The 54396-nt window shown below is 73.1% G+C and carries 55 protein-coding genes, 1 tRNA gene and 3 pseudogenes (2 of these 59 running past the window's edge); 29 read left to right on the plus strand and 30 right to left on the minus strand.

The window, feature by feature from the left end; translation table 11 throughout:
- From ACLGIH_RS18150 to ACLGIH_RS18160, 3 genes are all read left to right on the plus strand, one after another.
- On the plus strand, nt 1-457 hold the 3' portion of the coding sequence (locus ACLGIH_RS18150) for a helix-turn-helix domain-containing protein (protein ID WP_416526286.1). It extends 56 nt beyond the left edge of the window; the window shows 457 of its 513 coding nt (coding positions 57-513); its start codon lies beyond the left edge, outside the window; its stop codon occupies nt 455-457.
- 76 nt (nt 458-533) lie between these two features.
- Nucleotides 534-1151 (plus strand): hypothetical protein, encoded by a 618-nt coding sequence (locus tag ACLGIH_RS18155; protein ID WP_416526287.1) that lies wholly within the window; start codon nt 534-536, stop codon nt 1149-1151.
- A 95-nt stretch (nt 1152-1246) separates the two neighbouring features.
- Nucleotides 1247-1582: a DUF2516 family protein gene (locus tag ACLGIH_RS18160; RefSeq protein ID WP_416526288.1), complete on the plus strand. Its 336-nt coding sequence runs from the start codon at nt 1247-1249 to the stop codon at nt 1580-1582.
- 71 nt (nt 1583-1653) lie between these two features.
- Here the strand turns inward: ACLGIH_RS18160 and ACLGIH_RS18165 are convergent, their stop codons facing one another.
- The 3 genes from ACLGIH_RS18165 to ACLGIH_RS18175 form a co-directional block, all read right to left on the minus strand.
- The gene (locus ACLGIH_RS18165) at nt 1654-3210 is read right to left on the minus strand and encodes a PP2C family protein-serine/threonine phosphatase (protein WP_416526289.1); all 1557 of its coding nucleotides are present in this window, start codon (nt 3208-3210) and stop codon (nt 1654-1656) included.
- A 374-nt stretch (nt 3211-3584) separates the two neighbouring features.
- Entirely contained in the window at nt 3585-4670 is a 1086-nt protein-coding gene (locus ACLGIH_RS18170) for a C40 family peptidase (RefSeq protein ID WP_416526290.1), read from the minus strand.
- 235 nt (nt 4671-4905) lie between these two features.
- A complete protein-coding gene (locus tag ACLGIH_RS18175; protein WP_416526291.1) occupies nt 4906-5691 on the minus strand; it encodes a class I SAM-dependent methyltransferase in 786 nt (261 codons plus the stop codon).
- Nucleotides 5692-6093: 402 nt separating this feature from the next.
- On the opposite strand from ACLGIH_RS18175, the gene mshA reads away from it, so the two are divergent.
- Entirely contained in the window at nt 6094-7431 is a 1338-nt protein-coding gene (mshA, locus tag ACLGIH_RS18180) for a D-inositol-3-phosphate glycosyltransferase (protein WP_416526292.1), read from the plus strand.
- Nucleotides 7424-7924, plus strand: coding sequence for a type III secretion system chaperone family protein (locus tag ACLGIH_RS18185; RefSeq protein WP_416526293.1), 501 nt, complete (start codon nt 7424-7426; stop codon nt 7922-7924). Before mshA ends, ACLGIH_RS18185 begins: the two co-directional genes overlap by 8 nt.
- Before the next feature lie 103 nt (nt 7925-8027).
- Here the strand turns inward: ACLGIH_RS18185 and ACLGIH_RS18190 are convergent, their stop codons facing one another.
- Both ACLGIH_RS18190 and ACLGIH_RS18195 read right to left on the minus strand, forming a co-directional pair.
- Nucleotides 8028-8423 carry a hypothetical protein gene (locus ACLGIH_RS18190; RefSeq protein WP_416526294.1) on the minus strand — a complete coding sequence of 132 codons (396 nt, stop codon included), beginning with the start codon at nt 8421-8423 and terminating at the stop codon, nt 8028-8030.
- Between the two features lie 77 nt (nt 8424-8500).
- A complete protein-coding gene (locus ACLGIH_RS18195) occupies nt 8501-9310 on the minus strand; it encodes a helix-turn-helix transcriptional regulator (RefSeq protein ID WP_416526295.1) in 810 nt (269 codons plus the stop codon).
- A 49-nt stretch (nt 9311-9359) separates the two neighbouring features.
- Here ACLGIH_RS18195 and ACLGIH_RS18200 point away from each other — a divergent pair, with 49 nt between their 5' ends.
- Entirely contained in the window at nt 9360-9788 is a 429-nt protein-coding gene (locus ACLGIH_RS18200) for a DUF2000 family protein (protein WP_416526296.1), read from the plus strand.
- A gap of 18 nt (nt 9789-9806) precedes the next feature.
- On the opposite strand, the gene ACLGIH_RS18205 is transcribed toward ACLGIH_RS18200, so the two are convergent.
- Nucleotides 9807-11144, minus strand: a complete 1338-nt coding sequence (locus ACLGIH_RS18205) for an MDR family MFS transporter (protein WP_416526297.1) — start codon at nt 11142-11144, stop codon at nt 9807-9809.
- A gap of 148 nt (nt 11145-11292) precedes the next feature.
- Here ACLGIH_RS18205 and ACLGIH_RS18210 point away from each other — a divergent pair, with 148 nt between their 5' ends.
- A complete protein-coding gene (locus ACLGIH_RS18210) occupies nt 11293-12054 on the plus strand; it encodes a phosphoglyceromutase (protein ID WP_416526298.1) in 762 nt (253 codons plus the stop codon).
- A 493-nt stretch (nt 12055-12547) separates the two neighbouring features.
- On the plus strand, nt 12548-13165 hold the full coding sequence (locus tag ACLGIH_RS18215; RefSeq protein WP_416526299.1) for a TOPRIM nucleotidyl transferase/hydrolase domain-containing protein: 618 nt from the start codon (nt 12548-12550) through the stop codon (nt 13163-13165).
- Nucleotides 13166-13361: 196 nt separating this feature from the next.
- Here the strand turns inward: ACLGIH_RS18215 and ACLGIH_RS18220 are convergent, their stop codons facing one another.
- The 7 genes from ACLGIH_RS18220 to phoU all read right to left on the minus strand — a co-directional run bounded on the left by ACLGIH_RS18220 (nt 13362) and on the right by phoU (nt 16453).
- A complete protein-coding gene (locus tag ACLGIH_RS18220) occupies nt 13362-13772 on the minus strand; it encodes a hypothetical protein (RefSeq protein ID WP_416526300.1) in 411 nt (136 codons plus the stop codon).
- Nucleotides 13773-13820: 48 nt separating this feature from the next.
- Nucleotides 13821-14117 carry a helix-turn-helix domain-containing protein gene (locus ACLGIH_RS18225; protein ID WP_416526301.1) on the minus strand — a complete coding sequence of 99 codons (297 nt, stop codon included), beginning with the start codon at nt 14115-14117 and terminating at the stop codon, nt 13821-13823.
- The gene (locus ACLGIH_RS18230) at nt 14117-14614 is read right to left on the minus strand and encodes a DUF2975 domain-containing protein (protein WP_416526302.1); all 498 of its coding nucleotides are present in this window, start codon (nt 14612-14614) and stop codon (nt 14117-14119) included. The genes ACLGIH_RS18225 and ACLGIH_RS18230 overlap by 1 nt, the downstream gene beginning before the upstream one ends.
- Nucleotides 14615-14677: 63 nt before the next feature.
- Entirely contained in the window at nt 14678-14884 is a 207-nt protein-coding gene (locus tag ACLGIH_RS18235) for an SCO4225 family membrane protein (RefSeq protein WP_416526303.1), read from the minus strand.
- A gap of 209 nt (nt 14885-15093) precedes the next feature.
- A complete protein-coding gene (locus ACLGIH_RS18240) occupies nt 15094-15342 on the minus strand; it encodes an SCO4226 family nickel-binding protein (RefSeq protein ID WP_416526304.1) in 249 nt (82 codons plus the stop codon).
- Between the two features lie 138 nt (nt 15343-15480).
- Nucleotides 15481-15636 carry a hypothetical protein gene (locus ACLGIH_RS18245; protein ID WP_416526305.1) on the minus strand — a complete coding sequence of 52 codons (156 nt, stop codon included), beginning with the start codon at nt 15634-15636 and terminating at the stop codon, nt 15481-15483.
- A gap of 127 nt (nt 15637-15763) precedes the next feature.
- Nucleotides 15764-16453: a phosphate signaling complex protein PhoU gene (phoU, locus tag ACLGIH_RS18250; protein WP_416529415.1), complete on the minus strand. Its 690-nt coding sequence runs from the start codon at nt 16451-16453 to the stop codon at nt 15764-15766.
- A 191-nt stretch (nt 16454-16644) separates the two neighbouring features.
- Between phoU and phoR the strand changes: the two genes are divergently transcribed.
- Nucleotides 16645-17967, plus strand: coding sequence for a two-component system sensor histidine kinase PhoR (phoR, locus tag ACLGIH_RS18255; protein WP_416526306.1), 1323 nt, complete (start codon nt 16645-16647; stop codon nt 17965-17967).
- 5 nt (nt 17968-17972) lie between these two features.
- Nucleotides 17973-18644: a two-component system response regulator PhoP gene (gene phoP, locus ACLGIH_RS18260; protein WP_473246769.1), complete on the plus strand. Its 672-nt coding sequence runs from the start codon at nt 17973-17975 to the stop codon at nt 18642-18644.
- A 103-nt stretch (nt 18645-18747) separates the two neighbouring features.
- Here the strand turns inward: phoP and ACLGIH_RS18265 are convergent, their stop codons facing one another.
- The gene (locus tag ACLGIH_RS18265; RefSeq protein ID WP_416526307.1) at nt 18748-19482 is read right to left on the minus strand and encodes a copper chaperone PCu(A)C domain-containing protein; all 735 of its coding nucleotides are present in this window, start codon (nt 19480-19482) and stop codon (nt 18748-18750) included.
- A 773-nt stretch (nt 19483-20255) separates the two neighbouring features.
- Between ACLGIH_RS18265 and ACLGIH_RS18270 the strand changes: the two genes are divergently transcribed.
- The 6 genes from ACLGIH_RS18270 (at nt 20256) to ACLGIH_RS18295 (ending at nt 27092) form a co-directional block, all read left to right on the plus strand.
- A complete protein-coding gene (locus tag ACLGIH_RS18270; protein ID WP_003953493.1) occupies nt 20256-20738 on the plus strand; it encodes a CarD family transcriptional regulator in 483 nt (160 codons plus the stop codon).
- 265 nt (nt 20739-21003) lie between these two features.
- On the plus strand, nt 21004-21816 hold the full coding sequence (gene ispD, locus ACLGIH_RS18275; RefSeq protein ID WP_416526308.1) for a 2-C-methyl-D-erythritol 4-phosphate cytidylyltransferase: 813 nt from the start codon (nt 21004-21006) through the stop codon (nt 21814-21816).
- Nucleotides 21806-22315, plus strand: a complete 510-nt coding sequence (ispF, locus tag ACLGIH_RS18280) for a 2-C-methyl-D-erythritol 2,4-cyclodiphosphate synthase (protein ID WP_416526309.1) — start codon at nt 21806-21808, stop codon at nt 22313-22315. The genes ispD and ispF overlap by 11 nt, the downstream gene beginning before the upstream one ends.
- A gap of 389 nt (nt 22316-22704) precedes the next feature.
- Nucleotides 22705-24105 carry a cysteine--tRNA ligase gene (gene cysS / locus ACLGIH_RS18285; RefSeq protein ID WP_416526310.1) on the plus strand — a complete coding sequence of 467 codons (1401 nt, stop codon included), beginning with the start codon at nt 22705-22707 and terminating at the stop codon, nt 24103-24105.
- Nucleotides 24106-24236: 131 nt separating this feature from the next.
- On the plus strand, nt 24237-25178 hold the full coding sequence (gene rlmB, locus ACLGIH_RS18290; RefSeq protein WP_416526311.1) for a 23S rRNA (guanosine(2251)-2'-O)-methyltransferase RlmB: 942 nt from the start codon (nt 24237-24239) through the stop codon (nt 25176-25178).
- 135 nt (nt 25179-25313) lie between these two features.
- Entirely contained in the window at nt 25314-27092 is a 1779-nt protein-coding gene (locus ACLGIH_RS18295) for a DoxX family protein (protein ID WP_416526312.1), read from the plus strand.
- 98 nt (nt 27093-27190) lie between these two features.
- Here the strand turns inward: ACLGIH_RS18295 and ACLGIH_RS18300 are convergent, their stop codons facing one another.
- The 3 genes from ACLGIH_RS18300 to ACLGIH_RS18310 all read right to left on the minus strand — a co-directional run bounded on the left by ACLGIH_RS18300 (nt 27191) and on the right by ACLGIH_RS18310 (nt 29788).
- Complete coding sequence (locus ACLGIH_RS18300) at nt 27191-27925, minus strand: nucleotidyltransferase family protein (RefSeq protein ID WP_416526313.1); 735 nt, start codon at nt 27923-27925, stop codon at nt 27191-27193.
- A 66-nt stretch (nt 27926-27991) separates the two neighbouring features.
- On the minus strand, nt 27992-28447 hold the full coding sequence (locus ACLGIH_RS18305) for a hypothetical protein (protein ID WP_416529416.1): 456 nt from the start codon (nt 28445-28447) through the stop codon (nt 27992-27994).
- A gap of 204 nt (nt 28448-28651) precedes the next feature.
- The gene (locus tag ACLGIH_RS18310; RefSeq protein WP_416526314.1) at nt 28652-29788 is read right to left on the minus strand and encodes an ABC transporter ATP-binding protein; all 1137 of its coding nucleotides are present in this window, start codon (nt 29786-29788) and stop codon (nt 28652-28654) included.
- A 299-nt stretch (nt 29789-30087) separates the two neighbouring features.
- Between ACLGIH_RS18310 and ACLGIH_RS18315 the strand changes: the two genes are divergently transcribed.
- Nucleotides 30088-30161 (plus strand) — tRNA-Thr (locus tag ACLGIH_RS18315).
- A 59-nt stretch (nt 30162-30220) separates the two neighbouring features.
- Here ACLGIH_RS18315 and ACLGIH_RS18320 read toward each other — a convergent pair.
- A complete protein-coding gene (locus ACLGIH_RS18320; protein ID WP_416526315.1) occupies nt 30221-31099 on the minus strand; it encodes an aminoglycoside phosphotransferase family protein in 879 nt (292 codons plus the stop codon).
- Between the two features lie 138 nt (nt 31100-31237).
- Between ACLGIH_RS18320 and ACLGIH_RS18325 the strand changes: the two genes are divergently transcribed.
- Nucleotides 31238-32644, plus strand: a complete 1407-nt coding sequence (locus ACLGIH_RS18325) for an NAD(P)/FAD-dependent oxidoreductase (protein WP_416526316.1) — start codon at nt 31238-31240, stop codon at nt 32642-32644.
- Between the two features lie 93 nt (nt 32645-32737).
- Here the strand turns inward: ACLGIH_RS18325 and ACLGIH_RS18330 are convergent, their stop codons facing one another.
- The 3 genes from ACLGIH_RS18330 to ACLGIH_RS18340 all read right to left on the minus strand — a co-directional run bounded on the left by ACLGIH_RS18330 (nt 32738) and on the right by ACLGIH_RS18340 (nt 36634).
- Nucleotides 32738-34171, minus strand: coding sequence for an MFS transporter (locus ACLGIH_RS18330; protein WP_416526317.1), 1434 nt, complete (start codon nt 34169-34171; stop codon nt 32738-32740).
- 191 nt (nt 34172-34362) lie between these two features.
- Nucleotides 34363-35343, minus strand: coding sequence for a zinc-binding dehydrogenase (locus ACLGIH_RS18335; protein ID WP_416526318.1), 981 nt, complete (start codon nt 35341-35343; stop codon nt 34363-34365).
- 130 nt (nt 35344-35473) lie between these two features.
- Nucleotides 35474-36634, minus strand: a complete 1161-nt coding sequence (locus ACLGIH_RS18340) for an NAD(P)-binding protein (RefSeq protein ID WP_416526319.1) — start codon at nt 36632-36634, stop codon at nt 35474-35476.
- A 173-nt stretch (nt 36635-36807) separates the two neighbouring features.
- On the opposite strand from ACLGIH_RS18340, the pseudogene ACLGIH_RS18345 reads away from it, so the two are divergent.
- Nucleotides 36808-37041 (plus strand): annotated as a pseudogene (locus tag ACLGIH_RS18345) (pentapeptide repeat-containing protein); the annotation flags it as partial.
- 220 nt (nt 37042-37261) lie between these two features.
- On the opposite strand, the gene ACLGIH_RS18350 reads toward ACLGIH_RS18345, so the two are convergent.
- Both ACLGIH_RS18350 and ACLGIH_RS18355 read right to left on the minus strand, forming a co-directional pair.
- Nucleotides 37262-37885, minus strand: a complete 624-nt coding sequence (locus ACLGIH_RS18350) for a response regulator (RefSeq protein WP_416526320.1) — start codon at nt 37883-37885, stop codon at nt 37262-37264.
- A 215-nt stretch (nt 37886-38100) separates the two neighbouring features.
- A pseudogene (locus tag ACLGIH_RS18355) lies at nt 38101-39294 on the minus strand (sensor histidine kinase).
- Nucleotides 39295-39569: 275 nt separating this feature from the next.
- Between ACLGIH_RS18355 and ACLGIH_RS18360 the strand changes: the two are divergent.
- Both ACLGIH_RS18360 and ACLGIH_RS18365 read left to right on the plus strand, forming a co-directional pair.
- A complete protein-coding gene (locus ACLGIH_RS18360; RefSeq protein WP_416526321.1) occupies nt 39570-40148 on the plus strand; it encodes a GlcG/HbpS family heme-binding protein in 579 nt (192 codons plus the stop codon).
- A 51-nt stretch (nt 40149-40199) separates the two neighbouring features.
- The gene (locus ACLGIH_RS18365) at nt 40200-41594 is read left to right on the plus strand and encodes a M1 family metallopeptidase (RefSeq protein ID WP_416526322.1); all 1395 of its coding nucleotides are present in this window, start codon (nt 40200-40202) and stop codon (nt 41592-41594) included.
- Nucleotides 41595-41613: 19 nt separating this feature from the next.
- Here the strand turns inward: ACLGIH_RS18365 and ACLGIH_RS18370 are convergent, their stop codons facing one another.
- Nucleotides 41614-42561: a bifunctional GNAT family N-acetyltransferase/NUDIX hydrolase gene (locus ACLGIH_RS18370; protein WP_416526323.1), complete on the minus strand. Its 948-nt coding sequence runs from the start codon at nt 42559-42561 to the stop codon at nt 41614-41616.
- Between the two features lie 176 nt (nt 42562-42737).
- A complete protein-coding gene (locus tag ACLGIH_RS18375) occupies nt 42738-43313 on the minus strand; it encodes a TerD family protein (protein ID WP_333935295.1) in 576 nt (191 codons plus the stop codon).
- 160 nt (nt 43314-43473) lie between these two features.
- Here ACLGIH_RS18375 and arfB point away from each other — a divergent pair, with 160 nt between their 5' ends.
- Entirely contained in the window at nt 43474-43911 is a 438-nt protein-coding gene (arfB, locus tag ACLGIH_RS18380) for an alternative ribosome rescue aminoacyl-tRNA hydrolase ArfB (RefSeq protein ID WP_416526324.1), read from the plus strand.
- A gap of 22 nt (nt 43912-43933) precedes the next feature.
- Here arfB and ACLGIH_RS18385 read toward each other — a convergent pair whose 3' ends face one another.
- Nucleotides 43934-44452: a flavin reductase family protein gene (locus tag ACLGIH_RS18385; RefSeq protein ID WP_416529417.1), complete on the minus strand. Its 519-nt coding sequence runs from the start codon at nt 44450-44452 to the stop codon at nt 43934-43936.
- Nucleotides 44453-44851: 399 nt separating this feature from the next.
- Here ACLGIH_RS18385 and cdgB point away from each other — a divergent pair, with 399 nt between their 5' ends.
- The 3 genes and pseudogenes from cdgB to ACLGIH_RS18400 form a co-directional block, all read left to right on the plus strand.
- The gene (cdgB, locus tag ACLGIH_RS18390) at nt 44852-46522 is read left to right on the plus strand and encodes a diguanylate cyclase CdgB (protein WP_416526325.1); all 1671 of its coding nucleotides are present in this window, start codon (nt 44852-44854) and stop codon (nt 46520-46522) included.
- Nucleotides 46523-46640: 118 nt separating this feature from the next.
- Nucleotides 46641-47582, plus strand: a complete 942-nt coding sequence (locus tag ACLGIH_RS18395) for a carbohydrate-binding protein (RefSeq protein WP_416526326.1) — start codon at nt 46641-46643, stop codon at nt 47580-47582.
- 244 nt (nt 47583-47826) lie between these two features.
- Nucleotides 47827-48069, plus strand: a pseudogene (locus tag ACLGIH_RS18400) (hypothetical protein); the annotation flags it as partial.
- Between the two features lie 20 nt (nt 48070-48089).
- On the opposite strand, the gene ACLGIH_RS18405 reads toward ACLGIH_RS18400, so the two are convergent.
- The 3 genes from ACLGIH_RS18405 to ACLGIH_RS18415 form a co-directional block, all read right to left on the minus strand.
- Nucleotides 48090-49019 (minus strand): 1-phosphofructokinase family hexose kinase, encoded by a 930-nt coding sequence (locus ACLGIH_RS18405; RefSeq protein WP_416526327.1) that lies wholly within the window; start codon nt 49017-49019, stop codon nt 48090-48092.
- Nucleotides 49020-49162: 143 nt separating this feature from the next.
- Nucleotides 49163-50308, minus strand: a complete 1146-nt coding sequence (gene nagA, locus ACLGIH_RS18410) for an N-acetylglucosamine-6-phosphate deacetylase (protein WP_416526328.1) — start codon at nt 50306-50308, stop codon at nt 49163-49165.
- The gene (locus tag ACLGIH_RS18415) at nt 50308-51288 is read right to left on the minus strand and encodes an ROK family protein (RefSeq protein ID WP_416526329.1); all 981 of its coding nucleotides are present in this window, start codon (nt 51286-51288) and stop codon (nt 50308-50310) included. The genes nagA and ACLGIH_RS18415 overlap by 1 nt, the downstream gene beginning before the upstream one ends.
- A 104-nt stretch (nt 51289-51392) precedes the next feature.
- On the opposite strand from ACLGIH_RS18415, the gene ACLGIH_RS18420 reads away from it, so the two are divergent.
- From ACLGIH_RS18420 to ACLGIH_RS18435, 4 genes are all read left to right on the plus strand, one after another.
- On the plus strand, nt 51393-52658 hold the full coding sequence (locus ACLGIH_RS18420; protein WP_416526330.1) for an ABC transporter substrate-binding protein: 1266 nt from the start codon (nt 51393-51395) through the stop codon (nt 52656-52658).
- 41 nt (nt 52659-52699) lie between these two features.
- Nucleotides 52700-52948, plus strand: a complete 249-nt coding sequence (locus ACLGIH_RS18425) for a DUF3263 domain-containing protein (RefSeq protein WP_416526331.1) — start codon at nt 52700-52702, stop codon at nt 52946-52948.
- A gap of 80 nt (nt 52949-53028) precedes the next feature.
- Nucleotides 53029-53904: a trehalose-phosphatase gene (otsB, locus tag ACLGIH_RS18430; RefSeq protein ID WP_416526332.1), complete on the plus strand. Its 876-nt coding sequence runs from the start codon at nt 53029-53031 to the stop codon at nt 53902-53904.
- A gap of 8 nt (nt 53905-53912) precedes the next feature.
- Nucleotides 53913-54140: a hypothetical protein gene (locus ACLGIH_RS18435; RefSeq protein ID WP_416526333.1), complete on the plus strand. Its 228-nt coding sequence runs from the start codon at nt 53913-53915 to the stop codon at nt 54138-54140.
- 13 nt (nt 54141-54153) lie between these two features.
- On the opposite strand, the gene ACLGIH_RS18440 is transcribed toward ACLGIH_RS18435, so the two are convergent.
- Nucleotides 54154-54396, minus strand: the 3' portion of a protein-coding gene (locus tag ACLGIH_RS18440; RefSeq protein ID WP_416526334.1) for an alpha,alpha-trehalose-phosphate synthase (UDP-forming). 1161 nt of this gene lie beyond the right edge of the window; the window shows 243 of its 1404 coding nt (coding positions 1162-1404); the start codon falls outside the window, past its right edge; it ends in the stop codon at nt 54154-54156.

Raw genomic sequence — 54396 nt, forward strand, 5'->3', positions numbered from 1 at the left:
CGCGCAGCTGTCGCTGCGGCAGCTCGCCGATGCCGCGGGGGTGTCGAATCCGTATCTGAGCCAGATCGAGCGCGGGCTGCGCAAGCCGAGCGCGGAGGTGCTGCAGCAGGTCGCCAAGGCCCTGCGGATCTCCGCCGAGACGCTGTACGTGCGCGCCGGGATCCTCGACGCCGAGCGGGACCGGGAGGAAGTCGAGACGCGCGCCGTCATCCTCGCCGACCCCACGCTGCACGAGCGGCAGAAGCAGGTGCTGCTCCAGATCTACGAGTCCTTCCGCAAGGAGAACGGGTTCGGGGCGGCCGGCGAGGACGGTCCCGGCGACGCGGGGGCCCTCGGCGACGGCGCCTCCATATCCGGCCTGCGTACGGCCGACGGCGACACCACCGCCGTACGGCCCCGCCCCCGCACGACCGACGGCGGCAGTGACGACGCCGACCCGCAGCAGACGGCCGGGTGACCGAGCGCCCACCGGCCGGCCGAGCACGGGAGCACGACCACACCCTCAGCTGAACGTGATCCGGGAGGACCGCACCATGGCCATCACCGACGACCTGCGCAAGACCCTCACCGACCCCACGCCGCTCTACTTCGCCGCGGGCACCGCCGACCTGGCCTGGGAGCAGGCCAAGAAGGTGCCGGTCCTGGTGGAGCAGCTGCGCGCCGAGGCCCCGGCCCGTATCGAGGCCGTCCGCAACACCGACCCCAAGGCGGTCCAGGAGAAGGCCACGGCCCGCGTCAAGGAGACGCAGGGGACCCTTCAGACCAAGGTCAACGAGTTCATCGGCTCCCTCGACACCGACCTGAAGAAGCTCGGCGAGACGGCGCAGGACTTCGCCCTGCGCGGGGTCGGCGTCGCCGCCGAGTACGCCGTCAGGGCCAAGGAGACCTACGAGAAGGTCGCCGAGCGCGGTGAGCACACCGTACGCACCTGGCGCGGTCAGGCCGCCGAGGGCATCGAGGACATCGCCGAGGAGGTGGAGGAGCTGGCCGTGGCCGTCGAGCCGAAGGCCGAGCCGGTCCAGGTCACCGAGGACAAGCCCGCCGAGGCCAAGTCCGCCTCCGCCGCGAAGAAGGCCCCCGCCCGGAAGGCTCCGGCCAAGAAGACCACCACCGCTTCGACCGCCAAGAAGACGACGCCGCCCGCCAAGTGAGGGCGCGGGCCGGGCACCCTTGGGGTGTCCGGCCCGTTCTCCGGGTACGGTGACCGCGTAAGGACGACCCGAGTCTGGTGGTGGACGTTGTGCTGATGCAGGGGTTCGCAGGGCTGATGTGGCTGCTGAGCATGGCCCTGATCCTTTTCAGCGGCTTCGCGTTGTTCGACGCCGCCATCCGTCGCGAGGACGCCTACCGCGCGGCCGACAAGAAGACCAAGCCGTTCTGGCTGATCATCCTCGGGCTCGCCTTCGTGGTGAACCTGATCTTCAACATCCTGTCGTTCCTGCCGATCATCGGCCTCATCGCGACGATCGTGTACATGGTCGACGTACGCCCCGCGCTGCGCGGCCTGCCGGGCGGCGGCCGGAGCAGCCGCCGAGGCTCCAGCAGCGACGGCCCGTACGGGCCGTGGAACGGCGGACGGTAGCCCTGAGCACCGGGGAACGGCGGGCGGGCGGGTAGCCGCCGAGCACCGCGGAATGACGGGCGCGGCAGCCCTTACGGTGTCCGGTCCAGCAGCAGGACCGCCACGTCGTCCGTCAGCTCGCCGCCGTTGAGGTCGCGGACCTCGTTGACCGCCGCCGTCAGCAGCCGTTCGCCGCGCAGGCCCTCGGCGAACTGCCGGCGCACCATCTCCACCATGCCGTCCTGACCGAGCCGCTCCCGGCCCTCGCCGACGCGGCCCTCGATCAGGCCGTCGGTGTAGAGCATCAGGCTCCACTCGGCACCCAGCTCCACCTGCATCCGCGGCCAGCGGGCACCCGGCAGCAGGCCGAGCGCGGGGCCGTTGTTGTCGTACGGCAGCAGCCTGGCCGGCCGGCCGGGGCCGGCGACCAGGGGAGCCGGGTGACCCGCCAGGCACAGACCGGCGCGGCGGCCGTCCGGCGCGATGTCCACCGTGCACAGCGTGGCGAAGATCTCGTCGTCCGCGCGTTCGTGCTCCAGCACCTGCTGGAGCGTCCCGAGCAGCTGGTCGCCGCAGAGCCCCGCCAGGGTCAGCGCCCGCCAGGCGATGCGCAGCTCCACGCCGAGCGCGGCCTCGTCCGGGCCGTGCCCGCAGACATCGCCGATCATGGCGTGCACCGTGCCGTCCGGGGTGCGGACGACGTCGTAGAAGTCGCCGCCGAGCAGGGCGCGCGACCGGCCGGGGCGGTAGCGGGCGGCGAACCGCAGCGGGGAGCCGTCCAGCAGGGGCGTCGGCAGCAGCCCGCGCTCCAGGCGGGCGTTCTCCTGCGCGCGCAGCCGGCCCTCGGCCAGGCGCCGCTCGGCCGAGTCGGAGCGCTTGCGCTCGACGGCGTAGCGGATCGCCCGGCTCAGCAGCCGGCCGTCCAGCTCGTCGCGGAACAGGTAGTCCTGGGCACCGACCGCCACGGCCTCCGCGCCGCGCTCGGCGTCGGTCGACGCGGTGAGCGCGAGGACCGCATGCCGGGGCGCCAGCTCCAGCACCTGCTTGAGCACCGCCAGCTCGTCGTCGTCCCCGTCGCCCGGCCGGCCGCCCGCGGTGGGCAGGGCGGGCAGGGCGAGGTCCAGCAGGATGCAGTGGACGTCGTCGGTCAGCAGCCGCTCGGCCTCGGTGAGGTTGCGGGCCGTGCGGACGCGGATCGGCTTGCCGGCCTGGTCGAGCAGGTCGGGCACGATCGGCGAGCCGCCCGGGTCGTCCCCGATGAGCAGCACCGTCAGGTTGGTCGGTATCCGGGTGTTCTCGCGGTGGTCCGTGGTCTTCTCGCGGTTGTCCGTAGGGGGCTCGGGGTGGTCCGTCGTGTTCTCGCGGGGGTTCGTCGTGCTCTCGTGGGGGTCCGTCGTGCTCTCGTGGTGGGCGGTGGTGGTCTCGCGGCGGCCGGTGGCGCTCTCGCGGCCGTGGCCGGTGTTCTCGCGGCCGTCGGCCGTGGCCGCGCGCTGGTCCATGGCGGCCGCGCGCCGGTCCGTGCCGTTCTCGACCGGGTTCCTGCCGAGCGGGGCCTGTTCCTTGGAAGGGCCGCCGCCCGGGGCTGCGGCCCGCGCCTGACCACTTTCCGCGGCCGGGATCGCTCTCTGCCGCGGTACGGGTACGGGCATCGTCTTGGGTTCCTTCCCTTCCCCCGAGGGCATGGCGGGGCGAGGGACCTCGACCCACCGACGGGGACCATAGCGGGTGTCGGCGGCGCAGTGGAATGGTCCAGAACACTCGGGTCGGCCATCAGCCACTGTCATATGCCGCGTTCCGTACCGCAGTTGGACACCGCGGCGGCGGGTGGGGGATGACGAACGTCACGTCTTGCGGAGGTTCGGTGAAGACCGTGTGCGTGGAGTGCGTCACGTGGTGCGGCTCACGGCTGCGGCGTGGGTCACCGTTGCGGTGTTGGTCGCCGCTGCGGTTGGGTCACCGTTGCGGTGTGGCTCACGGCTGCGATGCGCCTACGGCTGCGATCGGCTCACAGCTGCGGGGTGGCTCACGCGTCCGGCCGGACCACCCCGAGGATCGGCATCGAGCCCGCCCCCGCGAGCGTCACCGACCGGCCCGGCCGCGGGGCGTGGACGACCTTGCCGTCGCCGACGTACATGCCGACGTGGCTCGCGTCCTCGAAGTAGATGATCAGGTCGCCCGGCCGCATGTCCGCCACGTCGACGTGCCGCAGCTGCTTCCACTGCGCCTGCGAGGTGCGCGGGATGCCCTGCCCGGCGGCGGCCCAGGCCTGTGAGGTCAGCCCGGAGCAGTCGTACGCCTTCGGTCCCTCGGCGCCCCACTGGTACGGCTTGCCGATCTGGGCGGTGGCGTACTCCACGGCCTTCCGGCCCCGACCGGTGGCCTTGCCGGTGACCTCGTCCATGATGCCGGTGTCGAGCCAGGCGGTCTGCGCATCGGCCTGCGCCTGCCGCTCCAGCCGTTCGAGCCGCTCCTTCTCCTCCTTCTCCAGCTCGGACTCCAGCTTCTCGGCCGCCGCGATCTGCTTCTCGACCTTCTTCCGGGCGGCGGCCTTCTTGTCGCGGTTGGCCTCCATCTTCTTCCACTGGGCGGAGGCGTCGGCGGCGTAGGTCTTCAAGTCCTGCTGGGTGCGGGTCAGTTCGTCGATCAGGCCCTTGGCGCCGCGCTGGCCCTGGAGTACCCGGCCGGTGTTGTCGAGGAACCCCTGCGGGTCGTCGCTCAGCAGCACCTTGGCCTCGTCGGACAGTCCGCCGGTGCGGTACTGGGCGCGGGCGGCGGCGCCGGCGCGGTCCTTGAGCCGGTCCAGCTTCTCCTGGCCCTCGACGATCTTCTTGGCCAGCTTCACGATCTCGGCGGACTGCCGCTCGGCCTGCTCCTCGGCCGCGTTGTACTCGTCGGTGGCCGCGGCGGCGGCGCGGTAGAGCTTGTCGAGCTTCTCGCGCACGGCTTCCAGGTCCCTGCCGGGCGTGGCGGGGACCGTCGCCGAAGCCGACGGTGAGGGCGACGGTGAGGGGTTGGGATCCGCGAACGCCGTGCCCGGTGCCGCCAGCACGGTGACCGCGCAGACCACGGCCGCGGCCGCCGTGATCAGGCCACGCTTTCCCGTCCCCATACTCCTGCCCCCAACCTGATTTACCGTCAGTAACAACGGTTTCGCCTGGGGGATAGTGCCATGTCGGCGCGGAAAGCGACAGAGGCAGTCCTTCTCCCCGTCCGCCACCCGGCACGACGATTCCCCCCGCTGTGTGACGAACACCGCACGGAGATCGTTCCCGCTCCGTCCCCGCCCGCGTCGGCTCCGGCCCCCGCCCGCATCGGCTCCGGCGCCGCCCCGAGCCGTCCCCGGGTCAGCCCCGCGGGGCCAACGCCTCCCAGCGCACCGTCACTTCGCCCTGCCGCCACCGCACCGGCCCGTCCGTCACCGGCCAGTCGGCAGTGAGGTCCCGTACCGCCCGCATCCAGCGCTGGCGGGCACCGTAGGAGGCGTAGGGCGCGGCGGCGGCCCAGGCGCGGTCGAAGTCGCCGAGGAAGGCGTGCACCGGCTCGCCGGGGACGTTGCGGTGGATGAGCGCCTTCGGCAGCCGCTCCGCCAGGTCCGAGGGGCGCTCCAGGGAACCCAGCCGGGTCGCGAAGGTGACCGTGCGCGGCCCCTCCGGTCCGAGGGCGACCCACACGTGCCGGCGCCCGATCTCGTCGCAGGTGCCCTCCACCAGCAGGCCGCCGCGCGCGTGCTCGCCGACGGGCGCCAGCCGTGCGCACAGGCGCCGCCAGACGGCGGCGACCTCGCCCTCGTCGTACTGCCGCAGCACGTTCGCGGCGCGGATCAGCAGCGGCGGGTGGGGGACCGGGACCTCGAAGCCGCCGTGCCGGAAGGCGAGCCCCTCGCGCGCGTACGGTTCGGCCGCCGCGACCCGTGCCGGGTCGATCTCGACGCCCACCACGCGCGCGCGTGGTGCGACGGTGCGCAGCCGGTGGAGCAGCTCCACGGCCGTCCAGGGCGCCGCGCCGTACCCGAGGTCCACGGCGACGGGGTCAGCGGCCCGGCGCAGCTCGGCGCCGTGCGTGGCCGCGATCCAGCGGTCCATGCGGCGCAGCCGGTTCGGATTGGTCGTCCCGCGCGTGACCGTTCCCACGACGGGGGTCCTGCCGCTGCTCGAGCGGAGCCGAGAGCGGGGGAGGGCCGTGGCCGTGGCGCGGGATGTCATGCGTACGAGGGTATGCGGGGCCGCGCGTGGGCTCCTCTGCCGGCGGAGGAGGGGCGAGGGGCGAGGGGCGAGGGGCGAGGGGTGAGAGGCGAGGGGGGAAGGGTGCGGGGGCGGGCGAGGGGAGGTGGGCGCCGCCGAGGGCCCGGCGTCGGGAGATGCGGGCTTCGGACGCCCCGTACGCACCCTGACGTCGAACGGTTGAGCGATATCCGGTAATGATTCGGCAAAGACCGGAAAACCGGAATGGAGCACCGTACTCCGGCGTTGCACCCCCGTGGAGGGCGGCCCGAGTCCTCCGAACGGCCTGCCCGCAGCAAGGAGGAACGCCACGTGAGCCAGTACGTCAGCAGGCTCGGGCGTCGCTCCCCGGCGGCACCCACGCGGCTGCGGCTGCACCGGCGCCCCCGCCGCGTCGCCATGCTCTCCGTGCACACCTCCCCGCTGCACCAGCCCGGCACCGGCGACGCCGGCGGCATGAACGTCTACATCGTCGAGCTCGCGCAGCGCCTCGCCGCCCTCAACATCGAGGTCGAGATCTTCACGCGGGCGACGGCCGGGGGACTCCCGCCGTCCGTCCAGCTCGCCCCCGGCGTCCTGGTCCGGCACGTCGACGCCGGCCCTTACGAGGGCCTCGCCAAGGAGGACCTCCCGGCGCAGCTGTGCGCCTTCACGCACGGCGTGATGCAGGCCTGGGCCGGCCACCGCCCCGGCCACTACGACCTGGTTCACTCCCACTACTGGCTCTCCGGCCACGTCGGCTGGCTCGCCGCCCAGCGCTGGGGCGTGCCCCTGGTGCACGCCATGCACACCATGGCCAAGGTCAAGAACGCCAACCTGGCCGAGGGCGACACCCCCGAGCCCGCCGCCCGCGTCATCGGCGAGACCCAGGTGGTCGCCGCCTCCGACCGGCTGATCGCCAACACCGCCGAGGAGGCCGACCAGCTGGTCCGGCACTACGCCGCCGACCCGGCCCAGGTCGCCGTCGTACACCCCGGCGTGAACCTCGACCGGTTCCGCCCCGCCGACGGCCGCGCCGCCGCCCGCGCCCGCCTCGGCCTGCCGCAGGACGCGCTGATCCCGCTCTTCGCGGGCCGCATACAGCCCCTGAAGGCCCCCGACGTGCTGCTGCGCGCGGTCGCCGTCCTGCTCGACGAGCGCCCCGAGCTGCGCTCCCGGATGGTCGTCCCCGTCGTCGGCGGCCCGAGCGGCAGCGGCCTCGCCAAGCCGGAGGGCCTGCAGAAGCTCGCCGCCCGGCTCGGCATCGCCGACGTGGTCTGTTTCCGCCCGCCGGTGGGGCAGGAGCAGCTCGCCGACTGGTTCCGGGCCGCGTCCGTACTGGTCATGCCGTCGTACAGCGAGTCCTTCGGCCTGGTCGCCATCGAGGCGCAGGCGGCCGGCACGCCGGTGCTCGCCGCGGCGGTCGGCGGCCTGCCGGTCGCCGTGCGCGACGGGCACACCGGATTCCTGGTCCAGGGCCACGACCCCGCCGCCTACGCGCGCGTGCTGCGCGACTTCGCCGACAACGCGGAGCTGACGCCCCGGATGGGCGAGGCCGCCGCCCGGCACGCCCAGTCCTTCGGCTGGGACACCGCGGCCGCCGCCACGGCCGACGTCTACACGGCCGCCGTGCAGGCCCACCGCCGTCGCGTACGCTCGCACCATGGCTGACGCACCGAAGGCAGCGCAGGTCCTCGAAGGCGCCCTGGAGGACGCCGAGCTGGAATGGGAGAGCCCCGAGCCCGGCAATTACGTGGTGAAGCTCCCCGGCACCCGCAAGCTGTCGACCACGCTCTCCCTGCTCCTCGGCCGGCACTCCCTCTCCCTGAACGCCTTCGTGATCCGCCGCCCCGACGAGAACGAGGCGGGCGTCCACCGCTGGCTCCTGGAGCGCAACCTCAAGCTGTACGGCGTGAGTTACGCCGTCGACGGTCACGGCGACGTCTACGTCACCGCCAAGCTCCCGCTGGCCGCCGTCACCGCCGACGAGATCGACCGCCTCCTCGGCCAGGTGCTGGAGGCAGCCGACGGCGCCTTCAACACCCTCCTGGAGCTGGGCTTCGCGACCGCGATCCGCAAGGAGTACGCCTGGCGCGTGTCCCGCGGCGAGTCGACGCGCAATCTGGAGGCGTTCAGTCACCTGACTCGGCGTCCGGCCGACTGACCGTCCGTTCACGCTGTTCCCGGCTTTCCCTCCCCTTCTCCCGGTTCTTCCGGCTCTTCCAGTTCCTCCAGTTCCTCCAGTTCTTCGGGTTCTTCCGGGACCGTCATCCGACGACGCGGTCGCGGTAGGCCTGGAAGGCGTGCCAGCCCGCCGTGTCCCCGGCGGCCAGGAAGCTGCCGGTGGACAGGTCGAGCGCCTTGCAGCCCAGCGCGTCCGCGAGGCGCAGCACGTGCGGGAGCACGCCGTCCCCGCGACCGCGTATGTGCAGCATGACCGTGTCGACGGGGTCCTCCGATCCCATGCCGAGCTCCATGGACCAGCCGGCGCCCAGCAGCTCACCCCAGGACGGGTCCGACAGGTCGGCCTCCGGAGCGGCCTCCCGCACGGCGGCCAGTACCTCCTGGCGCCGGCCGAGCGGCGGCGGGGCCCAGCCGTCGGGCAGCTCCTCCATCGAGGCCGCGTCCCCGGGCAGGCGCAGCAGCAGAACGTCCCAGCTCATCGGTGCTCCAGACGGAAGAAGTGAGTGCCGTACCGGAATCATGGCAGCGCCCACTGACAGTCCGTCGCCGGCGGGGTTCAGCGCGCGCTGCCGCGGTAGCGGCCCGGCGTGACCCCCACCAGCCGCTTGAAGTGCCGGTTCAGATGGGCCTGGTCGTAGAAGCCGGTGGCGGCGGCCACCTCGGCCGGTGTGCCGCCGGCCAGCAGCAGGCGCCGGGCCCGGTCGACGCGGCGCGCCATCAGGTACTGGTGCGGGGCGATGCCGTACGCGGTGCTGAACACCCGGACGAGATGGGCGGGATGGGCCGGCACCAGCCCCGTGGCCTCGGTCAGGGTGAGCCCGTCGACCACTCGCTCGTCGAGCAGTTCGCGCAGCCGGCGGGCGAGGGCGGGGTCCCTGCGCGGCACGCGGTCCGCCGTCCGGCCGGGCAGCAGGTGGGCCCGCAGCCGCTCGCCGACGAGGGTCAGCCGGCTCTCGGCCTCCAGCTCGTCGCCGGGGCCGGCGAGCACGGTGTGCAGCTGCCCGACCCGCTGCCGCAGCACCGGGTCCCGCAGATCGGGCCCGTCGACGGCGGCCCCGGTCAACTCCTCGGGCAGATGCGTGCAGTCCAGGTACAGCACCCGCTTGCGGAAGCCGTCCGGGGTGGCGGGGGAGCCGTTGTGGGGCACGTGCGGCGGCAGCAGGGTCACCGTGTCGTGCGGGGTGCCGTGCTCGTGCCGGTCCAGGTCGTAGCGCACGGCGCCGGCGTCCACGATCAGCAGCGTCCACGCGTCGTGGACGTGCATCGGGTAGGCGTACTCGGTGAAGCGGGCGTGGAAGACCTCCGTGACGCCCGGAACGCGCGGGCGCCACGCGGAGACGGTCGTCTCGTTCCGCTGCCGGCCCATGCAAAGAACGTACAAGACGGTGCCCTGCGGCGGTCGGCAGTCTCGGAGCATGAACGAGCAGCAAGTCATCCGCTTCGACACCAAGATCGCCGTCCTGCTGCGTGAGGACCTCGAGCCGTGGCAGCGCCTGAACGTCACCGCCTTCCTGGTCAGCGGCCTCGGCACGCAGGTCCCGGAGGTGGTCGGGGAGCCGTACGAGGACGCGGACGGGGTCCCGTACCTGCCGATGTTCCGCCAGCCGGTGCTGGTCTTCGAGGCCACGAAGGAGACGCTGACGAAGGCGCACGCGCGCGTGCTGTCCCGTTCCCTGCCCCGGGCGGTCTTCACCTCCGACCTGTTCACCACGGGCAACGACCGCGACAACCGCGCGGCGGTGCGCGCCGTGCCGACGGCGGAGCTGGATCTGGTGGGGCTGGCGGTGTACGGCCCGAGGAACGCGGTGGACAAGGTGCTCAAGGGGGCGCGGATGCACCCGTGAGCCCTGGCCGGGCGGGCGTCAGGTGGCGCTGACCTCCGGCTTCGCGGGAGCCGAGGCCTGCGGGACCGCCGAGGCCTCCGGTCCCGTCGGTCCCGTCGGCTCCGTCGGTCCCGTCGGTCCCGTGGCTTCCGCAGCCTCCTTCGGCTCCTCGTCCGGCAGCCGCCGCATCAGCGCCGCGTACCCGGCGCCCGCCACCGTGCCGACCACCGCGCACAACCCCCACAGCCAGTCGGCGCCGTACCGGTCGATGACCAGGCCGGACATCAGCGGGGCGATGAGGGAGGCGACGGACCAGGACAGCGTGTACATGCCCTGGTAGCGCCCGCGCCCGTGCACCGGGGACAGCCGTACGACCAGCCCGGTCTGCGTAGGCGCGTTCACGATCTCGGCCAGCGTCCACACGCACACCGTGAGGGCGAAGACGCCGACGGACCCGGCGAGCGCGGTGAGCCCGAAGCCGTATCCGGCCAGCAGGGACGAGACGACCAGCAACTGCCTCGGGTCCCGGTGCTCGATGAACCGGGTGACCGGGATCTGCAGGACGACGATCAGCACGCCGTTGACGGCGATCGCCATGCCGTAGTCCGCGGCCGAGAACCCCGCCTCGCCCATGGCCACCGGCAGCCCCACCATGCCCTGCTGGAAGATCAGCGCGACGAGGAACGACAGGACGACGACCCCCATGAACCGCCCGTCGCGCAGCACGGTGCCGAGCGAGACGGCGTCGGAACCGGCGCCGCCGCTCCCGGTTCCCTTCTCCGGCGGCCGGGACTCGGGCAGCTTCACGAAGACGACGATCGCGCAGGCCATGGTCATGCCGGCCTCGATGAGGAACCCGGCGAGATAGCTGAACTCCGCGATGAACCCGGCCGCCATGGACGACACGGCGAACCCGAGATTGATGGCCCAGTAATTGAGCGAGAAGGCCCGAATCCGGTCCTCGGGCCGCACGATGTCGGCCATCATCGCCTGCACGGCGGGCCGCGACGCGTTGCTGGCCATGCCGACGAGGAAGGCGACGGCGGCGATGGCGACCGGGTCCCGTACGAAGCCGAGCAGCGCGACGGTCACGGCGGTCGAGGCCTGCGCGATGAGCAGCGTGGGCCGCCGTCCGAACCGGTCGGTCATCACGCCGGCGCCCAGCGAGGAGATGACGCCGCCCAGCCCGTGCAGGGCGGCGACCAGACCGGCGTACGAGGCGGAGTAGCCGCGGTCGAGGGTCAGGTACAGCGCCATGAAGGTGGCGACGAAGCCGCCGAGCCGGTTGACCAGCGTGCTGATCCACAGCCACCAGAACGCGCGCGGGAGCCCCGAGACGGACTCCCGCACAGCACGCCTCGCCTTGACGAGTGACATCGGCCCCCCACGGATGTAAGTGCCCCTACCGGTGATCACAACTTACGAAGGCCGGCTCCGGGAAGCCAATCGATTAACAGATACCGTCAACTGTCCGGCTGTCGGGCGGGCACGCGAGGGGGCGAATGCGTGGATTACGCTCTGGGACATGGCCGACGCACCGTACAAGCTGATCCTCCTCCGCCACGGCGAGAGCGAGTGGAACGAGAAGAACCTGTTCACCGGCTGGGTGGACGTCAACCTCACCCCGAAGGGCGAGAAGGAGGCGACGCGCGGCGGCGAGCTGCTCAAGGACGCCGGTCTGCTCCCCGACGTGGTCCACACCTCCCTCCAGAAGCGCGCCATCCGCACCGCGCAGCTGGCCCTGGAGGCCGCCGACCGCCTCTGGATCCCGGTCCACCGTTCCTGGCGCCTGAACGAGCGCCACTACGGCGCCCTCCAGGGCAAGGACAAGGCCCAGACCCTCGCCGAGTTCGGCGAGGAGCAGTTCATGCTGTGGCGCCGCTCCTTCGACACCCCGCCGCCGCCGCTGGACCGCGACGCCGAGTACTCCCAGTTCTCCGACCCGCGCTACGCGACCCTCCCGCCGGAGCTGCGCCCGCAGACGGAGTGCCTGAAGGACGTCGTCGTCCGCATGCTGCCGTACTGGTTCGACAGCATCGTCCCCGACCTCCTCACCGGCCGCGTCGTCCTGGTCGCCGCCCACGGCAACAGCCTGCGGGCCCTGGTCAAGCACCTGGACGGCATCTCCGACGCCGACATCGCGGGCCTGAACATCCCCACGGGCATCCCGCTCAGCTACGAACTGGACGCCGACTTCAAGCCGGTCAACCCGGGCGGCACGTACCTCGACCCGGAGGCGGCGAAGGCAGCCATCGAGGCTGTGAAGAACCAGGGCAAGAAGAAGTAACGCCCACATCCCGGGTAAGCCCTCGGCCTGTCGTTCGGCGGGTCGGGGGCTTTGCGTTTTCGGCCGGTCGGGGGCCTTTGGCGGGCTCGGTCGAGGGGCACCGGAAGGTCAGGCCCGCGGGGCGGGTGGCCGACGGCCGAGCCGTGGTTCGAGGAGGTCCAGCGCCTCCTCCCAGCGGAAGCGGTCCGCTCCGCCACCCGCCTTGGGCCGGTGGGGTTCGTACGAGCCGGTCAGGACGCGGCGGTGATCAGCTTGCCGACGGCAGCGGCGACGCCGCACGCACACGCGACGACGTAGAGGAAGGGCTTCTTCTGCGGAGCGGAGGGTTCGGTCACGCAAGGGCTCCCGGCCGACGGCTGAAGTGGTGCAGCTCCGGCAGCATACGGCGGCGGTCGGGGGACACAGGCGCATCGCAAGGGCACGGACGCCTCCAGCGGCGAGTAGGAGGAAATCCCCTGGGCGCTGTGCCCGGGCCGGGCGGAGACTCGTGCCCATGGCTGACATGGGGGCGTTCCGGGACGCGGTCACCGCTTGGGCGGCCGGTGGGCCGGAGGAGCCCGCCCGCGATCTGGCCGCGCGGCTGTCCGTCCGGGCCGTCGTCCTGCTCGAAGGGGCGAGTGATGCCGCGGCGGTCGGTGCGCTGGCCGCGAGACGCGGGCGGGATCTGGAGGCCGAGGGGGTCTGCGTCCTGTCGATGGGCGGGGCGATGAGCGTCGGGCGCTTCGCCCGGCTCCTCGGGCCGCCCGGCCTGGGGCTGCGCCTCACGGGGCTGTGCGACGAGCGGGAACGTGGCTTCTACGCCCGCGGCCTGGAGCGGGCCGGCGCGGCGCAGCAGGAGTTCTTCGTCTGCGCGGCTGATCTGGAGGACGAGCTGATCCGCGCGCTGGGGGTGGGCCGGGTCCAGGAACTCGTCCGGGCGGAGGGCGAGTTGCGGGCGCTGCAGACCTTCCTGCGCCAGCCCGCGCAGCAGGGCCGCACCTCACAGCAGCAGTTGCGGCGCTTCCTCGGTACGAAGAAGGGGCGGAAGATCCGTTACGGCCGCGTGCTCGTCGAGGCTCTCGAACCCGACCGCACACCGGCTCCGCTCAACGGCCTGCTCGCCTGTCTCTGACCGCCGGGCCACGCCGCAGTGGGCCGCTGCTCGCCGGGCGACGTCACGGCCGGTCTCCGGCCGCCGGCAGCTGGTCGCCGGGTGACGTCACGGCCGGTCTCCGACCGCCGGCAGCTGCTCGCCGGGTGACGCCACCGTCGGCTTCCGCCCGTCGGCTTCCGCCCGCCGGCCTGCGGCCTTCACCCTTCGGGCGACGTCACAGCCGCCCCCCTTGCGGGCTGTGTTCCCGCAGCAGGGCGGCGACCACGGCGAAGACGGCGGTGGTCGCGACGAGGCTCCCCATCATGACCAGCCCCACGCCGATCGCGAAGAGGCCACTGGCATCGTCCGACCAGTCGTAATAGGCGGCGACGGTCAGGCCGGCCGTGGTGCCGAGCACCGCCCCCGCGAAGTAGCGCCGGTACGCCGCCCAGCACACGGGCACCAGCAGGCTCAGCGCCAGCCCGATCACCTGCCAGGGCTGGTACGGCCCGGTCGACGTACCGTCTGGCTGCACGTCGTACTGCTGGTCCCACCCCAGCCAGGCGGCCCACATCGCGGGCGTCACCGCGGCCATCAGGAGGATCGACAGCAACTGGGCAGCGGGGCTCACCATTCCTTTGCGCATGGACCCGAGCGTTGCCGCTCCTGCCGTCGCCGACCAGAGCGCACGTACTCAGTTCTGCCCGAGTACCGGGGCCACCGATGCCGTGGGCAACCGGTCCGCCTGCCCTTCGGAGGCGTCGCCCCCGGCGTCGGTCGCCGGCTCCTCCGCCTCCCACCGCAACAAGTCCCCGGGCTGGCACTCCAGTACCTCGCACAGCGCCGCCAGCGTCGCGAAGCGCACCGCCTTCGCCCGGCCGTTCTTCAGGACGGCCAGGTTGGCGGGGGTGATGCCGATGCGTTCCGCCAGCTCCCCCACGGACATCTTGCGCTTGGCCAGCATCACGTCGATGTCGACGGCGATCGGCATCAGATCACCTCGTCCAGCTCGGCCCGCATCCGGCTCGCCTCGGCCTCGCGGGCCACGGCCTGGGCGAGCAGCATCCGCAGGACGAGCACGATCAGCGCGACGCCCAGGACGGCGAGGGCCACGCCGCCGACCAGGAGGACGATGCCGGGGGCCACGGCCTCCCCGGGGGCGAGCACCACCCCGAAGGTGAACACCAGCAGCGACGCCGCCACGAACGCGCCGGTCACGATGTCGACGTAACGGAAGGCGGCGGGGGAGAAGACGGTGCCGCGGCGCACCATCGTCACCAGCCGCCATACGCAGACCAGGACGACCTGGGCGGCCACCACCCCCAGCACGATGAGCAGGAGGACCGGCATGCGCAGATGCGCGACGTCCTCGTCCATGCCCTCCATGTCCGACGCCAGCAGCGGCACCATCACCGCCTGGACGAACAGCGAGCCGGCCAGCAGTACCACCAGCACGGCGCGCAACGCATGCACGGTCAGCCGTCCCATTGCCTCTCCCTCGATCGACGTACGATAGGAATCTATCGAGATTCGATAGATGAGGCAATGTCGCTACACCGTCGTGAGCTTCCTGTGGCGTCCGCGCAGTGCCCGCAGCACCGTGCCCAGCGAGGCGTCCGGCCGGCCGGCGACGAGCGGCTGCACCACCGCCACCGCGACGGCGGCCCCGACCACCCCGAGGGAGACCGCCGAGGCGGGGTTGGCGAAGGCCAGGCGGGCGAAAGTGCGTATGGTGCGGGCGTTCGGGCGGGCATTCACCGGATCTCCCCCGAGGTGTACGGCGTCCCGTCCCATGGCCGGACGGGGGCCGGGCCCTGTCCTGAGTACTCGTACTCACCCGGCCGTGAGCCATCAGCCATCAGCCATCAGCCATCAGCTACGAACCATGAGTCGTGAGCCCCGGGTGCCCCGGGTGCCCCGGGTGCCCCGGGCGGCTCCGCGTCGCCTCCGCCGTCCGGTCCGGCCGCTCACACCGTGAGCGGCACCTCGTGGATCTCGTCGGCCTTGTGCCCCGCCCGTTCGTGGACACGCTGGACCGCTTCCGCCGAGGGGCCCTCGGAGAGGCAGTAGATCGTGCCGGACTCCGGGTCGGCCCACGCCCGCTCGAAGTGGACGCCCTCCTCCTTCTCGATCGCGAGGTCGGCCTGGTGCGCCTGGTGCAGCTGGTCGGCGGTGATGCCCTCCACGCCGCGGTGTACGTCCATGAAGTGAGCCATGAACCTCGCACCTCCTTCTTACGTCTTGCTTCCATGCTGCGCCCGTGCGGGAGGCGGGGCGACCCCGGCCGCCGGCAGGCACGACGAGGGCCCCGGCGGGCGTCCGCCGGGGCCCTCGTCGTCGTACGTCCTACGCCGTCAGCCGCACTGGCAGGGGCCGCCGGACTGGCAGCCGCAGCCGCAGCCCGAACCGCAGCCGCACGCCGCGATCAGGGGCAGGCTCCTGATCTCGGGCGGCTGCTCGGTCGGACTCTCCTGCGTGGGATCGGGCGTGGTGCCGGGGGATTCGGCCATGGTCCCTCCTCAGGGCTGGTGCCTGGGCCCATTGCGTGCCCTTGCCTGCCATTGCATGCCCGAGGCGGTGGTCGCATCAACGGCGCACAGTGGCTCGCGCGCGCCCCGGCCGAACCCCTCGCGCCGGTCAGGCGCCCTCCACCCCCGTCACCGGCTGGATGTCCTGCTGCAGCTCGTCCGCGTGCTCGCCCGTGACCAGGTACACCACCCGCTTGGCCACCGCGACGCCGTGGTCGGCGTAGCGCTCGTAGTAGCGGCCGAGCAGCGTCACGTCGACGGCCGTCTCGATGCCGTGCTTCCAGCGGTCGTCCATCAGGTGCTGGAAGAGGGTGCGGTGCAGCAGGTCCATCGCGTCGTCGTCCTGCTCCAGCTGGAGTGCCAGGTCGACGTCCTTGGTGATGATCACCTCGGCCGCCTTCGCCATCAGGCGCTGCGCGAGCTGGCCCATCTCCAGGATCGTCGCGTGCAGGTCACGCGGGACCGCACGCTCGGGGTAGCGCAGCCGGGCCAGCTTGGCCACGTGCTGGGCCAGGTCGCCGGAGCGCTCGAGGTCGGCCGACATCCGCAGCGAGGTGACGACGATGCGCAGATCCGTCGCCACCGGCTGCTGCCGGGCCAGCAGTGCTATCGCACGGGCCTCCAGGTCGTGCTGCAACTCGTCGACCTTCTGGTCGGCCTCGATCACGCTCTCGGCCAGCTTCAGATCGGCGTCGAGGATGGCGGTCGTGGCGCGCCCGATCGCCGACCCGACCAGCCGGGCCATCTCCACCAGACTGTCGCTGATCGAGTCCAGTTCCTCGTGGTACGCGTCCCGCATCTTCGGTTCCCTCTCGTACGTCATTCCGGGGGGCTCTCACTCCCACGCTTCCACGTTCCGGCCCGTACGCGTCCGTTTCCGTCACCCGAAATGAACCATCCCTGGCTCCTAGGTGAACTCTGGGCGACGAGTGTTCGAGGTCGCACCCCGATGGCTGGGGGCGGACACTCCACCGTGCCTAACCTGGATGCATGGACGTGAACGCGGCGGTCGCCGCAGCGGCAGCGATCGCCGGGGTGCTCACCGGCACCATCGCCGTGCTGGCGTTCCGCTGGAGCGAGCGCGAGCAGAAGCGACCGACCCGGACCTCGCTGCACACCGACCCGGTGCTGCCACCCGGCGTGGACACCGTCCTGTCCGTACTGCGCTCCTCGGCCGTCGTCCTCGACGAGGCCGACGCCGTGGTCAAGGCCAGTTCGGCGGCGTACGCCCTCGGCCTGGTCCGCGGCGGCAAGCTCGCCGTCGAGCCCATGCTCCAGATGGCCCGCGACACCCGGCGGGACGGCGAGATACGCCAGGTCGAGCTGGACCTGCCCCGCCGGGGGAACGGACGGGGCGACGCCCTGGCCGTCTCCGCGCGGGTGGCGCCGCTCGGCTCCCGGCTGGTGCTCCTGCTCGTCGAGGACCTCACCGAGGCCCGCCGCATCGAGGCGGTGCGGCGCGACTTCGTCGCCAACGTGAGCCACGAGCTGAAGACGCCGGTCGGCGCGCTCTCCCTGCTCTCCGAGGCCGTCATGGACGCCGCCGACGACCCCGAGGCCGTGGAGCGGTTCGCCGGGCGCATGCAGATCGAGGCCACCCGGCTCACCAACCTGGTGCAGGAGCTGATCGACCTCTCGCGCGTCCAGAACGACGATCCGCTGGAGGACGCCGAGCCGGTCCGGGTGGACGAGCTGGTCGCCGAGGCCATCGACCGCTGCCGGCACGCGGCCGGCACCAAGCAGATCACCATGGCCGCGAACGTGGGGGCGCCCGAAGGGCCCGATCAGGGCGATACCGGGCGAGGGGAGGGCGGCACCGCCGATCTGCGCGTCACCGGCAACCGCGGCCAGCTCGCCGCCGCCCTCGGCAACCTCGTCGAGAACGCCGTCAACTACTCGCCCGCCCGTACCCGCGTCGGCATCGCCGCCCGCCGGGTGAACACCACGGGCGGTGACATGATCGAGATCGCGGTGACCGACCAGGGCATCGGCATCTCCGACAAGGACAAGGAGCGCATCTTCGAGCGCTTCTACCGCGTCGACCCGGCCCGGTCCCGGGCCACCGGAGGCACCGGCCTCGGCCTCGCGATAGTCAAGCACGTGGTCGCCTCGCACGGCGGGGAGATCACGGTGTGGAGCGCCGAAGGCCAGGGCTCCACCTTCACCCTGCGGCTGCCGGAAGCGGGCCCGTCCCGCGACCGCGCTCGCCGCCGTACCGACCGCGACGGCCTCGTCGACGATGCCGGCCGGTCCTCTTCACCCCCTCACACATCCCCGTACGAAACGCTTCCCGCCCCGGAGGTCCTTCCGTGACCCGTGTGCTCGTCGTCGAGGACGAGGAGTCCTTCTCCGACGCCCTGTCGTACATGCTCCGCAAGGAGGGCTTCGAGGTCGCCGTCGCGACCACCGGGCCCGACGGACTCGACGAGTTCGAGCGCAACGGCGCCGACCTCGTGCTCCTCGACCTGATGCTGCCCGGCCTGCCGGGCACCGAGGTGTGCCGTCAGCTGCGCGGCCGCTCGAACGTTCCCGTGATCATGGTGACCGCCAAGGACAGCGAGATCGACAAGGTTGTCGGACTGGAGATAGGGGCCGACGACTACGTCACCAAGCCCTTCTCCTCGCGGGAGCTGGTCGCCCGCATCCGCGCCGTGCTGCGCCGTCGCGGCGAGCCGGAGGAGGTGGCCCCGGCCGCGCTGGAGGCCGGCCCGGTCCGGATGGACGTCGACCGGCACGTGGTGACCGTCGCCGGCTCCAAGGTCGACCTGCCGCTCAAGGAGTTCGACCTGCTGGAGATGCTGCTGCGCAACGCCGGCCGGGTGCTGACCCGCATGCAGCTCATCGACCGCGTCTGGGGCGCCGACTACGTCGGTGACACCAAGACCCTCGACGTCCATGTCAAGCGCCTCCGCGCCAAGATCGAGCCGGACCCGGGCGCGCCCCGGTACCTGGTGACGGTCCGCGGGCTGGGCTACAAGTTCGAGCCGTAGACCGGCGTACGGCTTCGGCCGTGAACCGGCGTACGACGAGAAGGGCGGGGCCTCGGTGAGGCCCCGCCCTTCTCGTCGCGGTGTCGTGCTGTCGTACGTCGGCTCAGTGGCCGGCGCCCGCCGTCGCCGTCGCACCGGCGGAGGCGGAGGCGGCGTCGCCCGGGGCGCCCGACTCGGTGCCCGAACCCGCGGCCGGGCCGGACTCCGCGCCGGACGGGGTGCCGGAGGCGTGGTCCGACCCGCCCTCGGCCGGCTCGCCGTGGGAGTCCTGCGCCGGGTCCGACTCGTCGGCCGACGGCTTCCCGGACGCGCCCGGGGCCGCCGGGACGTCGCTCGGGCCCCACGAGGCGTAGTAGCCCTCGGCCGGGACCACGAACGCCTCCAGGGACACGTCACCGGTCTCGCTGAAGCTGAAGGTGACCTTCTGGGCGTCGCCCTGACGCAAGGCCTGCCCGCCGTTCGGCAGCTCGGCCGAGGCGTTGCCCTCGCCGCCGAGGATCACCGAGCCGCCGGCCGGGACGACCACGTCGCCGCTGCCCTCGGCGGGCTTCAGCTCGGCGGACAGGTCCGTGCCGTCGACCCGGATCGACTCCAGGGTCTGGTCGGTGCGGCCGCTGTTGAACACGGTGGCGGAGACCGCGGCCGGGCCCGTCGACTCCCGGTCGGGCTGCGTGATGAGGATGGCGTTCTGGATCTCGATGTCGCCGACGGACGTCGCCGCGTGGTCCGGCCTGACCCCCAGCGTCTGCGCGTTGTTGCCGGCGCCGCACGCGGCGAGCGGGAGAACGAAGGCGATGGCGGCGGCGGCGAGGGCGCCGCGTCGAAGGCTGCTGCTCACGGCGGCGGCAACTCCTTGACTCGTGCGAGACGGCGGCAACGGATAAAGCCGCCCTAAGTGATGGTCAGCGGGCCCTAGGTTAGCGAGCCGGTCCCGGGCCGCCGCACCCGACCCTCCCCGCGAGGACATCCGGCCGGTCGGCTTCGCCCGGCAGGCGGCAGCGGAGGCGGCGGCGTCCGGCACCGGCCGGAACGCCGCCCGGTGCGGCAGGCCGGAACACCGGCCGGTGCGGCAGGCCGGAACACCGGCCGGTGTGACAGAAGTGATGCGCGGGTCACATTGAGCGCCGCTCGTCCGCCATTCACATAAGTGCGTCGCGGGAACCCCCGGCGGAACCCCGGCATACGCCACACGGCGGATCGCGAAATTTCCGTGAAGGAATGCGCGGGTGTCCCGGAATTGATCACCGGCCGTCCGGCGAGGGGCCTCGTGATGGTCCCGTGATCGAGCTCGCCGCCGGCCCCGTGATCAATTTCGGATTCGTCCGGAAGCCCACGACGGTCACCGAACGGAGTAGCGGAAGTCGTGCACGTGAAACCGGACATATGGGGATGTTTGTCCGCCGGGAGGGGGTTGTGGAGGCGTGTAACGGGCCCGTTTCGCTCGGCCCGGAGAGCGGCTCCCACCTGCGAATACCTTCTTCCGCTCACCCCGCGAAGCACGTTCCTGTTGCTGTTGTCAAGCCCCGAGATATGCCCTGACCTGCGAAAACGCCATTCAGAAGCCGCCGTATCCGTGTTACCCTGGATAGCCACGGAAGGGGTACCTGTCACATGACGTTCAAGGTTGGCGACACCGTGGTCTATCCCCATCACGGGGCCGCGCTGATCGAGGCTATCGAAACTCGCCAGATCAAAGGCGTGGACAAGACCTACTTGGTGCTGAAGGTCGCCCAGGGTGACCTGACGGTACGTGTGCCAGCGGACAATGCGGAGTTCGTCGGCGTGCGTGATGTGGTCGGTCAGGACGGGCTGGACCGGGTCTTCGAGGTGCTGCGCGCGCCGTACGCCGAGGAGCCCACGAACTGGTCGCGTCGTTACAAGGCAAATCTGGAGAAGCTCGCCTCCGGCGACGTCATCAAGGTCGCGGAAGTCGTGCGTGACCTGTGGCGCCGTGAGCGCGAGCGTGGACTCTCCGCTGGTGAGAAGCGCATGCTCGCCAAGGCCCGCCAGATCCTGGTGAGCGAGCTGGCCCTCGCGGAGAACACCAACGAGGACAAGGCCGAAGCCCTGCTCGACGAGGTGCTCGCCTCCTGATCCGAGGCGGAGCCGCTCGGTTCAGCACACGAATCAGCACATGAAATGCCGCGGTGCCCGATGACGCATTTGCCGTCGCCGGGCGCTGCGGCATGTTCGTACCCGGACGTCGTCCGTACGCTCTCCACCCGACCCCGAGTCCTGGTGTGCCGGGCCCGGGCAGCTGGCTCGACCGACGTCACGGAAGGGTCCGGTCGGGGCGTCGCACCCGGCACTCCCCAGGCCATACCCACGCCAGGCCAGCCCACAAACCTGACAGGAACCGATGTCTGACGATTCGCGCCCCTCGCCCGCGGCGGCCGCTGCGCACAGCGCCGCGCAGACCGCCACGCACTCGGCCGCGCACACCGCCGCGAGTGCCCGTACCGCCGCCGTGATCCCCGCCGCCGGCCGCGGCGTGCGCCTCGGTCCGGGCGCGCCCAAGGCACTGCGGGCACTGGGCGGCACGCCCATGCTCATCCACGCCGTCCGCGCGATGGCCGCTTCCCGCGCCGTCTCCCTGGTCGTCGTGGTGGCCCCGCCCGACGGCGCCGCCGAGGTCAAGAGCCTCCTCGACGCGCACTCCCTGCCCGAGCGGACCGACTTCCGCGTCGTGCCCGGCGGCGAGTCCCGGCAGGAGTCCGTGCGGCTCGGCCTGGACGCGCTGCCGCCCGGCTACGACATCGTGCTCGTCCACGACGCGGCCCGGCCGCTGGTCCCCGTCGACACCGTGGACGCGGTGATCGAGGCCGTACGCGAGGGCGCGCCCGCCGTGGTCCCGGCGCTGCCGCTCGCCGACACCGTCAAGCAGGTCGAGCCCGCCGGCACCCCCGGAGAGCCGGAACCGGTCGTGGCGACGCCGGAGCGTTCCCGGCTGCGCGCGGTGCAGACCCCGCAGGGCTTCCACCGGGCCACGCTGGTCCGTGCCCACGAGACGGTGACCGGCGATGTCACCGACGACGCCGGCATGGTCGAGCAGCTCGGCACCACGGTCGTGGCCGTGCCCGGCCACGAGGAGGCGTTCAAGGTCACCCGTCCCCTCGACCTGGTGCTCGCGGAGGCGGTCCTGGCACGGCGGAGGCTCAACGATGGCTTCTGAGTCGTACGACGAGAGGGTCCCGCCGCTGCCCCAGGTCGGCATCGGCACCGACATCCACGCCTTCGAGGACGGCCGCGAGCTGTGGTGCGCGGGGCTGAAGTGGGAGGGCGAGGGGCCCGGGCTGGCCGGGCACTCCGACGCGGACGTCGTCGCGCACGCCGCCTGCAACGCGCTGTTCTCCGCCGCCGGGCTCGGTGACCTGGGGCAGCACTTCGGGACCGGGCGGCCGGAGTGGTCCGGTGCGTCCGGGGTGACGCTGCTGACGGAGGCCGCGCGGATCGTGCGCGCGGCCGGCTTCCGGATCGGGAACGTCGCCGTGCAGGTCGTCGGGGCCCGGCCGAAGATCGGCAAGCGGCGGGAGGAAGCGCAGAAGGTCCTTTCGGAGGCTGCCGGGGCGCCGGTGTCCGTGTCGGGGGCGACGACGGACGGGCTCGGGTTTCCGGGGAGGGGGGAGGGGCTGATGGCGGTGGCCACGGCGCTGGTGGTGCGGGTCGGCTGACGGCCGGGCGGCCAGGGTGGCCGGGGCGGCCGGGGCGGCCGGGGTGGCCGGGGCGGCCAGGGTGGCCGGGAGTGGCCGGGGCTCCGCCCCTGCGACCCCGCCAGGGGGCTCCCGCCCCCTGGACCCCCGGGCCTGTGCCCACCCCACCACCCGACTCGGTCGGCCAAGAAGCACCGCCGCCTCCCGACTCGGTCGGCCATGAAGTGCCGTCGCCTCCCGACTCGGTCGGCCGAGGAGTGCGCGTCGTCCTGCCGGCTCGGTCGGCCGAGGGGTGCGCGTCGCCCTCCGGCTCCGGTGGGTGGGAAGCCGGTGGTGAGGGCCGGGGGCGGTGGTCGGGGAGTGGGGGGAACGGGGGCGAGGCACTGGCCGGCGCCCACTACCCTGGACACGTGACTATTCGCCTGTACGACACCAGCGCCCGGCAGATCCGTGACTTCACCCCGCTCACCGAGGGCTGTGTCTCGATCTACCTGTGCGGTGCCACCGTGCAGGCCGCCCCGCACATCGGGCACATCCGGTCCGGGCTGAACTTCGACATCATGCGCCGCTGGTTCGCGTACCGCGGCTACGAGGTCACGTTCATCCGCAACGTCACCGACATCGACGACAAGATCATCAAGAAGGCGGCGGAGCAGAACCGCCCCTGGTGGTCCATCGGCTACGAGAACGAGCGGGCGTTCGACGACGCCTACACCGCCCTCGGCTGCCTGCCGCCCACCTACGAGCCCCGCGCCACCGGCCACATCACCGAGATGGTCGAGATGATGCGGACGCTCATCGAGCGCGGCCACGCCTACGAGGCCGACGGCAACGTCTACTTCGACGTACGGTCGCTGCCCGGATACCTGTCGCTGTCCAACCAGGACCTGGACGAGCTGCGTCAGCCCGCCGGCGAGGGCGAGACCGGCAAGCGGGACCCGCGGGACTTTGCCATGTGGAAGGCGGCCAAGCCCGGGGAGCCGAGCTGGGAGACGCCGTGGGGGCGGGGGCGGCCGGGGTGGCACCTGGAGTGCTCCGCGATGGCCCACAAGTACCTGGGCAGCGAGTTCGACATCCACGGCGGCGGCATCGACCTGATCTTCCCGCACCACGAGAACGAGATCGCCCAGGCCGAGGGCTTCGGCGACGCGTTCGCCCGGTACTGGGTGCACAACGCCTGGGTCACCATGAGCGGCGAGAAGATGTCGAAGTCGCTCGGCAACAGCGTGCTCGTCTCCGAGATGGTCAAGCAGTGGCGCCCGATCGTGCTGCGGTACTACCTGGGCACCCCGCACTACCGCTCGACCATCGAGTACAGCGAGGAGGCGCTGCACGAGGCCGAGGCGGCGTTCGCCCGCATCGAGGGCTTCGTGCAGCGTGTCACCGAACTGGCCGGGGGAGCCGTCGAGCCCGCCGCCGACGTGCCGCCCGCCTTCGCCGACGCCATGGACGACGACCTCGGCGTGCCGCAGGCGCTGGCCGTCGTGCACACCACCGTCCGGCAGGGCAACAGCGCGCTGGCCGCCGACGACAAGGAGGCCGCCGTGGCCCGCCTGGCCGAGGTCCGCGCCATGCTCGGCGTGCTCGGCCTGGACCCGCTCGACGCGCACTGGGCGAGCGAGGACGACCGGGGCCAGGAGCTGCACGGCGTCGTCGACGACCTCGTCCGTCTGGTCCTCGAACAGCGGGAGGCCGCCCGGGCCCGCAAGGACTGGCCGACCGCGGACGCCATCCGCGACCAGCTGAACCGGTCCGGCCTGGTCATCGAGGACAGCCCGCAGGGCCCGCGCTGGAGCCTCGGCTCCCGCTAGGCCCGCACTGCTTGATCAAGTGTGCCGCCCGGCTCTCCGGGCGGCACACTGCATAAGACGCACGAAACAAGACGCACGAACAAGACGCACGAACGACGCACACCTCCGTAAGAGAGCGAGACTGGTAACTCATGGCCGCGAACAACCGCCGCATGTCCGGCAAGAAGGGCGCGCAGGTCGGCAGCGGCGGCAAGCGGCGCCGGAGCCTGGAGGGCAAGGGGCCGACGCCCCCCGCCGAGATGCGCAAGGGACACGCCAAGCAGCGCGCCGCGCAGGCCAAGGCCCGCCGCGCCCACGGGCGCACGCAGGGCAGGCGCGGCGGCGGCCGGTCCACCTCGGAACTGGTCGTCGGCCGCAACCCCGTCTTCGAGGCGCTGCGCGAGGGCGTGCCCGCCACCACGCTCTACGTCCAGCAGTTCATCGACAACGACGAGCGCGTCCGCGAGGCGCTCCAGCTCGCCGCCGAGCGCGGTGACCTCAACCTGATGGAGGCCCCGCGCCCCGAGCTGGACCGCATGACCAACGGGCTGAACCACCAGGGGCTCGTGCTCCAGGTCCCGCCGTACGAGTACGCCCACCCCGAGGGCCTGCTCGATGCCGCCGCCGACGAGGGCGAGGACCCGCTGATCGTCGCCCTGGACGGGGTCACCGACCCCCGCAACCTGGGTGCCGTCGTCCGGTCCGTCTCCGCCTTCGGCGGCCACGGCGTCGTGGTCCCCGAGCGGCGTGCCGCCGGTATGACCGCGGGCGCCTGGAAGACGTCCGCCGGTACGGCCGCCCGCACGCCGGTGGCCCGCGCCACCAACCTGACGCGCGCCCTGGAGGCGTACAAGAAGGCCGGGGTCGTGGTCGTCGGCCTGGCCGCCGACGGCGATGTCGAACTCGGCGACCTGGAGGCCCTGCAGGGCCCGGTGGCGGTGGTCGTCGGCAGCGAGGGCAAGGGCCTGTCCCGGCTGGTCGGCGAGACGTGCGACTTCCGGGTGCGGATCCCGATGCCGGGCGGTGCCGAGTCGCTCAACGCGGGTGTCGCCGCGGGCATCGTGCTGTACGAGGCGGCGCGGCGACGGGCCTGACGACGGCCGGTGCTTGAACGGGTGTTCGGCTCTGTAGTCCGAACGGGGTGTTCCCGGCGGTCCGGACAAGCTTGACGGGGTCCGGACAGATCCGGCGGGTCAAAGCAGTGTCCTAACGTCACGTCACTCGGTTAGATGAGTGTGGACACCAGAACACCCCGCACACCCACGGGGGACCGCTCGTCGGGAATCGACGACGCTCCCGCGCTGAGCATGGTGAAGGTGCCGAGCGACCCGGCCCAGGTCATCGTCAATCACGCGAGCTTCCGCGTGCAGCTGGGCGCCTCGGCGCGACGCGCCCGCTCCCCGCGGGTCGCGCGGCACCTGACCGCCGCCCAGGACACCGCCCCGATCCCCGCCGTCGGCCCGGCCCAGCACGCGGGCGCCGCCGCGGGGGTCACCGCGGGCGCCGCACCCGCCCGCCGCCGGCCCGTCGTCTGGAGCGGCAAGTCCGACCCGGACGACACCGGCGCCCACCGTCTCCTCCAGGCCGTGCGGGCCGGCGCCGGCCGCCATCCCGACGACCCGGCCGCCGACACGACCGCGGACGCCGGCGCCACCCAGGTCATCCCCCGCGTCGGCTTCGACGGCCCCGCCGACGAATACGACGACGACCTCACCACGCAGACCGTCCCGACCCCCGTCGTCGGCGCCCAGCGCACCCCGGGCCACCCCGACGGCACCCGGCTGCTGCCCGCCATGCGCACCGTCGGCAGCGCCTACGACGAACCCGGCTACGCCGACCCCGCCTACGGCGACGAGGGCTTCGACGACGACCCGGCCGCCGGCGCCGACCCGGACAACGCCGACGCCGACGGCACCGAGCGCCCCGGCCGCCGCCACGGCGACGACCCGGCACGGCACGCCTACTACCCCGGCCGCCGCATGAACCTCGGCGTCGTGCTGCTGCCCCTGCGGGTCTTCCTCGGCTTCATCTCCATCTACGCCGGCATGGGCAAGCTCTGCGACCCCGTCTACTTCGACGGCGGCAAGCGCGGCTCCATGGTCACCTGGCTCAACACCCTGCACCCGTGGGAAGTCGCCGAGCCCCTGCGGCAGTTCGCCCTCGCCCACCCGATCGGCTCCGGCCTGGTCATCGCCTTCCTCCAGGTCATCGTCGGCGTCCTGACGGTCCTCGGCTGCTGGCAGCGGGTCGCCGCAGTCATCGGCGCGATGCTCTCCGCGGCGCTGCTCGTCACGGTCAGCTGGAAGGCCGTCCCGGTCTACGACGCCCCCGACATCATCTACCTCGCCGCCTGGTCCCCGCTGATCATCGCCGGCGCTCCCGTCTACTCCGTCGACGGCCGCCTCGCCGGCAGTGCCTGGCGCCGCCTCGGACCCCACGTCGCCATCTGGGACCTGCGCCGCTACGTGCTGCGCCGCGGCGCCCTCGTGACCTTCCTCGTCACCGGCGTCACCCTGCTGGTCGGCTCCCTGCTCGGCGGTGCCGTCCGCGACGCCGACCGCGTCGTCGTCCCCGGACCCGGCGAGGCCCCGCGCAACGAACTGCCCGGCTCCCCGCTCCCCAGGGACCCCGGCGAGCGGCAGCGGACCAACCCCGAGAGCTCCTCCTCGCCCACCCGGGGCACCACCTCCTCCGGGACCTCCGGCTCCTCCGGCCCGTCCGGCGCCGCCACCCCCGGTGCGACCCGCGACACCGGCCGCACCGCCGGCGGTACGCCCAGCCAGACCCAGGGCACCACCGGCCAGGCCCCGCCGCAGCAGAGCTCCCCGGGCGGCGCCCAGGCCCCGAGCACCAGCGCCGGCCCGACCAGCGGGGGCAGCGCCACCGGCGGCGACGGCAGCGACCCGACCGGCGGCACCGGCAGCGAGACCGGCAGCGAGTCCGGCAGCGGCGACGGCGGCTCGTCCGGCACCGGACGCCCGGGGCTCGTGGGCGGCCTGCTCGGCTAGCCCAGGCCCCGGCGGCGGCAGCCGCGCAGTACGGCGACGGGGTCCCGCACATCCATCGTGCGGGACCCCGTCGCCGTATGCCCTCGGCCGCAGGACGCTCAACGCACCAGCGCCGCCAGCTCCTTCGCCGCCTCGGTCAGGTCCTTCGCCGTGTCGATCGCCCGCCAGTAGGAACCCTGCGGGATCGGGAAACCGGCCAGCCGGCGCTCCCGGGCCAGCCTCGGGAACGTCGTCCGCTCGTGGTCACCGCGCTCCGGGAGCAGCTCCGCGAACCCGGCGGAGAAGACGTACACCCCCGCGTTGATCTCGAACGTGGACGGCGGTGCCTCGATGAAGTCCGTGATGTGGCCGAAGCCGTCGGTCTTCACCGCGCCCCACGGCAGCCGCGGACGGGCCAGCGCCAGCGTCGCCACGGCGCCCCGCTCGGCGTGGAAGTCCGCCATGTCACGCAGCGAGAACCGGGTCCAGATGTCGCCGTTCGTGGCGTACCAGGGCCGGTCCGGGTGGGGGAGATGCGCGGCGGCGTACTTCAGGCCGCCGCCGCGGCCGAGGGGCTCGGTCTCCACGACGGTCGTGACGGAGACGGGCAGTTCGGTGTTCTGCAGCCACTCCTGCAGTACCTCGGCGAGATGGCCGCAGGAGACCACCACGTCCGTGACGCCCTCTTCGGCGAGCCAGGAAAGCTGATGGCCGATGATCGGCGTCCCCGTACCGGGGATCTCGACCATCGGCTTGGGCCGGTCGTCGGTGTACGGACGCAGCCGGGAACCCTGTCCGCCGGCCAGGACGACGGCTTGCACGGGGCGGCGGGACGCAGCGCTCGGATCGGTCATGCCCGAACTGTACGTGGCGTCCCGCCCGCGGCGTTCAGCCGCTGCCGTGCACGGTCGCCGCCATGCTCAGCCGTGCGCGGCCAGCACCCCCGAGGCGAAGGCGGTGTCGCAGACGGGGCGGGCGTACGACTGGGCGCGCGTCGGGCCGTACACCCGCACCGCGGCGCGGCCCAGGGCGCGGGCGATGGACGCGCAGTGCCTGGCCAGCGAGGGACGGTCGTTGACCGCCTGCTGGAGGTGGGTGAGCGCGACGCCCGGATCCTCCTCCTGCAACTCGGTCAGCAGCCGGTCGCGCAGCACCTCGTGCGGGGCGCGGGCCGCGGCGGGCGAGGACGCCTTCGACGCGGTCGCCTCCGAGGCGGTGAGCACCGAGTCCGAGGGGCTCCCGGACCAGTTGACCCGGGTGACCGCGAGCGTCCCGGACAGCACCAGGACGACGGGCAGGACGAGGGCGAGGGAGCGGCCGATCCGGCGGGCGGGGCCCCGGCCGCGTCGCGTCTGTGGGGTGGTGGAGTGCTTCACGGAGTGCTTCACGCGAGTGAGGGTAGCGCGCGGTAATGATTTGGCGACATTTGGTCACCGGTTCGAGGGACGAGAAAGCGCTCCGCGCGGGGTGACAGGTTGACGCACACCGCTCGAAACGTCCGATGTGCCGGGGTATTTGTCGACAACGGGAAGGGCCCCGCAGCAAGTCGCGGGGCCCTTTTTCGTCAACGCGGGTGAACCTCAGCCGGTGAGGCGCTCACCGGTGGACGAGGAGAACACGTGCGCCTCGCCCGGCCGCGGCACGACGTGCACGGTCGAGCCCTTCTCCGGCACCGCGCGGCTGCTGACCCGGACCACCAGGTCCTTCGACTCACCGCCGACGTCGACCGTGCCGTAGATGTACCCGTCGGCGCCGGTCTCCTCCACGACGTTCACCGCGACCGCCATGCCCGCCGGGGCGTCCTCGGCGTCCTTCGACAGGGACGCGGACGCCGCGCCGTTCAGCTCCACCACGTCGAAGTGCTCCGGGCGGACGCCGACGGTGACCGTACGGTCGCCCCTGTCGGCGGCGGACGCGAGGGCCTCGCGGCTGACCGGCACCACGCTGTTGCCGAACTTCACGCCGCCGTCGGTGATCGGCACCTCGATGAGATTCATCGCGGGCGAGCCGATGAAGCCGGCGACGAAGAGGTTGGCGGGCTTGTCGTACATGTTCCGGGGGGAGTCGACCTGCTGGAGCAGGCCGTCCTTCAGCACCGCGACCCGGTCGCCCATGGTCATGGCCTCGACCTGGTCGTGGGTGACGTACACGGTCGTGATGCCCAGGCGGCGCTGGAGCGAGGCGATCTGCGTACGGGTGGAGACACGCAGCTTGGCGTCCAGGTTGGACAGCGGCTCGTCCATGAGGAACACCTGCGGCTCACGCACGATCGCGCGGCCCATCGCCACACGCTGGCGCTGACCGCCGGAGAGGGCCTTCGGCTTGCGGTCCAGGTACTCGGTGAGGTCGAGGATCTTCGCGGCCTCCTCGACCTTCTGCCGGATCTCCGCCTTGTTGACGCCCGCGATCTTCAGCGCGAAGCCCATGTTGTCCGCGACCGTCATGTGCGGGTAGAGCGCGTAGTTCTGGAACACCATGGCGATGTCCCGGTCCTTCGGCGGCAGGTGCGTGACGTCGCGGTCACCGATGCGGATGGCGCCGGCGTTCACGTCCTCGAGCCCCGCGAGCATCCGGAGCGAGGTGGACTTGCCGCAGCCGGACGGGCCGACCAGGACGAGGAACTCCCCGTCCTCGATCGCGATGTCGAGTGCGTCGACGGCGGGCTTCTCGGAACCCGGGTAGATCCGGGTCGCCTTGTCGAACGTAACTGTGGCCATGGTGAATGGGCCCCCTTCTACCGGCAGGAACGTGCCGGACGATCCGTTGTAGGAAGGTGGAGCCACGACGGGTGGAACCGTTGTGGTGTAGTCCACACGTGTGAACTGGCTCAGGACGGTACCTGGCGTTCACCTGTTCTGTCAGTAGCCGGGGTGCTGTGAACTTCGCCGGAACTTTCGACGGGCGGTGGAGGGGCTTCGCGGTCCGGCTGTGCGGCCTGCCACACACAGAAGTCCGTGGCTGGAGGAATCGGGGTCTGTGTACAGTGGAGCCGCCTCCGCGCGGGCGCGTGCGCGGTGCCTCCTTAGCTCAGCTGGTTAGAGCGCCGCTCTTGTAAAGCGAAGGTCGTCGGTTCGAATCCGACAGGGGGCTCTTTCACCACGGCGACGGTCCCCGCCTGCGACAGGCGGGGGCCGTCGCCGTGCCGGGGCTTACCCGAGCAGCTCCGCGATCTCCAGTTGCTCCTCCTCCACCGGGTCCCCGTCCGCCACGTTCCACAGGCAGTTCTGCAGGACGCGGCCGAGCGTCCAGGCGCGGGCCCGGTCCCGGTCCAGGCCCAGGACTTCCGTCATCGCGTCGAAGCGCCAGTGGACCTCGCCGGGGTCGTAGCGGTTGTCGATGGCCGGGAGGAGGTCGAAGCCGGGGTCGCCGGCGAGGGGTTTGGGGTCGATGGCGAGCCAGGGGGCGCGCTCGGAGGCGAGGACGTTGTCGTAGTGCAGGTCCCAGTGGAGGAGGCGGTCGCCGGGCTCGTCCACGACCTCGCGTACGGCGGCGGCGCAGTCGGCGAGCAGGCGGCGGGCGGTCGGGTCGGGGACGCGCTCCAGCGCCCGGGGGGTCTCGTCGAGCAGGGCGCGGGCGATGTCGCCGAGGCGGCGCATGCCCGGCGGGGCGGGGGTGACGGTGAGGTGGCGGAGGAGGCGGGCGATGACGAGGACGGCCTCGCGGGAGTCCTCGACGTGGCTGAGCATGCGGGAGGGGTCGAGGCGCTCCAGGAGCATGGTGCCGGTGGCCGGGTCGTGGTCGAGGAGGTGGACGGCGCCGTCGCCGTTCCACAGGCGCAGGGCGGTCGGTTCGTCCTCGGTCTCGTCGTCGAGGAGCTGGAGCTTGAGGACGGCGGGGGTGTCGTCGTGGCGGCGGACCACGGGCAGTACGAGGGCGGCCCAGCCGTGCATGGAGGGGCCGTCCAGGCGCAGGTCCCAGCGGTCGAGGCAGTCGGCCGCGAGGGCGGGCAGGCCGGCGATGAAGGCGCGGCCGGCCGCTCCGTTGTACTTCGCCTGGGCGGCGGCGAGGGCGTCCGGGATGTCGATCACGTGAGGTGACGGTACGGGCGGCCTCGGGCGGGCGCATGCGAATAAGCGGGCGCATGCGCTTGTCCGGCGCCGGGGGCGGGTGGAAGTCCACGGATTCCGCAGCAGACAGGCGGTGTCGGTGCGGGTTAACGTCCCGGCATGAGCAGCTCGACCAGCGGTGTCGTGAACGGTGGCATTTCCTTCTGGTACGTGGACGACGGGCTTCCGGCGGTGCGGGAGCCGCTCGGCGGGGACGCGTCGGCGGATGTGGTGATCGTCGGGGGCGGATACACGGGGCTGTGGACGGCGTACTACCTGAAGAAGGCGGCGCCGTTCCTGCGGATCACGGTGCTGGAGCAGAAGTTCTGCGGCTACGGGGCCTCCGGGCGCAACGGGGGCTGGCTGTACAACGGGGTCGCCGGGCGGGACCGGTACGCGAAGCTGCACGGCCATGAGGCGGCGGTGCGGCTGCAGCGGGCGATGAACGCCACCGTGGACGAGGTGATCCGGGTCGTCGAGGCGGAGGGTTTCGACGCGGACGTGCACAAGGGCGGGGTGCTGGAGGTGGCGCGTACGCCCGCGCAGCTGGCGCGGTTGCGGGCGTTCCACGAGGCGGAGCTGGCGTTCGGGGAGAAGGACCGGGAGCTGTACGGGGCCCGGGAGACGGCCGAGCGGATCCGGGTGGCCGACGCGGTGGGGTCGTCGTGGACCCCGCACGGGGCGCGGGTGCATCCGGTGAAGCTGGTCAAGGGGCTCGCTGCGGCGGTCGAGGCGCTCGGGGTGACCGTCCACGAGTCGACGCCGGTGACGGAGATCCGGCAGGGGCACGCGGTGACGCCGTACGGGACGGTCCGGGCGCCGTACGTGCTGCGCTGCACGGAGGGGTTCACGGCGTCGCTGAAGGGGCAGCGGCGGACGTGGCTGCCGATGAACTCGTCGATGATCGCGACGGAGCCGCTGTCCGGGGAGCGGTGGGCGGCGATCGGCTGGGAGGGGCGTCAGACGCTGGGCGACATGGCGCACGCGTACATGTACGCGCAGCGCACGGCGGACGGGCGGATCGCGCTGGGCGGGCGCGGGGTGCCGTACCGCTTCGGGTCGCGGACGGACAGCGACGGGAGTACGCAGGCGGCGACGGTGGCGGCGCTGCGGGAGATCCTGGTGGGGTTCTTCCCGTCGCTGGCCGGGGTGCGGATCGAGCATGCCTGGTCGGGGGTGCTGGGGGTGCCGCGGGACTGGTGCGCGACGGTCACGCTGGACCGGTCGACGGGGCTGGGCTGGGCCGGCGGGTACGTCGGTTCGGGGGTGGCGACGGCGAACCTGGCGGCGCGGACGCTGTGCGATCTGGTGCAGCAGGCCTCGGGGCAGGCGGGGAGCACGGAGCTGACGGAGCTGCCGTGGGTGGGGCACCGGGTGCGGCGCTGGGAGCCGGAGCCGTTGCGCTGGCTGGGGGTGCAGGGGATGTACGCGGTGTACCGGGCGGCGGACCGGCGGGAGGCGGCGTCGCACAGCACGGGTTCGTCGCGGTTGGCGCGGGTGGCGGACCGGGTGGCGGGGCGGCACTGAGGGGCGCCGGGGGCCGTCGTGGGGCCGGGGGTGTGGCCGACGGACGATTGATGGCGGGGGCCCGGTGGTGTGCCGGGTCCCCGCCGTTCCCCCTCAGGCCACCGGTTCGGACACCGGCCGTTCGGCCGGGGTGCCGTGTTTCGGGGCCCGGGCGGTCACCATCAGGCCCGCGACCAGGGCCGCCAGCAGCATGACGCCGGCGGCCAGCCAGATGGCGACCGTGTAGCCGTGGACGACGCCCTCCCGGGTGAGCGCCTCCCGCTGGGCGGGGTCGGTGAGGTGCGCGGTGATCCAGGCCGCGCTGGTGGTGGTGGCGACGGTGTTGAGCAGGGCCGTCCCGATGGAACCGCCGACCTGCTGTGCGGTGTTGACGGTCGCGGAGGTCACGCCGGAGTCCTGGGGTGCCACGCCGGCGGTGGCGGTGGCGAAGACCGGCATGAAGGTCAGGCCCATGCCGAGGCCCAGCAGGATGAGCGCGGGCATGATCTCGGCCGCGTAGGAGGAGTGCACGGTCATCCGGGTGAGCAGCCCCATGCCGCCGGCGGCGAGGAGCATGCCCGGGACCAGCAGCATGCGCGGGGCGACGTGGTGCAGGAGCCGGGCGGAGACCTGGGTGGAACCGGTGATGATCGCGGCGGTCAGCGGCAGGAAGGCGAGGCCGGTCCGGACGGGCGAGTAGCCGAGGATGACCTGGAGGTAGTAGGTCATGAACAGGAACAGGCCGAACATGCCGGTGACGGCGAGCATCATGGTCAGGAAGCAGCCGGCGCGGTTGCGGTCGCGGACGATGCGCAGCGGGAGCAGCGGCATCGGGGCGCGGGACTGCCACCGGACGAACGCGGTGAGCAGGACGACGGCCGCGGCGAAGCAGCCGAGGACGAGGGCGTCGGTCCAGCCGCGGGACTCCGCCTCGCTGAAGCCGTAGACGAGGGCGACGAGTCCGCCGCAGCCGAGGAGCACGCCGGGGACGTCGAGGCGGGCGCCGGTGCGGGCGGGGCGGTCGTGCAGGAGGGCGAGGGCGCCGATCACGGCGACGGCGGCGATGGGGGCGTTCACGTACAGGCACCAGCGCCAGTCGAGGTACTCGGTGAGGACGCCGCCGACGATGAAGCCGATGGCGGAGCCGCTGCCGGCCAGGGCGCCGTAGATGCCGAAGGCCTTGCCGCGTTCCCTGGGGTCGGTGAACGTCGTGGTCAGCAGGGACAGTGCGGACGGGGCGAGGACGGCGGCGAAGACCCCCTGGAGGGCGCGGGCCCCGAAGAGCATGGCGGGGCCGGTGGCGGCGCCGCCGAGGGCGGAGGCGGCGGCGAAGCCGACGAGGCCGATGACGAAGGTGCGTTTGCGTCCGGCGAGGTCGGCGATCCGGCCGCCGAGCAGCAGCAGGCCGCCGAAGGCGAGGGTGTAGGCGGTGATCACCCATTGCCGGTTGCCGTCGGATATGCCCAGGTCGCGCTGGGCGGAGGGGAGGGCGATGTTCACGATGGTCGCGTCGAGGACGACCATCAGCTGGGCGAGGGCGATGACCACCAGGCCCCACCAGCGGCGCGGATCGGCACCCGCGGGAGTGGCTTCCTCACCCGACCGGGCGACACTCGTCTGGCCAGAAGACCATGGATCGGGACGTATCGCGTCCCCGGCCCCGGCCCCGGTCCCGGTCCCGGCCCCGGTCCCGGTCCCGGTCCCGGGCTCGCGCCTCGTGTCCCGCCTGTTGTCGCCGGTCATGGTTCCAGGACCACCTTCCCGATCGTGCCGCGGGTCTCCAGCGCCCGGTGGGCGGCGGCGGCCTCGGCGAGCGGGAAGCGCTGGACGGCGGGCGTGAGGCGGCCCTCGGCGGCCTCGGCGAGGGCGCGGAGTTCGAGGGTGCGTACGGGGTCGGGGCCGCCGGTCTTCCGGAACATCACGGGACCGAGGACCTGTTCGGAGACGCCGTCGACGAGGTAGGGCTCGCCGTCGTGCGGGCCCTCGCCGGACCAGCCGAAGACCACGTGTCTGCCGCCGGGGCCGAGGAGGCCGACGGCCTCGCGGGCGATGGCGCCGCCGACGCCGTCGAGGACGACGGTGGCGGGCCGTCCGCCGAGGTGGGCGCGGACCTTGTCGGGCCAGCCGGCCGCCCGGTAGTCGACGGCGAGGTCGGCGCCGTTCGCCTCGGCCCGGGCCACCTTCCGCGGGCCGCCGGCGAGGCCGATGACGGTGGCGCCGGCGTTCTTGGCGTACTGCACGAGCAGGGTGCCGATGCCGCCGGCGGCGGCCGGGATCACGGCCACCGCTTCGGGGCCGAGGTCGGCGAACTGCACGATCCCCATCGCCGTACGGCCCGTGCCGATCATGGCGACGGCCGCGGCGAAGTCCAGGCCGCCGGGGATCTCGTGCAGGCGGTCGGCGCCGGTGACGGCGAGTTCGGCGTAGCCCCCGGGCGCGAATCCGAGGTGGGCGACGACGCGCTTGCCGAGCCAGCCGCCGTCGGTGCCGTCGCCGAGGGCGTCCACGACGCCGGCGACCTCGCGGCCGGGGACGGTGGGCAGGGCGGGCGGTTCGGGGGCGGGGCCCTGTATGCCCTCGCGCAGGGCGGTGTCGAGGAGGTGGACGCCGGCCGCGCGGACGGCGATGCGGACCTGGCCCGGGCCCGGCACCGGGTCCTCGACCTGCTCGTGGGTGAGGTTCTCGGCCGGGCCGAAGGCGTGCAGACGGATGGCGTGCATGGGAGCCCCTGTCGTCGGTGGTGCGGGCCGCCTGCCGGCGGTGGTGCGGACCACCTGTCATCGGTGGCTGGGCCACCTGTTGTCGGTGGTGGGGCCACCTGTCGTCGGTGGCGTGAGCCACTCAACGACCTCAAGCTTGCTTGAGGTCAAGTTCCCGTCGGCCGAGCGCCAGCGACACGGCCGTCAGGGCGCTGGTGAACGACACCTCCGACAGCACGCCGGGGGCCGCCACCTGGTCGCCGGCGAGGTAGACGCCGTCGCCGCGGTCGACGGCGGGCCGGTCGCGCCAGGTCAGACCGGGCAGGTCGACGGCGCCGGTACGGCCGCTCGCGACGGACTCGCGCCGCCAGGTGACCCGCTCGCGCCAGCCCGCCCACCCGAGATCGAGCAGCTGTTCGGCGCGGGCGATGCCGGCCGACCTCGGTTCCCCGGGACCGATGGGGATCTGCCCCTGGATCAGCTGCTCGCCCGCCGGTGCCAGGGTCCGGTCCTGGGCGGTGAACCGCTCGATCCAGCCCGGCGCGTCCAGGTCGGAGACGGCGAAGGCGTCGCCGCGCCGGGTCCGCACGGCCAGGTCGAGCAGGGCGGTGCGGCCGCTCGGCCAGGTCAGGGAGTCGTCGCCCAGCAGCCGGCGAGCGGCGTCGAGGGAGGTGGCGACGACGACCGGGGTGTCGGTCGGGAGGGTGTGGACGCGGGACAGCGTCTCCATCCGGACGCCGAGGTTCCAGGCCCGGGCGGCCATGCGGTCGATGACGCTGCCCCAGCCGCCGCGCGGATAGTGCGCCTCCGGCGGCAGCTTGGCGGCGCGGCGCAGCCGTTCCTGCACGAACGCCGCGGACAGTGACCCGGGGTCGTGGTGGAAGAGGGCGACGGCCGCGTAGTGGGCGGCGGCGCGGGCGCCCTCCTCACCGGCGACGCCGGTCGCCCAGGTGCGGAAGTCGACGTCGACCGGCGCCCGGCGGACGCCGGGGCGCAGCAGCTTGAGCATGGCGAACGGCGGGGTGCGGCGCAGAGTGCCGTGGTGCCGCAGACGCAGCCGGGCCGCCTCCAGCGGGGGGAAGGGGGCGAGCGGGCCGATGAGGTCGCGCTGCCGGAGCCAGACCCAGTGCGGGCCGCCGTTGTAGAGGGCGTGCGGGCCGTCGTTCGTACGGTACGGGCCCTCGGCGGTCCGGGCGCGTCCGCCGAGGGTGTGGTGGGCCTCGTGGAGGGTGACCTTGGCGCCCGCTTCGGCGGCGGTGATGGCCGCGGTGAGTCCGGCGAAGCCGCCGCCGATGACGGTGATCCGGTGCATCTGGGAGTCTCCCTGGCTCGTCTGTCGTTCTGCGCTGCTGCCCGTACGACCGGTGCGGGGTCCGCAAATGTGACATCGGCCGGTGGGGCGGCCGTTCGCGCAGGTCGGGCGCGTTGTCAGTGGCGGGTTGCAGCATGGGGGCATGGGCGAGGAGAGCGGTGGGCGGTACGGCGGTGCGGGCGGCGCGGCGTCCGGAGGTGCGGCTCGGGCCGCTGGGGGCGTACGGGGGCGGGGGACTGGAGCCGGACGGGGACTACGACGGTCTGGAGTTCGCGGGTGCGCACTTCACGGGGCAGGACGGGGCGGGCGCCCGGTTCATGGACTGCGCGCTGACGGGTTGTCTGCTGGACGGGACGGCGCTGCCGCGTGCCCGGCTGCTCGACGTGGTGCTGACCGGGGCGCGGGGTGGTCGTGCCGCAGCGCGCGCACGTCCGCACGCCGGTAGTCGGTCTGCGGGGGGTCCGGGAAACGGGGGGAGAGGGCGTAGCCGATGTCGAGCACGGGGTGATGGTGTCATGCCCGTGGCCGGCCGCGGGCCCCGCCGGCCACTGCCTTTGCCGGCCCCGCCGATGGGCGGCCCCGGCGACGGGCGGCCGCGGCGGCACGGCCCGCTCCCTCCTGCCGGGGTCACGGCAGGAGCCGCTGCTCCTTCGCCACCGCGACCGCCCCCGCCCGGGTGTCGACGCCGAGCTTGTCGTAGATGCGCCGCAGGTGGGTCTTGACGGTGGCCTCGCTGATGAACAGGGCCCGGGCGATCTCGCGGTTGCCGAGGCCGCGGGCGAGATGGGTGAGGATGTCGCGCTCGCGGCCGGTGAGGGCGGGGCGTGGGCTGCGCAGGTTGGCCATCACCCGGCTGGCGACCGGTGGGGAGAGCACCGTGCGGCCCTGCGCGGCGGCGTGGATCGCGGCGAACAGCTCGTCCGGGCGTTCCGCCTTCAGCAGATAGCCGGTGGCGCCCGCCTCGATGGCCCGGGTGATATCGGCGTCCGTGTCGTACGTGGTCAGGACCAGGACGTGCGGGCCCGCGACGGGGCCGGCGGCGGTGAGCCGGCGGGTGGTCTCGACTCCGTCGATGCCCGCGCCGAGCTGGAGGTCCATCAGCACCACGTCCGGACGCAGCCGCGCCGCCAGGGCGAGCGCCTCCTCACCGGTGCCCGCCTCGCCGACCACCTCGATGCCGGGCGCGCTGTCGAGCAGGGCGTGCAGTCCGGCGCGTACGACGACGTGGTCGTCACAGACCAGGATGCGCACCGGAGCGGAGCCGGGGTCGGCACCGGAACCGGCAGCGGCAGCGGGATCGGCACCGGAAGTGGCACCGGCACCGGCACCGGAAGAGGCACCAGCCCCGGCACTGGAATCGGAAGCGGGAGCGGAACCGGAAGTTACACCAGCCTCGGAACCGGAACCGGAACCGGAACCGGAAGAGGAACCGCGCTCGGAACCGGAAGCGGGATCGGAAGCGGCGCTCATCGGGGGCCCTCCAGCGGAACGGCGGCGGACAGGACCGTGCCCTCGCCGGGCGCGGACTCTACGGTCAGCGTGCCGCCGAGCTGCCGCAGCCGGGCCCGCATGGCGGGCAGGCCGTGCCCGCGCACGCCCGGCGGGGACTCGGACGGCGCTGCGGGGTCGAAGCCCCGGCCGTCGTCGGTGACGTCCAGCAGGACCTGGTCGTCGAGCAGAGTGAGACTGACCTCGGCATGGGAGGCGGAGGCGTGTTCCCGGACATTGGCCAGCGCGCCCTGGGCGATGCGCAGCAGGGCCGACTGGACGCGGTCGGGCAGCAGCGGGGACCGCCCGCCGTCCTCGACGTGGACCCGCACGGCGAGGTGCCCGCCCGACTCGCGCTCCGCCAGCGCGTGCAGCGCCGCCGCGAGGCCGCCCCCGCGGGCGAGGTCGGCGGGGGCGAGGTCGTGCACGAACCGCCGGGCCTCGGTGAGATTGTGCTCGGCGACGGACGCGGCGGCCCGGACGTGCCCGCGCGCCTTGTCCGGGTCGGCCGTCCAGACCCGCTCCGCCGCCTGGAGCAGCATCCGCTGACTGGACAGTCCCTGCGCGAGGGTGTCGTGGATCTCCATGGACAGCCGCTGGCGTTCGGCGAGCGTGCCCTCCCGGCGCTCGGAGGCGGCGAGTTCGCGCCGGGTGCGCAGCAGGTCGTCGATCAGGGCGCGCTGCCGGGCGGTCTGCCGCTCGGCCCGCAGGAACACGGCCGCGGCGATGGCGGCGACGGCGGGCGTCGCGAGCAGCAGGTTCGGGTCGAAGCTCCCGGCGAGCCGCCACTGCGCGGCGACCACGAACACCGTCAGCACCGCCACCAGGGCGAGCGCCGCGCGCGCCGGCAGGGTGCGCAGGCCGGTGTAGAAGAGCGGGACCGCGCACCAGGAGAAGCTGGGCGCGAGGACGACGAGCACCATCCACACCACGACGACCGCCCCGAGCCAGGCCGGCCGCCGTCACCTGGGCCGCGGCCCGGCGCCGCCGAGGACGGGCCCGAGCAGGTGCAGCAGGGCCAGGACGACGGACAGGGCGATGATCCACGGGGTGATCGGATCGCCCGGGTGCCGGATCAGGAAGCGGGCCAGGGCACCGCCGAGCAGCAGGAAGAACGCCACGTGCATGACGGCACCGAGCCAGCGGGCGTCCGGGTCGTCCGGCTTCGGCATCGGGCGCACCTCCTTCCGCGGATCCATGGCCGCCGGTGACCGCGGTGTTCCACAGACCCCGCGGTCACCGAGTCGAACTGGGCAAACACCCTCATTGTCATCGCCGCGCGGGCCCCGGTGGGTCAGCCGATCGGATGACCCCCGGGTCCTCGGTTCCGCCCCCGGTGAGCAGCCGGAACGCCGACGGTCCGGCGGGGCGCGGGGGCCGAGGCTGGAGAGCAGACGGGCAGCCGGACCGCAGGGGCCGCCCGGCCGACTCCAAGGAGCAGACGAGTATGAACAAGACCCGCAGGACCCTCTCCCGGCGTGCCCGCATCGCCACCGGCGGCGCGGTTCTGGCGGCCGTCGCCGCCGGCACCTTCGGCACGGTGGCCGCGAACGCCGCTCCGGAGTCCGCTTCGGAGTCCGCTCCGGTCGCCGCCCGCGCGTCCGCCGTCGACCGGGACGCCACCACCACCTCCACCCACCTGACCATTGGCGCCGCCACCGAGGCCGCGCAGGCCGCGCTGAAGGCCGCCGCCAAGGAGAACCAGCGGATCACCGTGGCCGTCGTCGACCGCAACGGCAACACGATCCTCACCCTGCGCGGTGACGGCGCCGGCCCGCAGTCCTACGAGTCGGCCGAGCGCAAGGCGTTCACCGCCGTGTCCTGGAACGCGCCCACCTCGGAGCTGGCCGAGCGCCTGGAGCAGGCCCCCAACCTGAAGGACATCCCGGGCACCCTGTTCCTGGGCGGCGGCGTCCCGGTCACCGCGAAGAACGTCCCGATCGCCGGCATCGGGGTGGCCGGCGCCCCGTCCGGCACGCTGGACGAGAAGTTCGCGCAGGCGGGCGCGGCGGCGCTGGCCGACTAGCGGCAGCCTCCCAGCAGGCGTTTCACGTGAAACGCCCCATAGGATCACGGTGTGCGCTTCTCCCGTCCGCTCGCCGTGGTGACCGTCGCCGTGGCCCTCGTGGCGTGCGGCGGCGTGCACGGCGATCCCGGCGGCTCCGGCGTGCGTGATCCGTACTTCCCGAAGGCGGGCAACGGCGGCTACGACGTCACCCACTACGCCCTCGACCTCGCCTACGACCCCGGCGATCACCGTCTCACCGGTACGGCGACCGTCACCGCCCGCGCCACCGAGGACCTGTCCGCGTTCAACCTGGACCTCAAGGGCCTGCGCGTCGGGCGGGTCACCGTCGAGGGCCGCGAGGCCCGCTTCAACCACACCGGCCAGGAAGTGACCGTCCGTCCGCCCGACGACCTAGACGAGGGCCGGACGTTCCGTGTCACCGTCCGCTACTCCGGCTCCCCGGTGACGATCACCGACCCCGACGGTTCGCAGGAGGGCTGGCTGCGCACCGCCGACGGGGCGCTGGCGCTGGGGCAGCCGACGGGGTCCATGGCGTGGTTCCCGGGCAACCACCACCCCTCCGACAAGGCGTCGTACGACCTGGCGGTGACCGTGCCGGAGGGCCTGGCGGCGATCTCCAACGGCGAGCCGGCCGGAGAGCGGACCGTACGGGGCCGGACGACGTACCGCTGGCGCGCGGCCGAGCCGATGGCGAGCTATCTGGCCATGGTGGCGATCGGCGACTGGGACGTCCGCCGCTCCAGGACCCCGGACGGCCTGACCGTCCTCACCGCGGTCGATCCGGAGCAGGTACGGGAGAGCCGCCCGGTGCTGTCGAAGATCCCCGACGTCATCGCCTGGGCCGAGGACCGCTTCGGTCCGTACCCGTTCTCCACCGCGGGCGCGGTCGTCGACCGCCCGTACGACATCGGGTACGCCCTGGAGACCCAGACCCGGCCGGTGTTCCCCGGGGCACCGGACACCGCCCTGCTCGTCCACGAGCTGGCCCACCAGTGGTACGGCGACTCCGTCTCCCCCGAGACCTGGCGGGACATGTGGCTCAGCGAGGGCTTCGCGACGTACGCGGAGTGGCTGTGGCAGGAGGACCACGGCGGCGACAGCGCCGAGGAGATCTTCGACGCGCTGTACGCCGGCCGCTCCTCCGCCGGGGCGGACGCGGACGCGGAGATCTGGGCCTTCCCGCCCGCCGACCCGCCCGACGCGGCACACATCTCGGCCGCCCCCGTCTACCAGCGCGGCGCGATGGTCCTGCACAAGATCCGCCAGAAGGTCGGTGACGACGCCTTCCAGGACCTGCTGAAGGGCTGGGCGTCCGCCCACCGGCACGGGAACGCGGACACCGACGACTTCACGGCCTACGTCGAACGCAGCGCGCCGGACGCGGACTTCACCCGGATCTGGGAGGACTGGCTGTACGGCGACGGCAGACCGGAGCACCCCTGACGGACCGGGCGGGACCCGCTCAGCCCTCCGCCGCGTCGAGCAGGCGGGCCAGGTCCGGCGGCCACAGCGGCTCGGGGGCGTCGGCGAGTTCCTTCCGGGACCACCAGCGCCACGTGAGGATGCCGTCCTCGGCGTGCGCGGCGGTCAGGTGGGCGCCGGTCGGTTCGCGGCGGGGACCGTGGGCCAGGTAGATGTGCTCGTGCTGGCGGACCGGTCCGACGCTCAGGTGCGTGAAGTCGTGTTCCCAGGTGCACAGCAGGGGCCCGGGCTCCAGGTCGGTCCAGCCGGTCTCCTCGCGCAGTTCGCGCAGGGCGCCCTCGCGGGGTGCCTCACCGGCGTCCAGACCACCGCCGGGCATGGCCCAGTGCACGCCCACCTCGACGTTGTCGTACCGGAACAGGAAGACCGCGCCCTCCGGGTCGAGCACGGCGACCCGGGCCGCGCGGCGCGGGGTGCGCAGCGCCTTGCGCAGCACCGCGCACGGGCGCCCGCGCTCCCGGTCGGGCCGGTGGCCGAGGACCTCGTAACCGAGGGCGGTCCAGAAGGCCAGGCCGTCGTCGTTGCCGTCGAGCACGGCGAGCCGCACGGCGCCGTGGCTGGCGGCGCGGAAGCGGTCCTCGACGAGCGTGGCGATCCGTCTGCCGTACCCCTGCCGCCGCAGCCCCGCGTCCACCATCAGCAGCCCGATCCAGGGGTCCGGGTCGGCCGGGTCGGGATGCCGGCCGAGGGTGATCACCACGCCCGCGAGCCGGCCGTCGTCGCGGGCCAGCAGCACCTCCGCGTCCGGCCGTGCCAGTTCCTCGGCCGGCGCCGTCGCCACCTGCTCCGGGCGGATGTCGTCCGGGTCGGGGAAGTCGCCGCTGAGGGCGTGGAAGGCGCGCTGGGTGGCGTAGAGGGCGGTGAGTTCGGCGAGGAGGGGGGCCGGGATGCGGCCGTCGGCGGTGCGGGAGAGCGGGGTGAGCTGCATGCGGGCAGCCTATGGACGGGCGCGGACGGAGCATCCGCCCGGGCCGTGCAGGCGAAAGGCCCGCGCAGGCGGCGAAGGGCCCGCCTACGCGAGGCCTGCGCAGGAGAAGGGCCACCGCGCAGGAGAAAGGCCCCCCGGGCGGACCCGGGGGGCCTGACTGCTGGTGCCTGCCGGCCTCAGACGTTCACGCCGAAGTCCTGGGCGATGCCGACCAGGCCCGAGGCGTAGCCCTGGCCGACGGCGCGGAACTTCCACTCGGCGCCGTTGCGGTACAGCTCGCCGAAGACCATCGCCGTCTCCGTCGCCGCGTCCTCGGACAGGTCGTAGCGGGCGATCTCGGCGCCGCCGGCCTGGTTGACGATGCGGATGTAGGCGTTGCGGACCTGGCCGAAGTTCTGCGAGCGGTTCTCGGCGTCGTAGATGGAGACCGGGAAGACGATCTTGTCGATGTCGGCCGGGAGGGCGGCGAGGTCGACGTTGATCGCCTCGTCGTCGCCGGCGCCCTCGCCGGTGCGGTTGTCGCCGGTGTGGACGATCGAGTTGTCCGGCGTCTGCTTGTTGTTGAAGAAGACGAAGTGGGCGTCCGAGTAGACCTTGCCCTGCGTGTTGACCGCGATCGCCGACGCGTCGAGGTCGAAGTCCGTGCCCGTGGTGGTGCGGACGTCCCAGCCGAGGCCCACGGTGACAGCGGTCAGGCCCGGAGCCTCCTTGGTGAGCGAGACGTTGCCACCCTTGGACAGGCTTACAGCCATTGTTGGGAGTCCCTTCCCTCGTGTGCGTACGGCAAGAGCTGTACCGCAAGAAAGCTACAGCTACCCCTATGAACGACGCGGGGGGCCCGCAAGGTTCCAGGTCCCTTTACTTTCTTTACCCGCGATATTCGGGTGACGTGAGCCGGTCACGGGCGGGAACATGGACGGCATGTCCGGTCCGTACCCCATTCGCGGCTCCGTCTCGCTTCCCGAGGCCGAGCTGACGTGGCGTTTCTCGCGTTCCTCGGGGCCCGGCGGGCAGCACGTCAACACCACCGATTCCCAGGTGGAGCTGCGCTTCGACCTGGCCCGCACCGAGGCCCTGCCCGAGGTGTGGAAGCAGCGGGCGCTGCAACGGCTGGCCGGGCGGCTGACCGACGGGATCGTCAGCGTCCGCGCCTCCGAGCACCGCTCCCAGTGGCGCAACCGCGAGGCCGCCGCCGTACGCCTGGCGGCCCTGCTCGCCGAGGCCACCGCGCCGCCGCCCAAGCCCCGCAGACCCACCCGCATCCCGCGCGGCATCAACGAACGCCGGCTGAGGGAGAAGAAGCAGCGCTCGGAGACCAAGCGGGGCCGCTCCCCGAAGAACTGGGGCTGACCGGCGCCGCCGGCCGTGGTCCTCAGCTCAGGTGCCGGTAGCGGCCCCGGAAGTACGCCAGCGGCCGGCCGGCCGGGCTCGGGAGCCGGGCGGTCAGGACGTGGCCGATCACCAGCGTGTGGTCACCGGCCCGCACGCGCTGTTCGGTGCGGCACTCCAGGGTCGCCAGCGCGCCGCCCACCAGCAGCGCTTCGGACGCCTCACCGCGTACGTAGGGGATGTCCTCGAACAGGAGCCGGTCGCTGACCCGGCCCTTCATCGCGAACCGGCCGGCGATGTGCCGCTGGCTCTCGGACAGCACGGAGACTCCCCACAGCGGCTGCTCGGCGAGCAGGTCGTCCATGCGCGAGCCGTCGCGCAGGCTGACCAGCACCAGCGGCGGGTCCAGGGAGACCGAGACGAACGCCGTCGCCGTCATGCCCACGTCCTCACCGCTCGGCGCCTGGGGGTCGTCCGGGTCCAGCGGCGCCTCCCGTGCGGTCACCAGGACCACGCCCGAGGCCAGCCGGGACATGGCGGCACGGAACTCGTCGTTGCTCACCCCCTCAGCATGCCCGGCGGCCGGGTACGGGAACGGTGCGGAGGAGGAGGCGGCGGCGGAAGTGTTCGGCACCCCGCCACGCTAATCGCCGCATACGCCGCCCCGCATCGGGCCCCGGTCCCGGTCGGGTCCTAGGACCGCGGCACGAGCGCCTCCGCCACTTTGTGTTCAGTAAACGCACGGGAAAAACGCAGAAACACGACTCAATTGTTCACCTTTCGCTGTGACTTGAGTCACAAGGGGCAGGAATTGTTGACCCTGTGTACCGAGTGGGCAGCGCGCTGTGATTCAGTGGCGGGGAAGCCGCGAGGCACCACCGAAGACGACGCGAGGCACCACCGAAGACAAGGCGCCGGAGACGTCCCTGATTCGCAACGAGGTCTCGGGGGGAGGGCGAGCATGGAGACCGAGTCGGAGCCCTACGTCCGTCTTGCGTCCCTGCGGCAACTGCACCAGGTCATGGCCGACATGAACACGGCCCGCAGCCTCGCCGACACCCTGCAGACCGTCGCCGACGGCGCCGTCCACGCCCTCGGGTACGAACTGGCGTGCGTCAACCTCGTGCGCCCCGACGGCGACCTCGTCGTCGCCGCCTTCTCCGGGAACCAGGCCGCCGAGGCCCTCATCACCGGCCGCGTGGGCTCCCGCGAGTCCTGGGACCGGCGGCTGGCCATGGGCGAGCAGTGGGGCGACCTGGTCTTCATACCCCACACCGAGGGCTGGATCCTCGACGACGACGACGTCCCGCAGTGGTACACCGACGGTCCCGCGCCCCGCTTCGACGACGAGTGGCACCCGGCCGACCGCCTCTTCGCCCCGATGTACGCACCCGGCCCGCAGGGCGGCGGCTCCAGCGGCGAGCTGATCGGCGTCCTGTCCGTGGACCGCCCGCGCAACGGCCGCCGGCCCGGCGCCTGGGGCCGCGAGGCTCTGCAGATGTACGCCTTCCAGGCCGCCATCGCCATCAGCAACGCCCGGCTCCGCTCCAACATGCAGCGCGCCCTGGTCCGGCTGGAGCGCGAACAGCAGGCGCTCCGGGCCAGCGAGGAGAGCTTCCGGCAGGCCTTCGAGTACGCCCCCTCCGGCATGGCCATCGCCGAGATGGGCGGCGACCAGCACGGCCGCATCCTGCGCACCAACGACGCGCTGTGCCGTCTGCTCGGCCGCCCCGCCTCCGCGATGCGCCGCTACTCCTTCTCCGACCTCGTCCACCCCGAGGACATAGGCACCCTGCTGCGCACCTCCGCCGAGGGCGGCCGGGCCGAGCTGCGCCTCGGGCGACGCGACGGCAGCTACGTCTGGGTCAGCCTCCGCAACTCCGTCGTCGCCGACGCCGCCGACGGCCCCCGCTTCCTGCTCACCCACGTCGAGGACATCGAGGAACGCAAGCGCCGCGAGCTCCAGCTCGCCCACCGCGCCTCCCACGACTCCCTCACCGGCCTGCCGAACTCCGCCGAACTGCGCGCCCGGCTCGCCGCCCGCCTGTGCCAGCGCCCCCAGTCCGAGCACCCCACCGCGCTGGACGCCATGGACGCCATGGACGCCGCCTACGGCCATCCCGGCTACGACTCCGGCGGCCACCGCTTCGACTTCCCGTCCGGCCCGGAGCCGTACGACGCCTACGACCACCATGTGCACACCATCGCCCCCGACAGCGGCCGGGACGACGGCACCAAGGGGCTCGCGGTGCTCTTCTGCGACCTCGACGGCTTCAAGTCGATCAACGACCGGTTCGGGCACAACGCGGGCGACGCCGTCCTGATCGAGGTCGCCCGAAGGCTGTCCGGCGGAGTCCGGGACGGCGACACGGTCGCCCGGCTCGGTGGTGACGAATTCGTCATCCTCGCCGACGGGCTCGGCCGGGCCGACGCGCAGGACCTCGCGGTACGGCTGCGCAACGAGATCATCCAGCCGATCCGGGCCGAGGGACGGGCCGTCCGCGTGGGCGCCAGCTTCGGCATCGGATGGGCCCATTGCGGAATGACGGCCGACGAAGTGTTGAAATCCGCTGACGAACGGATGTACGTCGAGAAACGATCTCGTCCCAAACAGCATCGCCGCGCCGGATGATCCCCAGGTCAGCGGGTTGATGCGGGCTGAGTCACCCATTCGGGGCAGCGGAAGCGGGTAGGCTCGCCTCTCACGACTCGTATCGCACATGCACCGCACCTGATGAGGAGACCTAGGGATGACGCCCGGCAACAACGGCGCGAGCACGCCCGAGGACGACGACCCGTTCGGCTACCTCTACGCCGACGGGCAGGCCAACGGGGCCCAGCCGCCGTCCGGTGGCTACGGCTACCCCAACTCGGTCAACCGGGTGCGGACGGTCGGCTCACGGCAGTACGGCCAGCAGGCCCCGGCCGCCGCGCAGGCCGCCCCGCCGCAGCAGGGCGCCTACGGTCGTCCCCACCCGCACTACGCCGCGCCGGAGACGTTCCCCGGCGGCGGGGGCGCCGCCACCGTCCAGCACCAGTCGGCGCACGGCGGCGGGGGCGGCGGGCGCCGCGGCCCCAACACCAAGGGGCTGCTGATCGGCGCCATCGCGGTGGTCGCCGCGGTCGTCGTCGGCATCGGCGTCGCCATGGCGGGCGGCGACCCGGAGGAGGGCAAGACCGACGACCAGGCCGGCCCGGCCCCGACCCAGTCCCAGAGCAGCAAGCCGAGCCCGTCGGCGAGCAGCAGCGCCGAGGACGAGGTGGAGCTGCCCGCGATAGACGCGAAGGCGCTGCGCCTGTCCGGCGGCGCGACCGTCGCCTCGGACATCGAGGGCGCGAAGGCCGACGGCGGGGTGTACGTGGGCGGCTTCAACAAGGTGGGAGCCAAGGTCACCTGGACCGTCGACGGCATCAAGGAGGCCGGCGCATACCGGCTGTACGTGGGCTACGGCACCCCGGGCGAGGACGCCGACGCCACCCTGGTGGTCAACGGCAAGCCGGAGGCCCGGCCGCTGAACATGAAGAACTTCGGCGGCACCCCCAAGGGCGACTGGGAAAAGGGCTGGAAGACCACCTGGGCCAACGTGAACCTCACCGAGGGCACCAACACGGTCGAGCTGGCGTGCAACGAGGGCAACCAGTGCAACGCCGTCCTCGACCAGTTCTGGCTGACGGACGAACCGTCGAGCTGACCGCATGACGGCGAGCGCCGGATGTGGGTCCGTGCGCCCCGCAGAACCGGCCGGTCGATGGCGAGTTGATCACTGGTGCAGTCACGTTACCCCTGGGTGCAGTCTCGGCACCTGTTGATCAAGAACGTGCGGAGCTTCGTATGAGCATGCTCAAGAAGAGCCTGACCACCGTGGCCGTGACCGGGGCGTTACTGGGCGGTTCCTTTGCCACACCGGCTGCGGCGGCTGATCCCAATACTGCCCCAAAGGCAATGTCTGCGGATGGTCGGGGAAGAACAGGACCGGGACCCGGACTGTCATGTCCGTAACACCCGCCTGCTACCCCTTCAAGACCGCCAGGTCGGTCTCGAACCAGACAGCCTACAAGATCGAGTTCTGGAAGATCACGCACGGCTGCGGCGCCGGCACGAAGCTGGTCACCCTGCAGCCGGGCACCTACTCGGACAACCCCGGCACCGTCACGGGGATCGCGGTCTACGCGAAGTAGTCGATCGCACGGGGCCGGATTCAGGCGGCGGTGGCCTCGACGGTCACCGCTACCCGGCCGAGCAGGTCCTTGTACGCCCCCCGGTCGAACTCGCCCGCCACCGGCGCCAGCACCGTCGCCGCCGACAGGGCGACCGCGCGGGTCAGGCGGTCCGGCCAGGGGAGGCGCTCCACCAGGCCCGACAGCAGGCCCGCGACCGCCGAGTCGCCGGCGCCGGTCGGGTTGCCGTGGACGCGGTCGGGCGGAGCGGCCCGCCAGTGGCCCTCCGGGGTCAGCGCCAGCAGGCCGTCGGCGCCCAGGGAGGCGATCACGGAGCGGGCGCCGCGCCGCCGGGCGTCCTGCGTGGCCCGCAGCGGCTCGTGCGCGCCGGTCAGCTCGGCCAGTTCCTCGGCGTTCGGCTTGATCACATCGGGGCGGGCGGCGACCGCCCGGCGCAGCGGCTCGCCACTGGTGTCCAGCAGTACGGGGACACCGGCCGCCCGCGCGGTGCGCACCAGCCCCGCGTACGCGCCCACCGGCACGCCCGGCGGCAGGCTGCCGCACAGGGCGACCGCGTCGGCGCCGGCCAGCAGACCCTGGTACGCCTCCTGGAAGGCGGACCACTCCGCGGGCGTGACCGTCGGGCCCGGCTCGTTGAGCTGGGTGGTGTCGCCGGTCAGCTCGTCGACCACGGCGATCGTGCGCCGGGTCGTGCCCGCCACCGGCACCAGCGCGTCCACCACCCCGGACATCCCCGTGAGCCGTTCCTGCACGCAGCGCCCCGTGGCGCCGCCCGTGAAGCCGGTGACCGTCACCTCGTGGCCGAGGGCCGCCAGCACCCGGGCCACGTTCAGGCCCTTGCCGCCGGGCCGTTCGGTGACCTCGGTGACCCGGTGCGAAGCGTGGGGGCGCAGCCCTCGTACGCGATAGGTGATGTCGAGAGCGGTGTTCAGTGTGACCGTGAGGATCACCCGGGCCGACCTCCCCCGATTGCCTGCGAGTGCCTGTTCCTGAGGGCACGTGTTCCGCACGGCCCTAAAGACACGATCATGCCAAACGGACGGCGGTCGGCCCAGTCCCGCGTCGGCCACCGTCTCCCGGACCGGGGGACGGATCAGCCCAGTCGGGGAGAGACCACCCATGCGCCCCGGCGCATCACGCCCACCACGTCGAAACCGGCGTCCAGGACCACCAGGTCGGCGTCCTTGCCGGGATCCAGCGAGCCGATCCGGTCGGCCATCCCGAGCAGCCGGGCCGGGTTGGCGGACAGCGCCGCGACCGCGTCCTCGACCGGGATGCCGTCCACCGTCACCGCCCGCTTGAGGGCGCGGTCCAGGGTGAGCGTGGAGCCGGCGATGGAGCCGCCCTCGACCAGCCGGGCCACACCGTCGGCGACCTCGACCTCCAGCGTGCCGAGCATGTAGCGGCCGTCGCCGAAGCCGGCCGCGTCCATCGCGTCGGTGATGAAGGCGACCCGCGCGGCCCCGGCGTGGTGGAAGGCCAGCTGGAGGGCGGCCGGGTGCAGATGGACGCCGTCGTTGATCAGCTCGACCGTGACCCGCTCGTCCTCCAGCAGGGCGGTGATCGGGCCGGGGGCGCGGTGACCGACCGGCGGCATCGCGTTGAACAGATGGGTGGCGACCGTCGCGCCCGCCTCGATGGCCTCGACCGTCTGCTCGTAGCTGGCGTCGGTGTGGCCGACCGCCGCGATCACGCCGTGCTCGGCGAGCAGCCGTACGGAGTCCAGGCCGCCCGGCAGCTCGGTGGCCAGCGTCATCATCTTGGCGTGGCCGTGCGCGGCGTCGATCAGCTTGCGGACCTCGGCCGGGTCCGGGTCGCGCAGCAGCGCCTCGTCGTGGGCGCCCTTGCGGCACGGGGAGATGAACGGCCCCTCGAAGTGGATGCCGGCGATGTCGCCCTGCTGGGCCAGCTCCGCGAGCATCCCGGCGTGCCGGGCGAGGAAGTCCAGGTCACCGGTGACGGCGGAGGCGACCACCGTGGTGGTGCCGTGCAGGCGGTGGGTGTGGACGCCCTTGAGGACGTCCTCGGCGGTGCCGCCGGCGAAGGAGGCGCCGCCGCCGCCGTGGTTGTGGATGTCGACGAAGCCGGGGACCACCCAGTGGCCGGCCAGGTCGACGGTCTCCGCGTCCGGGGGCGCCGTGTCCGCGATCCGCGTGCCGTCGACGAGCACGCGGCCGTCGTCCACGGTCCCGGTGGGCAGCACCACCCGGGCACCGGCGAGAACCTTGCTGGGGGCCATCAGGCGGTTACCTCCGGAGGAGTCGCGGTCGCCGCAGCGGTCGCCGCAGTGGTCGGGGGAGTCGGGCGGAGCAGGTCCCAGGCCAGCAGCCCGGCGCCGAGGCAGCCGGCGGTGTCGCCCAGGGCGGCGGGGACGACGTCCGGCAGCTTCTGGAAGGTGACGCGCCGCCGCACGGCGTCGCGCAGCGGTGTGAACAAGGTTTCCCCCGCCTCGGCGAGGCCGCCACCGATGATCAGGGTGCGCGGGTCCAGCAGGGTGAGGGCGGTGACCAGCCCGTCGGCGAGCGCGTCCACCGCCTCCCGCCACACCCGCTCGGCCCGTACGTCCCCGGACGCGACGGCCTTGGCGCAGTCGGCGGCGTCCGCGTCCGGGTCCCCGCAGGCCTCGGCCCAGGCCCGGCCGACCGCCGCCGCCGAGGCGAACCGCTCCAGACAGCCGCGCTGCCCGCACGGACAGGACGCGCCGCCGGGGCGTACGACGATGTGGCCGATCTCGCCCGCGAAGCCGTGCGCGCCCGCCTCCACCCGGCCGTCGATGCCGATGGCGCCCGCGATACCGGTGCCCAGCGGTACGAACAGGAACCGGTCGGCGCCCCGCCCGGCCCCGATCCGGCCCTCGGCCAGCCCGCCGGTGCGCACGTCGTGGCCGAGGGCGACCGGCACGCCGCCGAGCCGCTCGGCCAGCAGGGCGCGCAGGGGGACGTCGCGCCAGCCGAGGTTGGCCGCGTAGACGGCGGTGCCGCGCTCCTCGTCGACGATGCCGGGGACGGCGACACCGGCCGCGGCGGCGTGCTCGCCGAACCGCTCGGCGCCGTGCGCGCGCAGGTCGGCGGCGAAGTCCAGGATGCCCGCGACGATCGCCTCGGGGCCGTGGTCGCGCCCGGTGGCCCGGCGGGCCTGGTGCAGCAGCTCGCCGTCGGCCCCGACCAGGGCGGCCTTCATCCCGGTGCCGCCCACATCGAGGGCGATGACATGTCTCACGGGGACAGTGTGGCCCGTACACCCGCAAGAGGTCTAGTCCACTCGCGTGGTGTAGACCTTAATCCGGTAACCGAACAGAGCCGGCAGGGTTGGGGCAGGGATCAGTGCAGCGGCGTAGGACAGGAACGATCGCGGTGGTGTCCGCACTGGGCATGACGGCGGTCCTCGGTGGCTGCGGGATCACCGGTGACACGGACGAGGTGACGCTGAGGCTGGTCGCCGCCGACTACGGCGACAGCAAGGCCACCGGCTCGCAGAAGTACTGGGACGAACTGGTCGAGGCCTACGAGGCCGACCACCCCGGCGTGCACGTCGACGTCACCGTCCACTCGTGGAACGACGTCGACCGCAAGGTCCGCGAGATGGTCCGGGCCGGCGAGGCGCCCGACATGGCGCAGATCGGCGCCTACGCCGACTACGCGGCCGACGACCTCCTCTACCGGGCCGACGACCTGCTCTCCATCCAGACCCAGGCCGACTTCGTCTCCCAGCTCGCCGGCGCGGGCCAGGTCAACGGAGTGCAGTACGGGATGCCGTTCGCGGCCTCCACGCGCGTGCTGTTCTACAACAAGAGCCTCTTCGAGGACGCCGGCATCACCCCTCCCGAGAGCTGGGACGACCTCGTCGAGGCCGCCGAGGCGCTCGAGGCGGAGGGCGTGAAGTTCCCGTACGCGCTGCCGCTGGGCCCCGAGGAGGCGCCGGCCGAGACCCTCCAGTGGCTGCTCAGCGGCGGGGGCGGCTACACCGACACCGTCGGCACCTACAGCATCGACTCCGTGCGCAACGTCGGCACCTTCACCTGGCTCAAGGACGAGCTGGTCGGCAAGGGCCTCACCGGCCCGGTCGCGCCGGGGAAGCTGAACCGCGCCGACGCGTTCGCCGCGTTCGCCGCCGGTGACGTCGGCATGCTCAACGGCCACCCCACGCTGATGAAGACGGCCGCCGACAAGGGCGTGAAGTTCGGCATGGTGCCGACCCCCGGCATCGACGGGCCGAGCCGGCGCACGCTGGGCGTCGCCGACTGGATGACGGCCTTCAAGGAGAACGGCCACCAGGAGCAGATCGGCGACTTCCTCGACTTCGTCTACAGCGAGGAGAACGTGCTCGACTTCTCCCGCCGCTACGACCTGCTGCCGGTCACCACCTCCGCCTCCGAGACCATGAGCACGGCCGAGGAGGACAAGCACCTCAGGCCGTTCCTGAAGGAGCTGGTGCTCTCCGAGCTGTACCCGGTCGGCAAGACGTCCTGGGCGTCGGTCAGCGCGGACATCAAGAAGCGCATCGGCCAGGCGGTCGGCTCCGACGGCGACCCCAAGTCCGTACTGGGGCTGATCCAGGCGACGGCGGTGCGGACCGAGAGCGCGGAGTAGGGCCGCGCGCGGTGTCGGTGCCCGGCGTTACGGTTCTGGACATGGTGGGCGACGTGGGCGACGGGCAGCGGCTGGGACAGCGGGAGCGGGACATCCTCGCCCTGGAGCGCCGCGGCTTCCCCGGCCCCGGCGCGAAGGAGCGGGCGATACGCGAGGAGCTGGGCCTCGCCCCGGTCCGCTACTACCAGCTGCTCAACGCCCTGCTGGACGACCCGCGGGCGCTGGCGGCGGACCCGGTGACGGTGAACCGGCTCCGGCGGGTCCGGGAGACCCGCCGGGCGGAGCGCTGAGGCCGGCCGCCCGGCCGCCGGACGTCCGGAAGGCGACCGGGCGAGGCGTGCGCGAGGCGCTTGCGGGATAGGTTCGCCCCATGGGCAGCCACACGGAACCCTCGACCTCTTTCGCAGACGACCTGCCGGAGCCGGCCACCGAGGCGGGCCGCGACGGTCTGGACGCCATCCTCGCGCGCCCCGGCCGCGCGGTGATCGCGCTGGACTTCGACGGCACGCTCGCCCCGATCGTCGCCGACCCCGAACAGGCCCGCGCCCACCCGGACGCCGTCCCCGCGCTGGTGGCCCTCGCCCCCGAGGTCGCCTCCGTCGCGGTGGTCACCGGCCGCCCGGTCGACGTCGCCGTCCGCAACGGCGGCTTCGCGGGCGTGGCCGGCCTGGAGCACCTCGTCGTCCTCGGCCACTACGGCGCCGAGCGGTGGGACGCCGCGACCGGGGCGGTCACCGCGCCGGAGCCGCACCCCGGCGTCGCCGCCGTCCGCGCCGAGCTGCCCGGGGTGCTGGACCGGGCCGGTGCGTGGCGGGGGACGTGGGTCGAGGAGAAGGGCCGCTCGGTGGCCGTCCACACCCGCCGTGCCGACGATCCGCAGGCCGCCTTCGAGGCCCTGCGCGCCCCGCTCACCGACCTGGCCGCCCGCCACGGCCTCATCGTGGAGCCCGGCCGGATGGTCCTGGAACTCCGCCCGCCGGGCATGGACAAGGGCGTCGCGCTGCGCGAGCACGTCCGCCGGACCGGCGCCGAGTCGGTCCTCTACGCCGGCGACGACCTCGGCGACCTCCCGGCCTTCGCGGCGGTCGACGCCCTGCGCACCGACGGCGTCCCGGGCGTCCTGGTGTGCAGCGGCAGCGACGAGGTGACGCGGCTGAGGGAGCGGGCGGACGTGGTGGTGAAGGGCCCGGAGGGCGTGGTCGCGCTGCTGCGGGCCCTGGCGACGACGCTGTCCACCAGGTCTTAGAACGGCAGTTGTGGTCGGCGGTCGCCGTCTCCTACCTCCTGCTCAGCCGCACGCTGCCGCGCCGCAGCCCGGCGCTCAGGGCCACCGGCCGGATCACCGCGGGCGGCGTCCTGGCGGTCATGGTCCTGATGGTCACCACCGCGCCGACCCGCGCCCAGCTGCTCGCCTCGGCGGTCCTCGCCGCGGCGCTCGCCCTGCTCGGCCACCGCAGGGCCCGGCGGGCGGCCGGGCGGTGACCGGCGGCCGGCATCAGCCCCGCAGCGCCTCCAGCTGCTCCAGGAACCACCGCCCCGGCGGCAGCGCGGTCGCCGCCGCGGCCAGCCGCTTGGTCCGCTCGGCCCGTTCTCCCGCACCGGTGGTCAGCGCCCGGTGCAGGGCGCTCGCCGTCTGCGTCACGTCGTACGGATTGACGACGACCGCGTCCTCGCCCAGTTCCTCGTACGCCCCGGCCTCCCGCGACAGCACCAGCACGCACCCCTCGTCGGAGACGAC

The organism is Streptomyces hamibioticus, from assembly GCF_047946815.1.
In the GTDB taxonomy this organism is placed as follows: Bacteria; Actinomycetota; Actinomycetes; order Streptomycetales; family Streptomycetaceae; genus Streptomyces.

What these genes read in the sequence shown, in the direction of transcription:
- ACLGIH_RS18155 (WP_416526287.1), top strand. Translation starts at nt 534, where the DNA reads ATGGCCATCACCGACGACCTGCGCAAGACCCTCACCGACCCCACGCCG.
- ACLGIH_RS18160 (WP_416526288.1), top strand. Translation starts at nt 1,247, where the DNA reads ATGCAGGGGTTCGCAGGGCTGATGTGGCTGCTGAGCATGGCCCTGATC.
- ACLGIH_RS18165 (WP_416526289.1), bottom strand. Translation starts at nt 3,210, where the DNA reads ATGCCCGTACCCGTACCGCGGCAGAGAGCGATCCCGGCCGCGGAAAGT.
- ACLGIH_RS18170 (WP_416526290.1), bottom strand. Translation starts at nt 4,670, where the DNA reads ATGGGGACGGGAAAGCGTGGCCTGATCACGGCGGCCGCGGCCGTGGTC.
- ACLGIH_RS18185 (WP_416526293.1), top strand. Translation starts at nt 7,424, where the DNA reads ATGGCTGACGCACCGAAGGCAGCGCAGGTCCTCGAAGGCGCCCTGGAG.
- ACLGIH_RS18190 (WP_416526294.1), bottom strand. Translation starts at nt 8,423, where the DNA reads ATGAGCTGGGACGTTCTGCTGCTGCGCCTGCCCGGGGACGCGGCCTCG.
- ACLGIH_RS18195 (WP_416526295.1), bottom strand. Translation starts at nt 9,310, where the DNA reads ATGGGCCGGCAGCGGAACGAGACGACCGTCTCCGCGTGGCGCCCGCGC.
- ACLGIH_RS18200 (WP_416526296.1), top strand. Translation starts at nt 9,360, where the DNA reads ATGAACGAGCAGCAAGTCATCCGCTTCGACACCAAGATCGCCGTCCTG.
- ACLGIH_RS18205 (WP_416526297.1), bottom strand. Translation starts at nt 11,144, where the DNA reads ATGTCACTCGTCAAGGCGAGGCGTGCTGTGCGGGAGTCCGTCTCGGGG.
- ACLGIH_RS18210 (WP_416526298.1), top strand. Translation starts at nt 11,293, where the DNA reads ATGGCCGACGCACCGTACAAGCTGATCCTCCTCCGCCACGGCGAGAGC.
- ACLGIH_RS18215 (WP_416526299.1), top strand. Translation starts at nt 12,548, where the DNA reads ATGGCTGACATGGGGGCGTTCCGGGACGCGGTCACCGCTTGGGCGGCC.
- ACLGIH_RS18220 (WP_416526300.1), bottom strand. Translation starts at nt 13,772, where the DNA reads ATGCGCAAAGGAATGGTGAGCCCCGCTGCCCAGTTGCTGTCGATCCTC.
- ACLGIH_RS18225 (WP_416526301.1), bottom strand. Translation starts at nt 14,117, where the DNA reads ATGCCGATCGCCGTCGACATCGACGTGATGCTGGCCAAGCGCAAGATG.
- ACLGIH_RS18230 (WP_416526302.1), bottom strand. Translation starts at nt 14,614, where the DNA reads ATGGGACGGCTGACCGTGCATGCGTTGCGCGCCGTGCTGGTGGTACTG.
- ACLGIH_RS18240 (WP_416526304.1), bottom strand. Translation starts at nt 15,342, where the DNA reads ATGGCTCACTTCATGGACGTACACCGCGGCGTGGAGGGCATCACCGCC.
- ACLGIH_RS18245 (WP_416526305.1), bottom strand. Translation starts at nt 15,636, where the DNA reads ATGGCCGAATCCCCCGGCACCACGCCCGATCCCACGCAGGAGAGTCCG.
- phoU (WP_416529415.1), bottom strand. Translation starts at nt 16,453, where the DNA reads ATGCGGGACGCGTACCACGAGGAACTGGACTCGATCAGCGACAGTCTG.
- phoR (WP_416526306.1), top strand. Translation starts at nt 16,645, where the DNA reads ATGGACGTGAACGCGGCGGTCGCCGCAGCGGCAGCGATCGCCGGGGTG.
- ACLGIH_RS18270 (WP_003953493.1), top strand. Translation starts at nt 20,256, where the DNA reads ATGACGTTCAAGGTTGGCGACACCGTGGTCTATCCCCATCACGGGGCC.
- ispD (WP_416526308.1), top strand. Translation starts at nt 21,004, where the DNA reads ATGTCTGACGATTCGCGCCCCTCGCCCGCGGCGGCCGCTGCGCACAGC.
- ispF (WP_416526309.1), top strand. Translation starts at nt 21,806, where the DNA reads ATGGCTTCTGAGTCGTACGACGAGAGGGTCCCGCCGCTGCCCCAGGTC.
- rlmB (WP_416526311.1), top strand. Translation starts at nt 24,237, where the DNA reads ATGGCCGCGAACAACCGCCGCATGTCCGGCAAGAAGGGCGCGCAGGTC.
- ACLGIH_RS18295 (WP_416526312.1), top strand. Translation starts at nt 25,314, where the DNA reads ATGAGTGTGGACACCAGAACACCCCGCACACCCACGGGGGACCGCTCG.
- ACLGIH_RS18300 (WP_416526313.1), bottom strand. Translation starts at nt 27,925, where the DNA reads ATGACCGATCCGAGCGCTGCGTCCCGCCGCCCCGTGCAAGCCGTCGTC.
- ACLGIH_RS18310 (WP_416526314.1), bottom strand. Translation starts at nt 29,788, where the DNA reads ATGGCCACAGTTACGTTCGACAAGGCGACCCGGATCTACCCGGGTTCC.
- ACLGIH_RS18325 (WP_416526316.1), top strand. Translation starts at nt 31,238, where the DNA reads ATGAGCAGCTCGACCAGCGGTGTCGTGAACGGTGGCATTTCCTTCTGG.
- ACLGIH_RS18335 (WP_416526318.1), bottom strand. Translation starts at nt 35,343, where the DNA reads ATGCACGCCATCCGTCTGCACGCCTTCGGCCCGGCCGAGAACCTCACC.
- ACLGIH_RS18340 (WP_416526319.1), bottom strand. Translation starts at nt 36,634, where the DNA reads ATGCACCGGATCACCGTCATCGGCGGCGGCTTCGCCGGACTCACCGCG.
- ACLGIH_RS18360 (WP_416526321.1), top strand. Translation starts at nt 39,570, where the DNA reads ATGAACAAGACCCGCAGGACCCTCTCCCGGCGTGCCCGCATCGCCACC.
- ACLGIH_RS18370 (WP_416526323.1), bottom strand. Translation starts at nt 42,561, where the DNA reads ATGCAGCTCACCCCGCTCTCCCGCACCGCCGACGGCCGCATCCCGGCC.
- ACLGIH_RS18375 (WP_333935295.1), bottom strand. Translation starts at nt 43,313, where the DNA reads ATGGCTGTAAGCCTGTCCAAGGGTGGCAACGTCTCGCTCACCAAGGAG.
- arfB (WP_416526324.1), top strand. Translation starts at nt 43,474, where the DNA reads ATGGACGGCATGTCCGGTCCGTACCCCATTCGCGGCTCCGTCTCGCTT.
- cdgB (WP_416526325.1), top strand. Translation starts at nt 44,852, where the DNA reads ATGGAGACCGAGTCGGAGCCCTACGTCCGTCTTGCGTCCCTGCGGCAA.
- ACLGIH_RS18395 (WP_416526326.1), top strand. Translation starts at nt 46,641, where the DNA reads ATGACGCCCGGCAACAACGGCGCGAGCACGCCCGAGGACGACGACCCG.
- nagA (WP_416526328.1), bottom strand. Translation starts at nt 50,308, where the DNA reads ATGGCCCCCAGCAAGGTTCTCGCCGGTGCCCGGGTGGTGCTGCCCACC.
- ACLGIH_RS18425 (WP_416526331.1), top strand. Translation starts at nt 52,700, where the DNA reads ATGGTGGGCGACGTGGGCGACGGGCAGCGGCTGGGACAGCGGGAGCGG.
- otsB (WP_416526332.1), top strand. Translation starts at nt 53,029, where the DNA reads ATGGGCAGCCACACGGAACCCTCGACCTCTTTCGCAGACGACCTGCCG.